The sequence below is a fragment of the Gordonia sp. SL306 genome (assembly GCF_026625785.1).
Classification (GTDB): domain Bacteria; phylum Actinomycetota; class Actinomycetes; order Mycobacteriales; family Mycobacteriaceae; genus Gordonia.
On record NZ_CP113063.1, the window covers coordinates 2,238,396 to 2,295,943 of the forward strand.

Genomic DNA, 57,548 nt, shown 5'->3' on the forward strand with positions numbered 1-57,548 from the left:
ACATCCGCCACAGGCTGGGGTTGACCGTCGCCGGCGCATCACCCTGCAGAAAGGTGAAGCGTTCCAGATCCCACACGACGCGACCGGTGTCGTCGGTGATCACCATCGGATCCAGGGTGGCGATGAAGCCGCGGTGCGCGTCGTCGAAGGCCCGGCGATCGTCGAAGGGCAGCTGATCGAGCACCGCCCGGTTGGCGGTGGCGGTGTGCGCGGTGGCGGTCTGGGTGTTGCTGGACAAGAGAACTCCGTTTCGAGATGGGACAACAGTGCGGGCAGGTGCCGCGGTCAGGAGATGGGTGAGCCGGCCGCGATGAGTCGGGCGGTGTCACGTTCGGGACGGATGAGGGTGATGGCCAGGACTCCGCCGACCACCACGATGACGCCGGTGAGCGCGAAGACCACGGTGTAGCCGGAGTGCGGATCGCCGCCTGCGTGATCGATGAGGACACCGGCGACGAACGGGGCGATCACACCGGCCAGCGAGTACAGCCCGACGAACGCCCCGAGCACGACGCCGCGCTGACCGACCGGCGAGATCTCACTGCACGCGGTGGCGCCTGCGGCGAGCGCCACGCCGGACAACCCCAGCCCGAGCGCCATCAACAGCAGTATCAGGGCACTCGCGTGCACATAGCCGAACACGAGGATGCAGACACCGCCCACCACCACGATGACGCCGGGCATGATGCCTCGCGCGGCGCTGCTCGAACGGCCGTTACGCATCATGCGTTGGGTGGCGAAACCCTGGGCGAGCAAGGCGATCATCCCGACCAGCCATGGCAGTGCCGTGAGCGTCCCGGCGGCGGACTTGCTGTGGCCCAGGTCGTCGGTCAGGAACGCCGGCACCCACGAGATGAGCAGCGCGAGCGACCAGTACGCGGCAAACGCGCTCAGGGCGGCACCGAGCCAGGTGCGCGACGACAGAATCCTGCGCAGCGGCACCCGCACCTGATCGATGGGGCGCACGGCGTCGGCGGTCGACGTCGTCGACTGCACGTCGACCGGGCCGTCGCGTCCCACGAACAGCCACACCACACACCACACCGCCCCGACGGCGGCCACGAGTACAAACGCCGACCGCCAGCCGTGCGCGGAGATCACCCACGACAGCACGGGCGCACCGATGATCACCCCGATCGACGTCGCGGTGCTCACCAACGCCGTCGGCATCCCGCGATCGGCGTCGGAGAACCACTTGTGCACGGCGTGCTGTGCCACGCCGAAGGCGGGCCCTTCGGCGGCACCGAGAACGACACGCGACAGCAGGATCACCGTGAATCCTGCCGGACCGATGACCGGCAACATCGCGACCGACCAGATCAGCGCCAGCACGAGCAGCACCTTGCGAGTGCTGAATCGGTCGGCGAGATGGCCGACGACCAGTGCCGAGATGCTGAACAACAGGAAGAACGCACTCGAGATGGTGCCGTATTGCGCGGCCGTGAGCCCGAACTCCTCCCGAATACTGGTCGCGGCCAGTCCCAACACCGCCTTGTCGGCGAAGTTGATCATCATCAGCACCATCAACATCGCGGTGATGACCCAGGCGCGGGTGCCGCCGATTGTGGCCGCGCCGGATCGGGACGGACGACCGGTGTCACGCCACTCACCCGGCTCGGTGACGGCGGGCGGAAGGTGATCGGGCGCGCCGCGTTGCCGGGTGGCCGATTGATCCATCGTGATTCCTCAGTGTTCTTCGTGGTCGCGAGCAGAAAGGTCGGTGCCTGAGACGGGACCGGGCGAAGCGACGATGAGGTGGTGCCCATCACATTCGCTGCTGTGTCACCACGCTATGGTGGGCTCTTGACCATCGCAATATTCGATACTCACAGGTGACCTATAGATGCGGTGTGCGATCGCACAAGCTTGGAGGTGGGCATGGCCGCTCTGACGTCGTCCGAGCCACCCGCGGGGACGAGTGCGCTGCTGCATCGGCTGCAGCTGCGCGCCAAGGACATGATCAAGCAGTCCGCGCTCGACAGCTCCGACGCGCTGCGGGCGTTGCCGTCGGACATCCGGCTGACCGAATTGCCGTGGGTGACGCGCCGGACGCTGTCGACGGTGTTCCGGGCGCTCGGCGACAACGTGGCACCCAGCGAGGACGAACTGCGCCCCGCCCGTGAGATCGCGGTGCAGCGCGCCGACGAAGGGGTGCCGCTGTCGGTGGTGATCCGCAATTGGCAAGCGGGCTTCCAGCGCTTCTGGACCGAGGCGGCCGCACTGGCCCGCCCGGAGGAGGGCGCGGAGGTGGCCTACCTGGGTACCGCACTCATCTCGCTGTTCGGCACCTTCTCGGCGACGCTCGTCGACGCCTACGAGCAGGAACAGATGATCCTCGACAGCGAGAAGAGCAGCGCCGGGCACCTGGTGGCGCGGATGATTCTCGACGGTCAGGAAGCCCGGCCGTATGCCGATCGCTTCCGGATCGAGCTGGCCGCCGAGTACCACGTGCTCGCGCTGGCGATCGCGTCGACGACCGATGAGCTGGTCGACGACGCGACCGGCCGGCTGGTGGCCGGGCGACGCAAGATGCGCTCGATCCTGTCGTTGCCCGAGTTCCGGCGCGCCACGTCGATCCTGACCACGCTGGGACCGGCGGGCGGTCATCTGCTCCTGCCGGCCGACACGCACGGCACCGCTTCGGCGCTGACGGCGGCCGCCGAACTGGTCGAACGCATCCGGTCATCGGTGGGTGTCGATGTGCGGGCGGGTCTGGTGGAGACGGTGGCGATCGCCGACGTGCCGTCGGCGGGGAGGTTGGCCGCCGAGGTGCTGCGCCTGTCGGCGGGGCACCGCAGCGAGCGCAGCGTGTACCGGCTGGCCGATGTGGCGCTGGAGTTTCAGCTGACGCGGCCGGGCCCGGCAGCCGACCATGTCGCCGCCGTGCTGGCGCCCATCGAGCCGTTCCCGGAGCTGATGACCTTTCTGCAGCAATACCTGCGCTGCGACATGGATCGCGGCCGAACCGCGAGAGCGCTTGGCGTACACCCGAATACGATCAACAACCGGCTGCATAAGGTGGCCTCGCTCAGCGGAGTCGATCCCAGCGGCTTCGTGGGTGTGATGGCCTTCGGTGCGGCACTGACCGTGGCTGCGAGCACGCCGGGCGACGAGGTGTCGGGCGGGTTCATGGGCAAGTCCCGAAAATCGGCCAACCAATCCGGCAATACCGACGATGATGGAGATCGGACGCGGCCGCGTGCCGGTGGTGACGCATCACCGTCAAACGCGACCACATTCATGACCAAGGAGTGAATCAGTGCTGAGCACCATGCAAGACGCCCCCCTGTCGATCGCACAGCTGCTGCGCCACGGCAGCACCTTCCACGGCACGGCGGAGGTGGTGACCTGGACCGACGCCGGCGCTCGACGACGCAGCTACGCCGAGGTCGGTCGCCGGTGCGCGCAACTCGCCCACGCTCTGCGCGGCCTGGGCGTCACCGGCGACGAGCGGGTGGCGACGTTCATGTGGAACAACGCCGAACACCTCGAGGCCTACCTCGCAGTGCCGTCGATGGGCGCGGTGCTGCACACCCTCAACATCCGGCTGTTCCCGGAGCAACTGGTCCACGTCGCCAACCATGCCGAAGACCACGTCGTCATCGTCGACGCCACGCTCGTCCCGTTGCTGGCGCCGCAGCTTCCGCAGCTGACGACCGTCAAGCACCTGATCGTCACCGGAGACACCGACGGCATCGACGTCCCGGACGGCATCCAGGTGCATTCGTATGACGCGCTGATCGCCGACCAGCCAGAAGAGTTCGACTGGCCCGAGGTCGACGAACTGTCGGCCGCGGCAATGTGTTACACGTCCGGCACCACCGGCGACCCGAAAGGCGTTGCCTACTCGCACCGTTCGATCTACATGCACTCCATGCAGGTGTGCATGACCGACGGGCCGGCGCTCAAGCAGGGCGACCGTGCGCTGGCGGTGGTTCCGCAGTTCCATGCGATGTCGTGGGGACTTCCCTATGCGGCGTTCATGATCGGCGCATCACTGATCATGCCCGACCGATTCTTGCAGCCCGAACCCCTTGCCGCACTGATCGAAGCCGAACGACCCAACTTCTCAGCCGCCGTGCCGACCATCTGGCAAGGGCTGCATCAGTACTTGGAGCAGCACCCGCAGGACATCTCGTTCATGCACGACGTCCTCATCGGTGGGTCCGCGGTGCCGCCGTCCCTGATGCACACCTTCGACAAGGACCACGGCGTACAGGTGCTACACGCGTGGGGGATGACGGAGACGTCGCCGCTCGGCTCGGTCGCACGTCCGCCTGCCGATTCCGAGGGTGAGGAGCGGTGGCGCTACCGCTACACGCAGGGCCGGTTCCCGGCGTCGGTGCGGGCGCGGCTCGTCGACGACGACGGCCAGGTGGTGCCCAACGACGGCGAGAGCATCGGCGAGCTCGAGGTCCGCGGACCGTGGATTGCCGCCTCCTACTACGGGGTCGACGCGCCGGACAAGTTCCAGGACGGCTGGCTGCGCACCGGCGACGTCGGATCCATCACTCCCGACGGGTATCTGACCCTCACCGACCGCACCAAGGACATCATCAAATCCGGTGGCGAATGGATCTCGTCGGTGGATCTGGAGAACGCCGTCATGGGACACCCGGACGTCATCGAGGCCGCGGTGATCGGGGTGCCGGATCAGAAGTGGGACGAGCGCCCGTTGGTCGCGGTGGTCCTGCGCGAAGGCTCCGACGCCACGGTCGACACGCTGCGAGAGTTCTTGTCCGACAAGGTCGCCAAGTGGCAACTGCCGGAGAACTGGACGGTGATCAACGAGGTGCCGAAGACCAGCGTCGGCAAGTTCGACAAGAAGCGTCTGCGATCGCAGTTTCAAGAGGGGAACCTCGACGTCACGCGGGTCTGAGGCCAGAGCACCGTCCGAAAGGCGCACTGGTGGAGCTGTTCGTCGCATTCTGCGGCTACGTCGGGGCATGGCTGCTCGTGGCCGGGCCGATGTATCAGGGAGCGCTCGAGCTGAGTGAAGAGCAGATCGACCGCGGAACGATCCGAGAGCAGTCGCTGGCGATTCCCCATCAGGATCGGGTGTCGCCGTGGTGGTGGCTGCTGCCGCCGGTCGCTTATGTGCTCATTCATCGCGCGCAGGAGAGGTGGCGACAACAGGTGACGGCGGCCCTGACGCTGGAACAGCGGGAGCAGTTCGTGTCGTACGCGAACAAGGCCACGGGCTGGTTCATCGTCGGCGCCGGTGCCGCACTGATCGGCATCAAGGAGGCCTTCGAGCTCGTCGAGGCACTCGAGTGGCCGGGGTGGGTCACGATCGTGCTCTGTGCAGTTGCCGGCGCTCTGGCCATCGCATACACGACCGGACGTATGCACCGAACCGATCGTGTTCTGCACCTGGAAGACTCGGCCTGACGCGACGCTCTCTGCGCTCGGTCAGGCTGCCGGCCGCTCATCGTCGGTCACGGTGCTCTCACGATCCGGCCGTGCACGTCCCGCACCGAGGAGCTTCGCCCAGCGCGGCGGCCGTTGCCCGGCCACTGCCGTCACCGTCTTGTCCTGTGCCGGCCGCCCGTCGAGCCGATTCGCCAACCAGGACACCGCCAACGGACCCGACAGCGGTAGCAACGAGTAGTGCTCGCTGAGCTGATCACGCACATAGGTCACCTGCACGCCCTGCTCGCGGTAGCGCTCGACCTGGCCGTCGATGTCGTCGACGCTGATCACCTCGTCGTGCACCGCCTGCACCACGAGCAGCGGGATCGTCGGGGCGTGCGTGCCGAGTTGCAGGTCGTTCATCATCTCGACGATCTCGGGGCGGGCGAGCACGTCGGCGAGCGGGATGTCGAGGAAGCTGTCGATGTCGTGATTCTTGAAGCGTCGCAACGCTTCCACTGTGGGCATCTCGGCGATTTCCGCGAGATGCCGGCGCCCACTTTCGGTGGCGTGTTCGACGATCACGCGGTCGAGCTGCGGGTAGACGCGTCGTAGTCCCTCGATGGCCATCACCGGCAGCCCGGTGTGGAAGCCGCCGTTCAGGCGCATCAGTGCAGATGCCATGTCCCCCACCGGGGAGCCGAGAACCGCGCCGATGAGATTCAGCTCCGGTGCGTACGTCGGCGCCATCTCGGCAGCCCACGACGTCGCCATGCCACCGCCCGAATAGCCCCACAGGCCGACCGGTGTGTCGAAACGGAACTGGAAGTCGTTGAACGACAACGCCGCACGGATGCCGTCGAGAGTACGATAGCCGGGCTCACGCGGGGCACCCCACGCGCCGAGCATGCCCTCGTGGTCAGGGATCGCCACCGCCCAGCCCTTGGCCAGCGCACGGCGGACCACCAGGAACTCGAACGGCGCAATCGCTTTGGCCGCCGACGCGCCCTTGCGCAGTGCATACGACGGAAAGCACTGCGAGGTGACCGCGTCGATCGCGCACTGAAAGGACAGAAGTTGGAATTGGCCGTCGCGCGCACGTTTGCGCGGCATGACGACCGTGGTGGCCGCGACGCCCGCAGTGCCGTTCAGGTCGGTCGACCGGTACAGCAGCTGCCACGCCCGGCTGCGGTGATGTGACGCCCAATAGTCCTTGAGCTCGACCTGCCGCGACCGGATGATCTCGCCGGGCCGCATGGCGTGAAGGCCCGCAGGCGCGTCGTAGAAGGAGTCGTGGGTGGGGAGCACCAACGGGACGGCAGCATCGCCGCTCGATATGTGGTCAACGTGTGTGGCCATGGCCGCCCCCTGTTCCAAGCCTGGGTGGTCGCCGTCGGACGGACTTGCCCGAGCCGATACCTAAGCAAACGCTTACATGGCATTCCAACATTCTCGGGTTGGTGACCATTCCGTCGGGTCACCTGACAACGCTGCGACCTGCTGTAACTGTCGGTATGTCCTGCGACGATGTCCCCAACACGACGATCGCGAGGAGCGACGAGATGGCCAAGTCAGATGGTGGCAACAAAGGCGCGGGCGCCCTGGTGATCGTGGTGCTCATCATCATCGCCGTGGTGGTGAAGTTCTGGTACATCTTTGCCGCGGCCGCAGCCATCGGGCTACTGGTGTTTGCCACGTCGAAAGTGATCAAGGCCCACGACGCTCGGCGGGCTGTCGAGCGGGCGCAACGTACCGCACTGCTCGAACGCTGCGAGCGGGAGAACACGGCCTACAACCAGGACCCGGACAGCTACCTCAGGCGGTTCGAGGGGGATCTGGGGCTCTGATCGGGCTGGAGCGTAACGCGGATCACACCCTCGGGTCGATACAGAGGCACACAGAGATGCTCGTCGACCGAGGAGAGCGCATGACGCACGTCCGGAAGACCGCTGGTGCAGCGGCAGGAGCCCTGCTGATCGCTCTCGTGATCGCTGGATGCGGCGGAGGTGGAGACACTGCGTTGACCACCACCGTGACCGAGACAGCGACTGCCGCGGTATCCACTGAGACGGAGGCATCGACTGCTGCGCCCCCGACCACCGAGCCCCCGACGACCGAGGCGCCGCCACCGATGACGCAGGCGACCGCAACCACGGCACCTCCCGAAGAACCGGCGATCATGCCAGACGTGGTGTGCATGAATCTGCAGGACGCGCAGGACGAGATCCAGGACGCCGGAGTCTTCTTCTCTCGGAGCACCGATGCAACGGGCCAAGGGCGATCCCAGATCCTGGACCGGAACTGGGTTGTGGTCGCTCAAACACCCGATCCGGGAACGGCGATCGGTGAGGGTGACGCCGTGCTGTCGGCGGTCAAGATCGGTGAGTCGGATTCCTGCTGAAGGCGGGCTTTGCCCAGAGTCTCCCTGGAGGTCGACCATGCGGACCTGCCGGATCAGCAAGTGCCCGGCCGACGCTATGCGCGCGTACCGAGAGCTACATGCGCGGACATCGGGAGATCTAGTGCGCCGTGGCCGTCACGGTATTGCTCGGTGAGTCCGGCGACTGTGGCGCGCAGCGCCGTCTCCTGTGCGGATGACATCGCGCGGTACGCAGCGGCCAGCGGTGGCGCCAGACTCAACGCCATCGTGATGTGTTGGTCGGTATCGCGGTAATGCCTTGTTGCGCTGAGTGTCTGGACGTCGATATCGACGAATCCCGCATCGGTGAACCGACCTCGCAGATCGTGCGGATCAGGCAGTGAGAACGGCTCGCCCGGGTTGATCGGCGGGCCGCCGCAGACCAGGCCCAGTGACATCGCGCCCATCCCGACGGTGGTCAGCCAGGGGTTCTCGGTGAACGGACCCCAGACGGCGGTGACGAACCGGCCACCGGGTCGCAACACGCGGTGGATCTCGCGCAGGGCCCGATCGGGATCGGATGCCATCATCAATCCCATGCGGAACACGACGGTGTCGAAACTGTGGGCGACGAACGGTAACTCGTGTACATCGACGTCGGCGGCGACTCGGGCGTTGAGTACGTCAGCGAGTCGGGCGCGTTGCACCTCGTTCATCGAAGGAGCGACGTCGGAGGCGGTGACGGTACCGTCCGGACCCACCCAGTCTGCGAACTGTGCGGCGAGTTCTCCGGTGCCAGAACCTAATTCGAGAACGGTGTGGCCATTCAAAGGTTCGGCGGCAGAGCGTATACGGGATGTCAGATCGGACTCGATGCCTTCGATCTCGGCGGCGAACCGAGACCAGCCGATGGCGACCCCGTCCCAGAGTGATGCTGTTGATTGGTGCGTTCCGGAAGTATCCATGACGGAACTCCGATACATTAGAAGTATATTGAATACATGGGAAGTGTACTTAATGTGACTGGCGCAGGTCAAGAGGCTCGCAAGTACCAATCGGCGCACCGTGCCGATCAAGCGCGGGAGACGCGTCGTGGCATCCTGCATGCGGCGCGCGGCCTCTTCATCGAACAGGGCTACGCACGGACCACAATCGTGGAGATCGCCCGAGCGTCGGGAGTGTCAAAGGAGAGCGTGTACGCGATCTTCAAGAACAAACCGACCATCCTGAAATGCGTGTGGGACATCACCATCGGCGGCGACGACGAGGACGTCCTGTTTCACGAACGGCCCGCCATCGCCCAGATCCGGGCCGAACCTGATCTGGCGCGTCGACTCGAGATGCAGGCGGTTCTCAACACGGAGACATCTCGGCGCATCACGCCTTTCATGATGGCGCTGCGGGGCGCCGCCGGCGCCGACACTGCCGCGGCCGAGATGCTCGCCGAGATCGATCGGCAACGCTACGAGGGACTCGGGTTCATGGCCCGCGAAGCCGCGGCGACGGGGCAGATGGCGATCAGCGAGGACGAATGTCACGACCTGATGTGGGCAACCACCGACGGGGTGTTGTGGCACCGGCTGGTGGTGGAGAGGGGTTGGAGCGACGAACGATTCGCGACGTACATGATGACCTTGTGGAAGGCCGCGATGCTTGTCGGTCCCGACCACTGATCTCAGTGACATGGCCTTTGTGACCAACGACCTCGCTGCCTTGTTCAACGTAGCCGGCGACCCACAGCCACCGCGCATCGCCAGGGCGCATGTTCGAGGCACGGCGGCATCGCCGACAACTCGGGCGACGGCGAAGATGGCAGGGGCAGTGCGAAATTCGGTAGCGCAGCACTCGGCGACGACGCCGGCGCCGTCGGTATCGCGACGATCGGCAGCTCAATACTTCCGGCACTCCTGTTCGCCAGCTGACTGCGTCTCACCGCCGTACGCGAACTTCTGAGACCTCGATCTCTCGCGCCGTCAGAAGCTCGGCGGCGACGCCAACACGAGAAACACTGTGCGATCACCGGATTCATTCAGATACCGATGCGGCAGCCGCGAATCGTAGGTAGCGCTGTCGCCTGTCTCGAGCTCGATCCGCTCCCCAGCGACCTCGACCACCATCGAACCGCTCTCGACGACCACACACTCACTTGCCGGGTGTGCGTGCGGTTCTCGACTGGACACGTCGTTGGGCTCCAGCCGACCACGCAGAACCTCGAGCGTCGCGCTCGGCGGCGAGAGCTTCTCGTAGGTCAGGGAACCCGTCGGTGTGGTGACCGAGGCACGGTTGCCGGCACGCAGCACGTTCACCGGACTCGGCGCACCATCCTGGAACAGGTCGAACAGGGGCACCCCGAGCGCCTCGGCGATCCGACGCAACGTCTCCAGGCTGGGATCGGCCCGACCGTTCTCCACCTGGCTGATCAGGCCCTGCGAGACACCGGCCAGCTCGGCGAGCTGCACCATCGTCAGCCCACGCGTCTTGCGCACCTCGCGAATCGTCGTACCAAGCACATGTGCATCATGGCAGGTGACAGGGCCGCTCAACTCACCGACTCTGATTAATACTCCTATTGACAGGGTTAATACCGTGCCGCACCATTGGCCAATGACATCAGTCCAGGAGGCCACCACACCGGCAACCGACCAGCTCGCCGACTTTCGCAGCCGGTTCCCCCACCTCGACGACACCGTCCATCTCGCCAGCTGTAGCCAGGGCGCGTTGTCGATCGATCTCCAGCGTCGACTGCAGGACATGCAGGACGATCTGATCGCCGATCCGGCCCCCTGGGGACGCTGGATGGAGCTCGTCGAGACGCTTCGTGCACGGTTCGCGGCCCGGATCGGGGCATCGCCGGAGCAGGTCGCCATCGCGCCGAACGCCTCGATCGCCGCCTTTCAGGTCCGCACCACTATCGCGACGCGCGGCAACAAGGCGCTGCTGACCAGCGACCACGAGTTCCCGTCGGTGGGCCACGTGTGGCGCGCCTCCGCCGACGGCACCCCGATCCGGTCAGTGCCGGCGGACGACTTCCTGTCCGCCTCCGCGTGGTCGTCGCAGATCGACGACACCGTCGGGGTCGTATCGGCGCCGCTGGTCTCCTACGTCAACGGCACTCGCCCACCGGTCCGCGCCATCTCCGACGCCGCCCACGCTGCAGGCGCGCTGATGTTCGTCGATGCCTACCAGGGCAGCGGCGTGGTGCCCTACACCGTCGACGAGCTGGGCTGCGACTTCCTCGTCACCGGCGTGCTCAAGTACATGCTCGGCCTTCCCGGACTGGCCTTCCTCTACGTTCGCCATCCCGAAGATCTCGACAACCCGGCGCTGACCGGGTGGTTCGGCCGCAGCAACCCGTTCAACTTCGATCCGACCTACCTCGAAACGCCTTCCACTGCTGCGAAGTTCGAGACCGGAACACCCGGAGTGCCGTCGGTGTACGCAGCGCTCGGTGGTCTCGACGCGCTCGACACCGTCGACGCGCAGGTCGGCTGGGCTCACGTGCAACGGTTGGCCGAGCGCACGGCCACCGAACTCCGCGATCTCGGTGAGCAGGTCGATCGACCCGAGGATCCGGCGTTCTCAGGCCCGCAGGTCGCGATCATCGACGAGGATCCCGACACCCTCGCGGCGTGGCTGCTCGCCGAGCACCGCATCAGCACCGCACCACGTGGTCGGCGCCTGCGAATCTCGTTCCACTACTACAGCACCGACAACGACGTCGACAGTATCGTCCAAGCGCTCGCGGCCTACCGCCGCCGCTGAAATCGGGAGTCCCCCATGGAAACCACCCCAACCGACGACCGTCTCGAGTTCCGCGGCGGCAAGTACGTCGCGTTCGTGGCGCCGGTCATCTTCCTCGTCGGCGTCATCTCGTACTTCGTGGCGTTCAACGTGTTCGACATGACCGCACTCACCGCATCCGGGCTCGTCGGTCTGATGTTGGGTGCGCTGCTCGCGCGGAACTATTCGAGCTATTGGAATGCCGCCCTGCGTGGCCTCTCCTCCCCCACGGCGAGCACATTGCTGATGATCCTGCTGGCCGTCAGCCTCTTCTCGATGCTCTTGAGCGCGTCCGGTGCCGCCAACGGATTGATCTGGGCGGCACAGGAAGCCGGTGTGTCACCGGCGCTGTTCCCGGCCATCGCGTTCGTCATCGCCGGCGTGATGTCGATGTCGACGGGAACGTCCATCGGGACATTGTTCACCGCGTTCCCCGTGATCTTCCCCGCCGGCGTGGTGCTGGGTGCTCATCCGCTCCTGCTGGCGGGGGCGATCCTCTCCGGAGCCCTGTTCGGCGACAACCTGGCGCCCATCTCCGATTCGACCGTGGTGTCGTCGGCGACGCAGCGCTTCCGCCGCAAGGAGGGTGTCGCCGACATCGCAGGCGTCGTGCGCTCTCGCACTCGCTATTCGCTGCCCACCGCGGGCATCACGCTCGTGCTGTACGTCGTCATCGGGCTGATCCTCACCACCGACTCTGGCGCCTCCGCCACGCCCACCGACGTGGGACCGAAGCCGCTGCTGATGCTCATCGCCGTGGTTGCCCTTCTCGCCGTGGCCTTCTGGAAGCGGGATCTGTTCCTGGCGACCACCTGCGGTCTGGTCGTAGGCACGGTCATCGGTCTGGCATCGGGGCTCATCACGCCTGCCGACATCATCTCGTCGAAGGACGACGCCGCCACCGGCTTCCTCGTCGACGGCATCACCGACGTGCTGCCGCTCATCGGCCTCGGCATCATCGTGTTCGCCATCATCGGCGTGCTCGAGGGCTCCGGTGTCTTCGACGCCATCGTCGATGCGATCACCGGCTCACGTCTCACAAATACCGCACGTGGCACCGAGACCGCGATCGCCGTCGGCGCCATCGTCTCCGGCGGGCTGTTCGCTGGCGTCAACGGTCCCACCATGATGTTCTACGGACCACTCGTCGACCGCATCGGCTCGCGAGCCCGCCTCCATCCGTATCGTCGCGCCAACATCATGGACTGCAACGTCCTCGGACTGGGATCGGTTGTGCCGGTGGTCAGTTCCTTCCTCCTGATCGCGAGCCTGCTGACCGAAGGTGCGAACCAGGTGTCGGCACTGGCGATGTTCACGGTCACGTTCTATCCGCTCGTCCTGACAGTCGTCATGGCGATATCGATCGCCACCGGTTGGGGACGTCGGTTCGAGGGTCCGGATGGGATGGCGGTGCGTGAAGATGCGGAGGCGCGGGTGGCTGATGGCGCGACCGCGGAGGTACTCCAACAGGAGGCGACCTCTGTCCGTCAACAGGTCGCTGCCAACTGACGGCGCCTGGCCGCGTGTGAGCCACGGGTTGAGCTCGCTGACGGGCTGTGCATCTGCCTGCACGAATCAACGGCTTCCGACCGACCCGCCCTGCCGTTGCGACCAACCAGAAAGCTCGGCCCGGAACTGCTTGCCTGTCCACTCCACGATGCGGTCCCAATCATCAGGGGGCAGACGAGAGATTCGGTCCACATTCCGTGCGTGCCAATCGTCGACAGCCGACCGCACGCGTCGCTGGAACTCAGCCTGCATTACGCGATCATCGTCGAGGAACAGTGCGTAGTTGTCCGGCGCCCATCGCGTGGGCATCGGAAACAGCTCGTCCCTGAGTTCACCTTGATTCAGATCGTCAAGCACCCGGCGCAGTTCACCTGCCAGGGACGGATCACCTGCCACGTCGCGAAGGGCGTCACGATACTCCGGTGTCAGTTCGAGATCAGACATAACGGGCTGTCTCCTCCACGAGTGCCCCATTTCGAAGACGCGCGACTGCACGCTTGTCAGACAGTTCATCCCGCAGCTCTGGGTGACGGTGATAGAAGTCCAAAAGCCACAGCGTTGCCGGGGCGCCGAGACAAGTCTCATCGATACGTATCGACGGCTTGGCCGCAGACCACTGCACACGCGTGCCGGCTTGTGCGCTCCGCTTCGAGTCAACCAACGTGAGCTCGTTCATCGATTCCCATGCAATCTCAATCCGCTTGTCGTTTGCGGTGATCGCAATGGCGCTCGGTGACAGCACGAGAAAGTCGCGTCGGCTCCGTCTGCCCCGACCGTACAGCTCGAACAGACATAGTCCTCCGAGAATCAATCCAGCTGCCGGATATACGGTCGTGAATCCAGCACCTGAGACCGGAAGGCTCATCAGGCCACTCCACATCCCATACGTGAAAGCAAACGACGCGATTGCCAGTAGGACAGCCGATACGAGTTCCCGTTTCCGGAGCGCGATGTCTTGCCCCACGTGCGTGGCGCCGCCGATTACACAGGTACCGGCCAGATCTGGAGCTTCCTGTCGACGCAGAACTTGCGTGCGCGCATTCGAGGCGGCTTGCGCCAGCAGCCCCGCCGCGGCAGTGAGTCCCACCGCTCCGCCAAGCGGTTCGCTATTCGCGAACCCGACACAGGCGAGCACCAGAAACGCGGCCGAAAGCACCAGGGTTGTCACCGTGAGACGCGCGGCACGCGGCGAGCGTCTCGCTAACCATATGGGTGGTACGGGATAGATCGCCGCGCGATGATTCATCGGCATACCATCTGGCCGACGAGATTTCCGACCGTCCCGAAGAGCAAACCTCCACCGAACGCACGTGCGAATGCCTGTCGCGCGGCCAGTCCCTCGGGCGCCGTGGCGGTCACAAGCATGTCGCCTGCAAGGCTGACCCCACCCGTAGTCCCGGCCACGCACGCGTCATAGCCATCCTTCGCATTCGCGATATTGACGCCAGTGGAGATGATCGTCAACGCAGGCCCGGCGTTCTTCGCCCCGACCTCGAGCTTCGTTGCCTGCTCCGCACTCAGAAAAGGCAACCCGTCTGCGACATGCGGTTCCAGGGCAGCCATTCCCGCACCTGCCAAGGATTGGGCGACATTATCGGTACTCGGAACTGGGAGCTCGACCCCATCGACTTTTGCTACCGCCTTGCCATTCTTTTCCGTTACCACGAGCGGTGATTGGCCTTCGCGCATGAACGTGGTGGTGCTCGACCCGTCGGCATGTGTCGTCTTCGTCGAGAAGAGTCGTCCCTTCTCGTTGTACAAGTCGAAGGTATTTCCCTCGCCGCCCCGATGCACGTCGGTGTAGACCTGCTTGCTTCCGTCGAGCATGCCCAAGGTCGTGATCGTCTTTCCGTCCTTTGTCACGACCGCTTTGTCGACGATCGTGCCAATCATGTGCTCCTCGAGTTTGCTCTGTTGAGCCTTTCGTCCCCTCTCGTTCCACAGGTCGGGAACAACGTCGGCCGGAGCGTTTGCGTCGTCATGGAGGCTCGGCGCTTCGATACCGAACGCGACGCTCTGAACGAGAGATGCCTCGGCGAGTAGCCGATCGGTTTCCCCTAGCTCGACGAGTCGAGGATTTAGCTGATCTTGAAATCCCTGGGCGGCAAGCGACATCAACCGGGCCATGGCTGGCTTCATAAGTTTAGGCCGCACAAGGACCGTCCATACCTCATCAACGTAGAGATCCCCAGCCTCGATCACACGGACGAGGGAATCAATGGAACGCTTTCCGGCGTCCAACTCAGGACCCAAGCGCGCTGCGGCGGAAGCTGCCGTCCCATGGATACGATTGAGATCCCAGACCGCAGACAACGATCGTTCGGCCACCTCAGAGGCAGCGTCGGATGCCTCGCCCTTCCAGTCATTGTTGAACTGGTTCTGGAACGAGGCAACCTTGTATTCGACCTGCTGTGCCGCTTCTTCGATGTTCTCGCTGACTGCTGCCATTTCGGCACCAATACTTGAAAGGTGACTCGGATTCCACGTGCTCAATACGGCACGGCTTGGAATCATCGATCTGCCGCAATGTTGTCTAGACGGGAAGCCATCTCATCGTCGGTGACTTCAAACTCGCCGGCGGCGTTACGGACAGCGGCGCCCATCGCAAGGTAATCGCCTGTGACCTTCTCCAAAGGTCGGCGGATTACTCCGGCTGCCTTTGACGCAGCGTATGCCGTCGCGGATCCAGGCACACAAGCCGCCAACGACTCGTAGCGTACAGGTATCGACGCGTCCGAGATCGCTCGCGCTACCACCTCCGCGGACCCTGCGAACCCACGCAAGATTGCAGGATCTACCGAAACTCTCGACATTGTTCCCCCCAAGTCCATCGGCCTCGCCGTCGGAAGCATTGTAGTAGCTGCGGGCAGCAGGCGAGACGGGATGCGGCCCTCCCCCGTGCTGTCTTTGGTTTGATCGTGATTGTCGGGTCACGTCTCACAAATACCGCACGTGGCACCGAGACCGCGATCGCCGTCGGCGCCATCGTCTCCGGCGGGCTGTTCGCTGGCGTCAACGGTCCCACCATGATGTTCTACGGACCACTCGTCGACCGCATCGGCTCGCGAGCCCGCCTCCATCCGTATCGTCGCGCCAACATCATGGACTGCAACGTCCTCGGACTGGGATCGGTTGTGCCGGTGGTCAGTTCCTTCCTCCTGATCGCGAGCCTGCTGACCGAAGGTGCGAACCAGGTGTCGGCACTGGCGATGTTCACGGTCACGTTCTATCCGCTCGTCCTGACAGTCGTCATGGCGATATCGATCGCCACCGGTTGGGGACGTCGGTTCGAGGGCGCGGATGGGGTGCCGGTGCGTGAAGAGGCCGAGGTAGGCGCGAGGGACCTCGATGCAGTTGAAGTTCCGACTCCGTCGTCGAACGCCGAGACTGGTGCGGAACGAACCGCGGAGTTCGTCCCGCCGGAAGTTGCATCCCAACACTCGTGACCGGGTAACCCCGGCTGACGGGGTGCAACCGGCTCCGGCTACCACGTACCTGCGGCTGCAGGGCTGGGTTCGCTACGGGACGACCAAGTAATTGGAAGAGAAGTACGATAGGCCACTCCCGATGAAAGACAGTGCGTGCAAGCCTGATCCGGGATACATCGTGGTGTGCACAGGCTTGCCACCATTCGGCCCTGCTGTGACGGTGGCGGCAGGTCCTCGATACAACGTATCGAAGTCGACAGCGCTCCGGATCGTCACCCGACAAACAGCATTTCGCCTCCAGCCCGGTCCATCACCCACGAACCCCCGGGGTGTCAGAGTGATGAAGGCCTTGCCGCGCTGTTGGCGATCGAATTTGATCCCGACGTGGATCGGTCCACGACAACCACTGTTCCCGCCGACAGCCCAAACATCCTGGCTGTACTGGCTGATTCGAGGTGCCTCGTAGGGCTTGGCGCCGGCAGTGCCGGCGCCCACGAGCGACACGACGGCAGCTACTGCTGCGCACACCAGTACGATCAAACGACGGAACATGTCGGTCCTTTCAGTCAGGCTGCTGGACAGCGATGGTCGGTCGCGATCGTCCGGAATTGATGTTGGCGCTGATTCCAGGTATTCGTGAACTTCACGATGTGATCACGGCGCGGATGCCGCTTCCTGCGGCCAGTTCACCTCGCCGCCCGGGACGGCTGACCTGATCTGATCACTGTGTTGTTTGGTCATATTGCGCGCCGAATTCTCACCCTGCGGAGCACCTGCACCTAGCAACGCGTACGGTGCAACGGCTTCCTCCACCGACCAGTTGGCTTTCCAAGCTCCGACGGTGACGGTGACGTCACCTCGGTGGTTCACGACATAATCGACCGCTGGGAGTCGTGACTTTCGTGCGTCGTGCGCTGCGAGCCTGTATTCGAACTGGTTCCCACCAGACCCCGGAAGCGGCTTGGCGTTGGGCGCCTTCGGTTCATTCTGCTTCCAAGGGTCCTTCGGGTGAGCACCAGGGTCGCCCGCACCGAGCGCATATGCAAGTGCGCCACCGGCCGTGCCTCCCAGAACTGCACCGACAGCTGCACCTGCCGCACCTGCACCGGCAGCTCCAATTGCCGCACCTGCGGCAAAGCCTATTCCCGCGCCCGCGACGCCACCTATAGGGGCGCCGGGCGGCCCGAAGATCACCCCGTTGTATACCGCGCCCGCGACCGCGCCGACCCCAGTCCCGATCACTGCACCCCCGGCCGCACCCATCACCGCTGCCGGAATACCCAACGTGACGGCACCCGCAGTGCCACCGGTCATCACGCCGATGATCGTCGACGCCGCCTGACGCGACGCCTCATCCTCAGGCACCCCCACCGAAATCAAACCCTGGGCGATCTTGGCCTCACCATAAGCCGACCACTCATTGACCGACGTCACATCCCGCTGCGACATCCCCTTCGGAATATCAGACACAAAATTGCCGACACGAATCTTCTTCGGCGGCGGCGCAATCGGCCGCACCGGCTTCACCACACGCGGCACCCGCAACGGCTGCGACGGCAACGGCGTATACGCATCCTCATAACTCGTACCCGAATCCGGCGCCACATACGACTGATACGGCGCCTCCTGCGGCGGACCCGGAATCGACCCCGGCCCCGGGGTATAGGCAGGCGCCACCTGCGGAGTCGGCGTCGTCCCACCCTGCTCCGGTGCCGGCGCATCCGGTGTCGTGCCACCCTGCTGCGGTGCCGTGTCGCTCGGGCTCGTGCCGCCCTGCTCCGGAGCCGCCTGAGCCAAACCCGCACCCACACCCGCCGCAATCGACGCAGCCAACGCCGCCGAGGTCACCGACAACAACAACGGCGAACGACGACCCTCCAGATCATGACGATGCCGCGACCGGCGCTCAGATGCGTAAGCCATGATGTGAAAGTCCCCTCCGTGCCGACGGCCGGGGCGCAGAAGATGCGGTGCTGGTTCGCCCGCTTGCAATGCTGATCACTCGTCGCTGCCGCCCGACCTCATGTGGCCGGGTAGCTCGCCGTGGATCACGGCTTTCCCCCCGAAACAGCATCACAACTCCACCCCGACAATGCTCGGTCGCATATTACCCAGCGAATCTGTTCTCGACCGCGCGGGGTAGGCCGTCAGCACCGATCTTGACGTGCCGATACGCGCCGACCTGGAGACGCAAGCGATGAAGACCGCAGGAATTCATTTGATCGGACTACAGATCTCGACCGCCGGGCGGGTCACGGCACGGTATGCGTGCACAACCATCCATCGAAGTAGCCATCCGAGTTCAGTGCTCCCGCACCTCGTGCGAAAGGTTGGTCTCTACCTCCGGGCGGGGAAGGTCAATCTGACGGCCACCGGTGAATTGGCGGGTGCTCTCATTCCCGGGTGATTGGCGCTGCAGAATCAGCACCAAGTCCAATCGAACAACTGCTACCGAAAGGCTGGGCGCTGCCGCGGGAGCACAGAAAAGTGCGCAGCCTCGCAGATCCTGTCCCCAGACGATTGACTCTCAGTCGGCTCTCCGACCGACCGACCGCAAACTGACAACAGCTGTGTGCCCCATGCGCTATGGTCCGCCGATGCGCGCGCTCGTATCGATTTGGTTGACAGCTCTCGCTCTGGTCTTGGCGACGGGTCCGGCAACAGCCGTCCCATCCCTCGGCCCGGCAGGTGCACAACTGCCCGTCCCGAACAACTACTTTGCGGGCACATTCAACCAGCTCGCCGATCCCGACGGCGATCCACCGGGAACCAACGACTGGTCGTGCAAACCCAGTGCTCGCCACCCGAATCCGGTCGTGCTGGTGCATGGCGGGTTCGCCAATCGACAGCTCGACTGGGGCGTCTACGGGCCGGTCCTGCACAACGCGGGCTACTGCACGTTTGCCCTCAACTGGGGCGTGCAGGCCGGTGTGCCGAAACCGTTCAGCGGTATCGCAGGGCTGTCATCGATCGAGGCGGTCGGTGTGCCTGAGTTGTCGGCTTTTGTCCGCAAAGTCCTCGCCACAACGCACGCGTCCAAGGTCGACCTCGTGTCCCACTCGCTCGGCAGTCTGGTCACCGGGTACTTCATCCGCTACGGCGGTGGGCACACCGTCGTCGACAAATCGGTCTCGATCGCAGGCATCTACCAGGGCGTCGCCATCCCTCAAGAGGTCATCGACGCCAGCCCGCTGACCCGCGGCGGAAACTGCGCGCTCTGCCGAGAACCCGCAGCCGGATCGGCGTTCATCAAGAAGCTCAACGCCGGCGGTACCCCGTACGTGCCGGGCGTCGAATACACGAACATCGCGACCCGCTACGACGAGATGGCTGTGCCGTATACCAGCGGACTCGTGCCCGGGAAACCTGGTCAGCAGGTCACCAACATCGTTGTCCAGGACTCGTGCGCGCAGGACTATTCGGAGCATCAAGCGATCGCGGGCTCACACCGCACCACGGTGATGGTCCGGAACGCCCTGGATCCGGAACACCCGCAACGCGTGCCTTGCGAACTGGTGTTGCCGAGCGTGGGCAGCACGCCCGGTCGGTGACCTCACACTGCGACCCCGCCGCGACAGAATCGTCTTCGACGGGGTCACACGGCACGGCATCGTGCCGGTCGGTTCGTTGGCACACCCCGACTCACCGTCACGAGCACGTGAGCCGTCAAAGCACACACGCCGGCCGCGGTGGGTCGCGGTCTGTCCAACGTCAGCTCGGATCCGGCATCGTCACCCTCTCGGTCTGTGAGGTCCGGACGTCTGCGCCGGATCGCTCGTTCACCGTCGACACTGCCCCGCCGACCTTGGGCCGAAATCATCTGCGCCTGAGAGGAATCTGCGAACCTCAACCCAGGGTCCGCAAGTCGCCCAATTACGACACCGGGTATCGTCGAGCCGTGGAAAGCAGTACCTCCAGCCCACTCGACAACCCGGCACTGGCCGCCTTGGCCGGGCCCCACGCACGTTTCGCTGAGCGTCACGGCAACGCGGTGCGCTATCAGCCGGATGTCTGCCCGATGGCCGCACTCCCCGATAACCCGACCATCGACGACTGGGCCGACGCCGCCGCGCTCGTCGGGGCCGGCACCTCGATGTTCCTCCCCGTCGTCGACGTGACACCGCCCGCCGACTGGGGACTGCAGATGCGGATGCAGGGCGTGCAGATGGTCGACGACGCCGTCACGGCAGCGCCCGACGATGAGGCGATCGAACTCACCACAGACGACGTGCCCGAGATGCTCGACCTGGTCCGCCGTACCGAGCCCGGCCCGTTCCTCCCGCGGACCATCGAACTCGGCACTTACCTCGGTATCCGCCGTGGTGGGCGCCTCGTGGCCATGGGCGGTGAGCGCCTGCACCTACCGGGTTGGACCGAGATCAGCGCCGTCTGTACCGATCCCGACAATCGGGGCCAGGGGCTGGGCAGCCGACTGATTCGCGCACTCGCGCATGCCATCCGGCTCCGCGGCGAGGTGCCGTTCCTGCACGCCTCGGCAGCCAACACCAACGCGATCCACCTCTACGAGACGCTCGGTTTCGTCCTGCGTCGAGAGGTGATGTTCCAGTCCTTCATGGCGCCTCAGGAGATTCGCAGGTAGCTGAGCCCCGCGATCACCGCCGCCATCAAGGCCGACATCGCGAGCAGGAATCCCGGTCCGGCGTTCTCGTCGAGGATCGTCACGGCCGCGACCGCGGCGACCACCGCGATCCCGACCATCGCCAGCGCCAGCCGGCGGACCAGCACCCAGCGCAGCGGAGAGCGCGCGGCGACCAGGATGATCACGAGATACCCGGCGGTGTTCACCGATCCGATCAGCGCGCTGAACCCTGGACTGTGCGACACGTCCGCGAGTACCGGCACCACCGACAGCGCGAGCGTCGACATAACACCGGCCAACGCGAGGATGATCACCAAGACTCGCTCTCGACTGTCTTTGTCGCCCAGACTATTACGCGGTGGAGGGCCGTCGTCGGTGGTCATCTGGATTCTCACTCCCGGATTGTCACGCCCTTCACGCGTTCGCCCTCGACGAGGGCGTGAAGCTGACGTGTGGCGGTCTCAGCGTAGGCAGACGTCCCGACGAGAGGAGGGCTTCGCTCGCAACCCGCCGGCAGCAACCTCCGAACCACTACCAAGCACTTGCTTGGTTTGTTAGGCTCCCTCCTCGACACACGACATGCCGGCGAGTCCGGCCACGGCGATAAACGCACAGGTGACGAGGGCGAGAGCGATGGGATTCCTGAAGCAGACCACTCCCGAGATCGACTTCCCGACCTGGAGTCAGGGCACGCGGGCCGAGAAGATCAAGCCCATGGCCCGGCACTGGGCCGAGGTGGGCTTCGGGACGCCGGTCGCGTTGCACCTGTTCTACGTCGTGAAGATCGCGCTCTACATCCTGATCGCATGGGCGGTGGTCATCACCACGCCCGGCATCGACGGCTTCTTCGATGTGACGAGTTGGTACAACGAGCCGATCGTCTTCCAGAAGGTCGTGCTGTACACGATGTTGTTCGAGGTCGTCGGCCTCGGTTGCGGATTCGGACCGCTGAACAACCGATTCTTCCCGCCCATGGGATCGATACTGTATTGGTTGCGGCCCAAGACTATTCGTCAGCCACCATGGCCTAGTCGCATTCCGCTGACCAAGGGGGACTCGCGGCAACCGGTTGACGTGCTGCTGTACGCGGCGCTGCTGGTGATGCTGGTGGTCGCGCTGTTCAGCTCGGGTACGGGTGCGATCCCGGAACTCGACACCACCGTCGGCGTCCTGCCCGACTGGGAGATCTGGACCATCGTGGTACTGCTCGCTGCGGCGGGTCTGCGCGACAAGACCATCTTCTTGGCCGCTCGCGGGGAGGTGTACGGCGCGTTGACCGTCACGTTCCTGTTCGCCGGCGTCGACATGATCCTCGGCGCCAAGCTCATCTTCCTCGTCATCTGGATGGGTGCGGCAACATCAAAGCTCAACAAGCACTTCCCGTTCGTGATCTCCACGATGATGTCGAACAACCCGATCTGGCGGTCCCCGAAGATCAAACGAAAGTTCTTCGAGGACTTCCCCGAAGACCTCCGGCCCGGACGGCGGTCGCGATGGATCGCCCATTTCTCCACCGCCGTCGAAGGTCTCGTCCCGATCGTCCTGTTCTTCTCCGGCGGCGGCTGGCTGACCGCCGTCGCGGCGATCATCATGTTGATCTTCCACTTCGGCATCCTGTCGTCGATCCCGATGGGCGTACCGCTGGAGTGGAACGTCTTCATGATGTTCGGTGTGGTGGCGCTGTTCGTCGGACACTCCGACATCGGGCTCACCGACCTCCAGTCCGTCTGGCCGATCCTGCTGTTCCTCGTGTCGGCGGGCACCGTGATCATCGGAAACCTGATGCCACGCAAGGTCTCCTTCCTGCCGGGTATGCGGTACTACGCCGGCAACTGGGACACCAGCCTGTGGTGCCTCACGCCTGCGGCGTCGGCGAAGATCGAGAGCGGCATCGTCGCGATCGCGTCGATGCCGGCAGCACAACTCGAACGCTTCTACGGCAGCGCGGAGGCAGCGCAGATCCCGCTCTACATGGGATATGCGTTCCGCTCGTTCAACAGTCACGGCCGGGCGTTGTTCACGCTCGCGCATCGGGCGATGAACGGTCATGATGAGGGAGGCTTCGTGTTGACGGACGGTGAGCGGATCACCAGCACAGCGATGGGCTGGAACTTCGGTGACGGCCACATGTGCAACGAACAGCTGATCGCGTCGTTGCAGCGGCACTGCCGGTTCGAGCCCGGCGAGGTGCGAATCGTGATCCTCGACGCGCAGCCGATCCACCGGCAGACGCAGGAGTACCGGCTCGTCGACCCGGCAGTCGGCGAGTTCGAGCGGGGATTCGTGAAGGTGTCCGACCTCGTCACCCGGCAACCCTGGGACGACCAGATCCCGGTGACGGTGACGTGGCAGGCGGAGAGTCGGTGACGATTCTGCGGTAGCCGGTCGTGCCATCCTGAACACGTGGATCTGGTCAGACACCTGAGCTTCTTTGTCGCTGTCGCCGAGGAAGGACACTTCGGCGATGCGGCCGCACGGCTCGAGATGACGCAGCCGCCCGTGTCGCAAGGGTTGCGGCGGCTGGAGAAAGAACTCGGCGTGACCCTGATCCGCCGCACCTCGCGCGGCGCCGACCTCACGTCGGCCGGACGCGAGCTCCTCCCCCGCGCGCGACTCCTCGTCGACGACGCCAAACGCCTCTCGGCGGAGGCACGTCGACTGGCGGATCGCGCCGACGTCCTGCGTTGGGGCGCGGTGCTCCACCTCGGCGCGCCCCTCACGGCCGTGTGCGCGCAACAGGTGGCCTCGGCGACCACCGATCAGGACATGGTCACCGAGCCCGCGTCGGCGCTCGTGGCCCAGGTGATCGCGGGCAGCCTCGACGTCGCCGTCATCGACCATCCCTGCGTCACCGGCACCTTGGTGGCCGATTCGGTGGTTCGCCTTCCGCGATGGTTGGTGCTTCCTGCCGACCACGCCGCCGCCGGCGCCGCCCGGCCACGCCTCCGGGCGCTCACCGACCTGGCAGTGTGCCTGCCGCCACGGGCGTGGAACCCACCGGCCCACGATCAGATCGTCGACGGATTCCGCGAGCACGGGCTCGACTCGGCTGTCCGGCCCGTCACCTCCGACACCGAGCTGGTCGCGGCGGTGGCGGGCGGGTCCGCCTTCGGCCTGACGGCCCATCCGGAGCTGTTCGCAGCGGTCCCGTCGGTCCGCTGTGCCAGTGTGTCCACCGACGTCACGGCATTGCGGCTCAGGGTGATCCACAAGAGCCCGGACCATGCCGCGATCGCTGCAGACGTCACCGCGGCCCTGCGGAGCGAGGCCGACGGCGGCGGGCACCCAAAATGAACCCCGCGGAACGTGACCGGCTGACCGGAGAGGTGTCGGCGATCCTGGCCGACGCCGGGTGCGCGGGGTGGGTGCATGCGGTGTCGCTCGGCCGGCCCGATCACACATTCGGTGTCGGCGCCGACTCCCCCGTCGTCCTTGCCTCGGTGTACAAGCTGCCGCTGATGATCTCGCTGTGCCGCATGGCCGATCGCGGCGAGATCGACATGTCTGAGCAAGTCGAGGTGATGCCGGGCGAATGGTCGTCGGGAGCCACCGGCCTCGCGCTGCTCCACCACCCGGTACGGATGAGCTGGCGTGATCTGGCCACGTCGATGATGACCGTGTCGGACAACGTCGCCGCCGACGTCATCCTCACCCGCGTCGGTCTCGACGCCGTCCTTGCCGACCTGGCCGACCTCGAACTCGGCCGCACCCGCATCGTCGGCGGCATGCGTGAACTCCATGTCCGCCTGCAAAGTGAGACCGGGACCAGTACGATCGCCGAAGCCTTTGCCGTGCTGGCCGATCCGGATGTCGGCACTGCGGTATCCGCCTACGACGCCGCCTATTCGAGCGCCTCGACACCGCGTGACTGCACCGCACTTCTCGCCGCGCTGTGGCGCGACGACGTCGCATCCCCAGAGTCGTGTGCCTTGATCCGCGCGACGATGCGCCTGCAGGTGTTCACCTCACGACTCGCATCCGGGTTCCCGTTCCGCCACGTCGGCGTCGCCGGGAAGACCGGGACCCTCGCCGCGATCCGCAACGAGATCGGGGTGATCGAATTCCCCGGCGAGCACCCCGTCGCGATCGCGGTGTTCACCAAGAGTGCGCGCCCTGATCCGACCCTGCCCGAGGTCGATCGCGCCATCGGCCGTGTGGCGCGCGCGGTCGTCACCGAATTGCGTGTGCCGGCATGACAAATAGCACGGTTCCCCACCTGCGGTGATAGCGATTCGCTATCCGGCGTGGCCATGTCGCGACCTTGTTCGCGCGGTGCCATTCACGGTTGGCTGCAGTCATGACGCGGTGGATGGGGCTGTTGACGGTGTTGGCCGTGGTGTTCGGCGCGGCGGCCGGATGCTTCCTGCAGTCGGACTCGCCCGACGACACGCTGACCGGTTTTGCCGACGCGCTGTCGCGCGGTGACGTCGCGGCCGCGGCCGAGCACACCACTGATCCCGGCGCCGCGAGCGCAGCGATTCAGTCGATGCTCGACGGAATGGGACCCACAGCGAAGCTGACCGCGTCCGGCCGCATGATCGACGACAAGAAGGTCACCGGCACCGTCGACTTCGGCTGGACGATCCGCGACGATCGGTCGATGCGGTATCAGTCGACCGCCGTACTCGAGGAACGGGACTCGACGTGGCTCGTCCGCTGGCAACCCGATGTCCTGCACCCTTCGCTGCGCGACGGTCACACCTTCTCCTACAGCGACGACATGGACTACCGGACTCCGGTGCTCGACCGCAACGGCCGCCCGCTCATGACATGGCAACCCGTCTCACTGATCCAGCTGCATCGTGACCACCTCGACTCCGCCGACCGAGTCGCTCGGGTGCTTCGCACGGTGGAGCCCGGCATGACCGGCGACGGCATCCGCCGTCAGTTCACGGATTCGCCAGACGCCGAACAGACCGTGATCCGGTTGCGCTCGCGCGACCTCGCCGAGGTCCGGACTTCGTTGAAAGCCATTGATGGCGTGAGCTTCTCCGAGCAAGGCGCTCTCCTGAGTGCCACCCGCGCACTGCATTCACCCGCGATGACCGGCCTTGAGGAGAGCTGGCGCGACACCATCACAAGAACCGCAGGCTGGTCGGTCAGCCTCATCGATGCTCGCGGCACACCGACCGATGTCCTGAAACAGGTGTCACCGCAACCGACTCCGGCGCTCCGCACGGAACTCGACCGGGATATCCAGACCAACGCGCAACGTGCGGTCGATGTCGAACGGCGCCCGGCGGTGATCGTGGCGATCGCCCCCTCGACGGGCGCCATCGTGGCGGTGGCCCAGAATTCAGCTGCCGACCGAACGGGCGCGATCGCCCTCTCGGGTCTCTACCCACCGGGATCGACGTTCAAGACCGTCACCACCGCGGCCGGGTTGGCACGCGGAGCGGTCCGCCCGCAGACCGCACTCCCATGCCCGGGGCGGGCCACCATCGAGGGCCGCACCATCCCGAACGAGGACGACTTCGACCTCGGTCTCGTCCCGTTGTCCTCGGCGTTCGCCCACTCCTGCAACACCACCATGGGCGCCTTGGCCAACCGCCTGCCGGCAGACGCACTGCCCGGTGTGGCCCGCGAACTCGGCATCGGCGTCGACTATGTGATCCCCGGGATCACCACCGTCACGGGACGTGTACCCGCCGCCGACACTCCGTCACTGCGGGTGGAGAACGGTATCGGGCAGGGCACGGTGGCCGTGAGCCCCTTCGGCCTGGCCGTCGCCGAAGCCAGTCTCGCGCGCGGCGAGACCGTCACGCCCACCCTGATCTCCGGCAGGCGAACCACCACAGACTCGCCGACCCGGCGCCTGCCTGCCGATGTGGTCCGTGATCTGCGCAGCATGATGCGTCAGACGGTCGCATCCGGAACCGCCACCGCCCTGCGCGACGTACCCGGGCTGGGTGGCAAGACCGGAACCGCCGAATACGGGGACAACAAGAATCCGCACGGGTGGTTCGCCGGGATCGTCGGCGACCTCGCTTTCGCGACTCTCGTGGTCGGCGGCGGGTCGTCGGAGCCGGCCGTCTCCGTGACCGGTCGGTTTCTGCGGCCGCTCGTGTCGTAGCCGCCGGCCATCGTGAGGAGAGGCATTCACTGCGGCCCCGCCTACGAGCTCCCTCTGACACCCACAACAATGCGGTGGCAACCTTGCGGTCCCATCGACTCGTCCTGGCAGTGTGCTTGGTACGAAAGCGGCGTCAGCCGTCGAACCCGTGATGCACGGCCTCGACGTTGTTGCCGTCCGGGTCGCGCAGGAACACCCCGTAGTAGGTGGCGTGGTACTCGGGCCACACGCGGGGCTCGTGCAGGATGCTCGCGCCGGCTGCCCGGGCCGCCGCGAACACATCATCCACGGCCTCCCGGCTCGGGGCCGTGAGGGCCAGGTGGATGGGCCGGTGCCCGCTGTCGTCGAGCGGCCCGACCCAGAGGTGCGGAAAACCATCAGCGCCGGAGAGCCCGATCACCGGGCCGCCGTCACGGTCGTATCGCATGGCCTCGCGTACGCCGAGAGCGGCGAACACCGTGGTGTAGAAGTCGGCGGCACCGGCGGGGTCGGCGCACTGCAGGGCGACGTGATCGAGCATGGCAGGGAATCTACCGTCCACGACGTGCCGCTGGTCGGTGAACGCGCACGATCTCCGGGGCTGCGCGGCACCTGGTGGTGGCCGGTGATCCCCGGTCTTGCAAATGCTCGCGGAGTTCCACGGGCACGAATTGGTGGTGAACAAAATGACGAGAAGCTCCGCCGGTGTAACGCATCGCGCGATTACCCCGATCATCTGGCCAAGGCGTGACGCAAATGCTCGTCCGTGACGATGCGCCCCGCCCGAGCACCATGGAGTCAGCCCCGAACTTGTCGGACCTGATTCATATCGTGCTGTCATACCCGACGACTGGAGACCCATGGCAGTCACCGTCTCCCACGACACCCTCGCGTTCTCCTTCCCCGACGTTCACGCCGACGCCGAGCTGTACATCGAGTTCGTACGGACACTGCGAGTGCCCGACGACGACACCACCCATCCGCTGCCTCCCGGACTCGGTTCCTTCGATCTACTCTCCGGGGGTCACCTCGGGCCCCGCCTCCGTCCGACCGGATGGCACAGCGCCGACGTGTTGCTCCCGATGTGGCAATCCGAGGCGGCGTGGATCAATTTCGCGTCCGTGTATCCCTTCCTTGTCCGGATCGGAGTGGACGGGGTGAACGCCGTGACCGGCCGGTCCTTCTCGGATGATCCCGATTTTGACGCGGAGGACTATTTCGAGGTCCCGGATCAGCCGTGGCTCGACGGTTTCCGGACCGACGCTTCGACGGTCCGTCAGTTCGTCGCCGTCCCGGTCGGGAGTGGAGCGTCGGTCACAGATCAGCGTGTCGGCCCCGACGACGGCAACGTCCGCATCGAGGTCATCCCGTTGCGCGGGGAGATCTGGGAGGCGCGACGATTCGACCCCGATCATTGCAGCGGAATGGTTCCCGAGGTTGACGCGTGCGGTGCATCCCTGACCGGCAGCATGGGTCTGAGTGCGGGCGGATCGATCACCCAGTCCATCGCGACACCTGTCGAACCGCGCGAGAACTGGCATCCGACCGCGCGATCCGCCGCCGTTTTGCGCATCGTCAATTCGGTTGCGTGGAAAGAACTCACCGGCCGGGAGCCACATCACCCGCCGCTGACGATGAACGAGTACCGCCGACACCGCTTTCCCTGGTTCGAGTGGTACGACGACGACAATCTCGCACGGCGCGGCATGGGTGCCGTGTCCGAAGACCCCGTTCTGGCCGCAATTTCGGATTCCGGCTTCGAGCCGAAACTGCGGCCGGATACTGGAGGTGCGGCCAGAACGGTCACGCGTCCCCCAGCATCGCCCGCACGTCGTCGGGACTGATGACCGAACCGAACAGGTCGCCGTCGTCGACGACGGCGTCGAACAGCGCACGCTTCTTGTCCTGCAGCTCGACGACCTTCTCCTCGATTGTCCCTTTGGACACCAGCCGGTACACCGTGACCGGCCGGGTCTGGCCGATGCGATGGGTCCGGTCGACGGCCTGGGCCTCGGCGGCGGGGTTCCACCACGGATCGCAGACGAAGCAGTAGTCGGCCTCGGTCAGGTTCAGGCCGAAGCCACCGGCCTTGAGGCTGATCAGGAAGACCTTGGTGGTGCCGCTGCTGAACTGGTCGATCGCGGTGGCGCGTTGCCTCGCGCTCATCGATCCGTCGAGGTAGCTGTAGCCGATCCCGAGACCGTCGAGCCGTTCGCGGATGAGGCCGAGAAACCCGGTGAACTGGCTGAAGACCAGGGCGGCATGACCTTCGGCGATCAGTTCGGGCAGTTGGTCGGCCAGGTAGTCGATCTTGGCGGACGCCACACCGAGATCCTGTTCGTCGACCAATCCCGCGTGCAGACTCAGCTGCCGCATCATCGTCAGCGATCGGAAGATGGCGAAGCGGTTCTCCTCCCAGTCCCCCAGCAGACCGAGGACCCGCTGCCGTTCCCGGTTGAGCCTGGCCTGGTAGATGTGCTCGTGCTTGGCGGTCAGCTCGACGGCCAGCACCTGCTCTTGTTTGGCCGGCAGGTCGGCGACGACCTGATCCTTAGTGCGGCGCAACATCACCGGACGGATACGCCGCCGCAGGCCGTCGAGCCGCTCGGGATGCTCGCCGGATTCGATCGGTTTGCGGTAGTACTCCGCGAATGTGTTGGGCGACGGGAACAGGCCCGGAGCGGTCAGCGAGAGCAGCGACCACAGTTCCATCAGGTTGTTCTCCATCGGGGTGCCGGTGATCGCGAGCTTCATCTCGGCACCGATACGACGGGCACACTGGTGGGTCTTGCTCTTGTGGTTCTTCACGAACTGCGCCTCGTCGAAGATCACTCCGGTCCAACGGAATTGGTTGATCTTGTCGAATTGCAAGCGCAGCAACGTGTACGAGGTCACCACGATCTGGGCGCCACCGACCTGCTCGGCGAAACCGATGCCGCTCTTGGCCTCGGTGGCCGTCACCGCGACCGCTTCGAGGTGCGGCACGAATTTGTGTGCCTCGCTGACCCAGTTGCCGACGACACTCGTCGGCGCCACGACCAAGAAGCAACCGGACGACTGCTCGGCCGTCGCCTCGGCGATCAGGGCGAGGGCCTGCACCGTCTTACCGAGCCCCATGTCGTCGGCGAGGATGCCGCCGATCCGGTTCTGCCACAGGAATCTCAGCCAGTCGAGGCCGTCATGCTGATAGTCACGCAGGTCGGCGCGGAGTCCGGCAGGCGGACCGGCGCGGGCGGGCAGGGTGGCCTCGGCGAGGCGGCTGACCCGCGAATGCCATTCGGCCAGTTGGTCGTCGACGATACCGAGGCTGAGCAGCTCCTCCCAGAGGGTCGCGTTGTAGGTGTTGCGCTTGACCAGGCCGTTCTCGATCTCGCCGAGGTCCTGTGCCTCGCGGATGAGTTCGGTGAGTCGCGTCAGCTCCGGGCCGTCGAGCGGGAAGTAGGTGCCGTCGGGCAGGAGCAGGTGGGTCGCGTCGGCGGCGAGTGCGCGGATGACGTCGCCGAGCGGGACCTCGCGGCCGTCGACCTCGATGGTGATCCGGAGGTTCAGCCAGTCGTTGCCGACCGGGCTGGTGTCCTCGCTGATGACGATCTCCGGCTCCTCCTGCGCCGGGCGGAAATCGACGAGGTCACCGATCACCTCGACCTCGATGCCGTCATCGAGTTCAGGAACCAGCTCACCGATCAGGACGGCGGTGTCGATGAGCGAATAGGTGAAGGTCCGGCGCAGCAGACCGGTGCCGGCCTGCCGGACCGCGGAGACGATGTCGTCGGCGACGACGGCGTCGAGATCGCCGTCATCGGTTCGCATCCCGATCCGTCGCGACTGGTTGACGAGGCGTGCAGCCTGCGTCTGCCATCGGGTGCATCGACGGGCGACGAGTTCCATCGCGGCCCGTGCGGCCTTCCAGGCCTGCGCTTCGTCCTCCGCGTTGCGGATGCTGCTCGCGGCCACCGGGTCGGCGGTGTCGAACACGCGTCGCCGCTCGTTGACGCGATAGCTGATCCGCCAGTCCACCTGCGATGCCTGTTCACCGACCCGGATGGTGAGCAACGGCGTCGGCCCGACGATGGTCGGCGGGGTGATGGCACCGTCTTCGATGTCGACCGGGACGGTCGCGGCGAGCGAGGGCAGCAGGTCGGCGACGAACTCGTCGAGGTCGGCATCGGGGATCACGATGCCACCGATGGACACGAGCTCCTCGAGTGCCCGGCGATCGGACGGCGCCTCGAACGGCCCCATCAGCAGGAGGTCGCCGTCGACGGTGAAGGCACCATGTGGGACAGGCGTACCGATCAGGCCGACAGGTGAATCGAGCCAGTCGTCGTGATCGATCTGGAGATACGGGGAGACCAGGGCGCCGTCGTCGGTGCGGGTGATGCGGAACGCGATCCGTGCGCCGGCGAAGAGATCGACGCGGGTGGCGCCGGTCGACGGGTCGGCGAGCAGGGCCACCCCGGCGTCGTTTGCTGCGGCCAGCAGTTCCCAGATGTCGTTCGGCGCCCAGCTGAGCGCCATCTGGTCGTCGTGGACGCCGGTGTTGACGTAGGCGCGCGCCATCGCGACCACTGCGCGTAGCTGGCCGGGTTCGAACTCGGGGTGATCCGAAGCAGGCGACGGGCCGCCGCTGCGTCGGGCCACCGATCGCCAGGTGATGCCCTTCTTCACCCATCTACCGCGTTTACCCTGCTTGACCAGCCGCAGGGTGGGCGCGGGATTCGGTGCCCACCGTTTCTTCGACGGCAGCTCGACGAGGATGCCGATGTCGACGGGTGCCGTCGTCGGCTCCTCGTGCACGAACGCACCCAACGTGGTGCGCCACTGGGCGGGGAGCCTGCTGATCGGCGCGAGCTCGGCGACCTCGGCTTCTGGTTCGGTGGTGGCCTCCACCTGCAGTGCGGTCAGCACAAGGGCCACGCCGTGCTTACACATGACTCCGACCGGACACGAGCACTCGGTGAAGTCGAGGGAGCGTGAGGTGTCCAGGGCGTTGAAGATGGCGGTGGTCTCGTACACCTGGCCGCCGGATCCCCGGCATCGGCCGGTCAGCGCCAGCTCGTCCGGCGACCAGCTCATCCCGATGATCCGGCCGTCGTCGGCGTAGTCGGAGCCCCGGTCGACGGTCGCCACGTCGAAATCGACGAGCAGATCGCTCGCCGCGGCGCTCAGAGGATCGAAATCGGGCATGGACCCAGGCTAGGGCGGGTGACCGACGTGCCAAACCTGTGCACGCGGGTTGTCCACAAGAAATGCGGATACCGTGTCGTTGTGAGTGAATCGTCGGACGAGCTCCATCCTCTGCAATGGAGCAGCTTTGCGACCCTCGCCGACGTGTTGCCGGCGATCGACGACGCCTTCGACCAGACCCCGACGTCGACCGTGCCGATCCCCTCGAGCAAAGACGTCGTGCTGCTGCTGATCGACGGTCTCGGCGCCACCCTGCTCGACGACCACGCCGAGAGCGCGCCCACCTTGACCGCCCTGCGGTCGGCCACCATCCGCGCGGGCTTCCCCGCGACGACGGCGACCAGCATCACCAGCCTGATGGCAGGCGCACCCTGCGGGAGCCACGGCATCATCGGCTACTCGTTCCGGACGGATCGGGACGAGACCCGCGGGCCGAAACGCCGGACCCTCAACGCCTTACGCTGGACCTTCAACCGGTCCGACGGTCGCTCGGCTCTGGGACTGTATGTGCCGGAACAGATTCAGCCGGAACCCGGCCTCCTCGCCGAGATGGCCGGCCGGGGCGTCGACGTGACCTATGTGATGCCGACGGCGTACCGGGGGTCCGGATTCAGCCGGGCCGCCTTCCGCGTCGAGGGCACCTACATCGGGGCTCGGACCCCTGCCGACATCCTCGCGGGCATCGGGGACGCATTGACGCCGTCCACCCCGGATCATCGTCTCGTCTATGCCTACTGGCCAGATCTCGATGCGGCCGGACACCTCTTCGGGCCCGGCTCGCCGCAGTGGGTGAAGACGCTGGGCGTGGTGGACCGCCTGGTCGCCGACATCGCGTCGGACCTCCCCCGCGACGCCACGTTGGTGGTCACCGGAGATCACGGGATGATCCAGGCGGACAATCGGATCGACATCGACACCACGGACGAGATGCTCAAAGGCGTCGAGGCGGTCGCGGGTGAGATGCGCGTCCGGCACGTCTACACCCGGCCCGGCGCGCGCGACGACGTGCACACGTTCTGGACCGACGTCCTGGGTGACGACGCGTTCGTGGTGCCGCGTGAGCAGGTGCTCGACGAACAGTGGTTCGGTGCCGAGGTGACCGACGTGGTCGCCGAGCGGATCGGCGACCTGGTGGCCGTGGCACGGGGAACGACGATCATCACACGCACCTTGGCCGACCCGGCGCCGGAGGTGAACATGCCCGGCCATCACGGCGCCTGGACGGCTGCCGAACAGTTGGTACCGGTGCTGGTGCACGCGGGTGAAGCGTGATCGCCGCCTGAAACCCGTTGGTTGTCAGATGATTTGCCCTTCACGGTGCGGCACGTCGTCGAGAGCTGCCAGCATGTCGGCGTCGAGCACGACCGAACCGGCAGCGACGTTCTCTTCGAGATGCGCCACCGACGACGTGCCCGGGATCAGCAACACGTTCGGCGCCCGGTGCAGCAGCCACGCCAGCCCGATCTGCGACGGCGTGACGTCGAGGGTCTTGGCGACCTGCGCCACGATGGCCTCGTCGGTCACCTTCGGCATCCCGGGGAATGCACTGCCGAGTGGGAAGTACGGCACCCATGCGATGCCCTCGGCGGTGCACAGGTCGAGCATGTCGTCGTCGGTGCGGGACACGAGACTGTAGGCGTTCTGCACGCACGCGATACCCGCGGGCAGCGCCCGGCGCAGTATGTCGATGGAGACGGTGCTGAGTCCGATGCCGCCGATCAGGCCCTCGTCGCGCATGGCGACCATCGCGGCGAGCTGATCGTCGAAGTCGACGACCTGATCTTCCGGGACGGGGATCGGAGCGCTGGCGTCCACGCGTCGAAGATTCACCACCGGGATCTGATCGAGCCCGAGACTGCGCAGGTTGTGTTCGACGCTGGCGCGGAGTTCGTCGGGCCGCTGCGCGGCTCGCATCGGCATCGGGCCGTCCGGGTTCGGGTCGGCACCCACCTTGGTGACCACGGTGACACCGTCGTCGGGGCGTACGGCCTCACGGATCAGCTCATTCGAGAAACCGTTTCCGTAGAACTGCGCGGTGTCGATGTGGTCGACACCGAGTTCGATCGCCCGCCGGATCACCGCCAAGGCAGCTGCGCGGTCGTCGCGGCGGTGCTCCAATTGCATGGCACCGTAGCCGACGCGGGCGACCGAGCGGTCGCCGATGGTCCCGGACCCGCCTGGGCGAGGTGCGGTCGAGACGGAGTTGGTGTCGGACATCAGAATCCTCGATTCGGTTGACTGGATGGATGTTTGGTGGATGAAGGTTTGGTGGGTCAGGCGCCAGACATCCCGGAGCAACCAGACATCGATCGGGTTCCTGAGGTCCGGACAGCTCGATTACTTCGCGCGGGCGAGTGACATCGTTCCTTTTTCCCGCGCGCCTTGATCTGGCGTGGCGATCCAGGGCGTTGTAATGTCAACAGTAGAAGCGAGGTGTAGAAATGTCAACAGATGGGGACGAGTCCGGTGTCACGCTGTGGCTCCTCTGGAAGCGCACCAGCGAAGTGGTCCGCACGGCCGTGATCGATGACGTCACGGCCGCGAACTCGGTCTCCGAACCCGAACTGACGGTGCTCGTCCACCTCAACAACGCGGGCGGGACGTCGAGGCAGAATGCGCTCGTCACGTCGACCGGGTGGGACCGCAGCCGACTCTCGCATCTCCTCACGCGCATGGAGAAGCGCGGTTTCCTCACCCGCGAGCGGTTACGCAACGGCGTCGAGGTGTGGCTCGCTCCGGCGGGCGAGGACCTCATGGTCGACAAACAGCGTGCGCTTCACGACGCCGTCGAACGGCACCTCATCAGCAGACTCGACGCCGAGCAGCGGCGGGCATTGCGCGACATCCTCACCACGCTCGACAGTTAGGCCCGATCGGCGCGGATCTGTGCCCGATCGACGAGGAACTGGGCACGATCGGCGGGGGACTGCGCACGATCGGCGAGATGCGCGTTGCTGTCGACGGGGAACTGCGCACGTGCGGCGAGGTGGTGTCAGGCGACGAGTTGGTCGGCGTCGATGGTCGGGACGGCGGCGAGGAGTTCGCGGGTGTAGGGATGCTCGGGTTCGCCGAAGACCTTGTCGGCACCGCCGTATTCGACCACGTCACCGTCGCGCATCACCAGGATGTCGTCGGCGACGTGATGGATCACGCCGAGATCGTGCGAGATGAACACCAGCGCGACACCGGTTTCCGCCTGCAGCTGCGCGAGCAGATCGAGGATGCGCGCCTGGATCGACACGTCCAGGGCCGAGACGGGCTCGTCGCACACGATCACCGACGGCTCGGGTGCGAGAGCGCGCGCGATCGCCACCCGCTGTCGCTGGCCGCCGGACAGATGCAGCGGATGACGGCGCCGGAACTCATCCGACAGCCCGACGTGATCCAGCAGTTCCGACACCCGCTCGTCGACGGCCGCGCCGCGGAGGTCGCGTGAACGCAGGCTGTCCCGCAGGATTCGTTCGACGTTCCACCGGGGATCGAAGGAGCTCAGCGGATCCTGGTAGATCACCGAGATCTGGTGGCGGTTCGTGCGGCGTTCGGCATCACTCAGCGCGCTCCACGGGCGGCCGTTCAGTTCGACGGTGCCGGAGTCCGGGGCGGTGAGGCCGAGCACGATCCGCGCGGTGGTGGTCTTGCCGGAGCCGGACTCCCCGACGATACCCAGCGTCCGGCCGGGTGCCAGATCGAAGCTCACGCCGCGCACCGCCGCGCGCGCGGATTTGTCCCTGGCCACGAACGACTTTCGCACCTCCCGCACGCGCAGCGCCGGTGGCTGATCCGACGCCGCCGCGGCGGGCGGGTCGGGCAGCACCTCACCGCTCGTGAGCAGGGTTCCCTTGGATGTCCGCGACGGCACGGATGCCAGCAGGTTGCGGGTGTACTCGTGGGCGGGCCGTACGAGGATGTCGGCGACCGGCCCGTATTCCACGATCTCCCCCTCCCGCATCACCGCGACCCGGTCGGCCAGTCGGGACACGACCGCGAGGTCGTGCGAGATGAGGATGACCGCGTTGCCCCGTTTCTTGGCGTCGGCCAGCACGTCCAGGATCTGCGCCTGGACGGTGGCGTCGAGAGCGGTGGTCGGCTCGTCGGCGATCAGCAGCTTCGGGTCCTGCGCCAGGGCCGACGCGATCAGGGCCCGCTGCCGCAATCCGCCCGACAGCTCATGCGGACGCTGGCCCGCGCGCACGCGTGGTTCGGGCACGCCGACCAGACTCAACAGCTCGACGACCTTCTCCTCCCGTTCGGCGCGGCGCAGAGCGGCACCTCCGAACCGGACGCCATGATGCGCACTCCAGGCCTCGGCGATCTCGCTGCCGACGGTCCGCAACTGATCGAGCGATACGAGGGCATCCTGCAGTACGAAGCCGATCTCCCGGCCGCGCACCTGCCGCCACTGCCGGTCGGTCAGACCTGCGAGCGACCGCCCGTCGAACGTGATCGAGCCCGCATCGATCTGCGCGCGCTCGCCGGTCAGTCCGATGAGGGTGCGCGCCGTCACCGATTTGCCCGATCCGGATTCGCCGACGATGGCCAGGCATTCGCCTGCGGCAACACTGAACGACACGCCCTTGACCACCTCCCGGCCGTCGAAGGCGACGCGTAGATCACGGACCTCGGCGAGCGGCGTCGTCTCGATGGTCGCGGTGGACTCGCCACTCAACAGTGTGCTCATCGGATGGTTCCTTCCAGTCGGGCGCCCAGGTGACGGCCCACGGTGGTGAATGCGAGGGCGACGATCACGATGATCAGCCCGGGGAAGATCTCCAGCCACCACGCGACGGTGATGTACGTGCGTCCGGCATCGAGCAGCGCGCCCCATTCCGGAGCGGGCGGCGCCACCCCGAGGCCCAGATAGGCCAATCCCGAGGCCCAGATGATGGCCTGCCCGATCCCGAGGGTCGCGGTGACGATCATCGGGCGGAGCGCATTGGGGGCGATGTGCTGTAACAGGATTCGGGGACGTGAGTGCCCGAGCGCGGTGGCCGCCTCGACGTATGGCGCATTGCGCACGGTCAACACCTGGCCACGGACGATCCGTGCGTACCCCGGCGCGATCCCGATCCCGATCGCGAAGATGAGCGTGGATGACCCCGGTCCGAACACCGAGGTGAGGAGCAGACCGAGCAGGATGGTCGGGAATGCGAACATCACGTCGATCCACCGGTTCGCCAGGGCCTGCGCGACCCGGCCCGACAGGCCCGCGGCGACGCCGAGCAACACGGCGAGGACCAATGCCACTGCGACGGCGCCGAATCCGATGGCGAGGGATTGGCGAGTGCCGAAGATGATTCGGCTCAACAGGTCTCGGCCCGACAAGTCGGTGCCGAACGGATGTGCCCAGGTCGGTGGCGTGAGCGTGGCGTCGAGATTCACCGCGAGCGGGTCGTACGGCGCGAGGAGCGACGGGACCACCACGGCAACGAGGAGCAGGACGAGCACCACCAGGGCCGCGGTGACGGTCGGCGGAAACGGCCACCGGTGACGCCGGCCCGGTGCGGGCGCGGCCGTGGCGGCGGGGGTCGGCGAGAGGGCGGTCATGGGATCTCGATCCGGGGGTCGATGACGGTGTAGAGGAAATCCACCACCAGATTGGCGATGGTGTAGATCGCGGCGACCAGCACGACGATGCCGCTCACGAGCGGTACGTCGCGGGAACTGGCCGCCGCCACGAGCGTCTGCCCGATACCCGCGCGGGCGAACACCGTCTCCGCGATGACCGCACCGGAGAGCAGCGCACCCATCGCCCACCCGGACACCGTCACGGCCGGTATCACCGAGTGCCGCAACACATGCCGTGCGCGAACGGAGAAGTCGCCGAGGCCTCGGCTGCGGGCGGTGAGGACGAACGGCTGATCCAGCGCCCTGGCGAACTCGTCGCGGGCGATACTGCCGAGGAATCCGGCCAGCGGGATGGCCAGGGTCAGGACCGGCAGGACCAGCCCCCGTAGTCCGGTGCCGCTCTCCACCGGGAACCACGCGAGGTTGATCGCGAAGACCACGAGCAGGATCGACCCCAGCCAGTACTGGGGCAGACCGGCACTCACCGTCTCCAGGAACGCGCCGAGCGCACCGAACGGTCCCCGCCGCCCCGCGGTCAGCGTCGTGGTCGCCAACACCAGCAGCCACGCGACCACCAGTGCACTGACAGTCAGCACCAGCGTGGGTCCGATCTGCTCGGCGATGACCTGCGTGACCGGTTGCTGTAATTGGAAAGACGTGCCGAGGTCGCCATGTAGAAGGCCTTGGAGATAGTGCAGGTACTGCTGCCAGATGGAGTCGGTGAAACCGTACTGCTCGTTGACGGGTGCGATCTCGTCGGGAGTCCGCTCACGGCTCTCCCCCGACGACAGGTTGAGCAGCAGCGTCGCCCGATCGCCGGGCGCGAGCACCTGGAGCAGGAAGGTGATGGTGGCCGCCGCCCAGAGTACGAAGATCGCGGACCCCAGCTTGCCGAGCCACCGCAGCCACCCTGCGCCGGTGCCGCCCCGCCGGCGTCGAGGCAGGGCCGGCACGCGGTTGCCGCCGGTCGCCGTAGAATCGACCACTGTCGTCATCGCACGAACCTCGCATCCGAGAAGACCGGTTCACCTTGGGATCTCTCGATCCAGACATCTTGCAGCCGAGGAGAACTCGCGATCGACGTCGTCTGGGTGTACAGCCCGATCGCGAGGGCCTTCTCACCGATCAGCTGCTGGGCGTCGCCGTAGAGCTTCTGCTGCTCGGCAGGATCGGCCGAGCTGTTCGCCTTCTCGATCAGACCCTGCAGAGCCGGGTCGTTGTAGAAGGCGTTGTTGTACGGATTCGGATTGTCGTCCAGACGTTGCCGCCAGTTGATGTACAACAGCCCGGGCGTCGGGCTGGTCCAGTAACCGACGTAGGCGTCATAGGTCGGCGCCTTCGCGTACTGGCCACCGAAGTACTCGCTCTGCGTCGCGGGCACCAGCTGGATGTCGAACCCGACCTGGCGAGCCTGAAAGGCGATGTCCTGCAAGATTGCTGCCCCTTCCGGACCGATGATGGCGTCCGCGGCGTAGACGACCCGCGCACTCAGGCGCCTGCCGTCCTTGACCCGCACGCCGTCGTCGGCGCGCTGACTCCACCCGGCCTGGTCGAGGAGGGCGTCGGCCTTGCCCGGATCCCGCACGTAGGCACCTGCGGTCGCGTCGTAGTCGGGCGTGCTCTGGCTCAGCGCTCCGTTCGGGTTGTACGGCACCACACCGAGATACGCCGTCTCGACGGCCTTCTCGCGGTCGGCCGAATAGGCGAACGCCTGCCGGACCCGGACATCGTCGAACGGTGCGTGGTCGGCGTTGAGGGTTATCGCGTTCGGCCGGCCCGGTGTCACGTACTGGCGGGTCTGGAATCGCCTGGTCGCGTCGGCCCAGTTGATCGCGGGCACGTTGTAGATGACATCCGACGACCCGCTGGTCAGTGAGCCGTACCGCAGGACCGGGTCCTTGAGGAACTTCCAGATCACCTTGTCGACGTATGCCGGGCCCTGATGCTTCGCGTTCGCAGGCGCCGAGTTGTAATTCGGGTTGCGCAGGAAGGTGATGCTGCGGTTACGGTCCCATCGGTCGATGATGAAGGGCCCCGATCCGACCGGTTTGGAACAGTTGGCCTGGGCACCCCGTGCGAGGGCGGTCGGTGACTGGATGCCGAAGTATCCCTGGGTGAGGACCGTGAGCAGCGGGCTGTAGGGCGACTTCAGGTGCAGCGCAAAGGTGTTGCGATCAATTGCCTCGCCACCCGCGTAATACTGACCGATGTAGGCGTTGACCGTGCCGTTCGGCTTGTCCGGGTCGAGGTAGGCGTCGAAGTTGGTCTTGACCGCCGCCGCGTCCAGAACGGTGCCGTCGGTGAAATGGACGTCAGGCTTGAGGTGGAAGGTGTAGGTGAGTCGATCGGGCGAGATGTCCCAGCTGGTGGCCAGCCACGGCACCGGCTTTCCCGAATCGTCGAGGGACACGAGGTTGTCGAGGTACTGCCGGGCCAGGTAGGCGTTCTGCACCCAGCCGCCGTGGATGCACGGCGGTTCCTGCTCGTGTCCGTACTCGATGACACCGCCGCTCGTGTAATCCCCGGGGGATGCGGCGACGCCGGTGGAGCTTCCGTCACCTGTCTCTGGACGTTGCCCGCAGGCCGCGAGCAGAGCCATCGCCGACAGACTCACGGCGAGCAGCACTCGGGCCCGCGCTGGGCGGACGGATCTGGGCACGGGGGATCTCCTCGGTTCGGCTGGGGCTCGACGTCACGGCGATGTCGGCAGCGCGACCGGTGCGCGAGCAGCGCACACGGCGGTTCGGCGAGAACGGTAGCGATCAGCACCGCCCACGTCAGGTCTTGAGTTCACGGTGAGCGCAACACCCCTTCGCGAGCGCCTGGCTGACTAGCGTCAGGTGAGTGGCACAACCAAAACCCTTGCGTTTCTCCGCCTTTGTGATGAACACCACCTCGCACATCCTGCATGGGGCGTGGCGGGTTCCGGGCGCACAGCAAACCGACTTCAACTCTTTGGAGCATTGGATCGACCTCGCGAAAACGTTGGAGGAGGCCCGATTCGACTTCATCTTCTTCGCCGACGTCGTCGGGCTCTACGACGACTATCAGGGCGACTGGAAGAAGTTCGTCGACACCGGTCTGCAGATCCCCAGCAATGACCCGTTGGTTCTCGCGTCCGCGCTGGCTTCGCACACCGAGCATCTGGGGATCGCGGTCACCAGCTCGATCCTGCAGGAGCACCCCTTCGACTTCGCCCGCAAGATCTCCACGCTCGATCACGCCTCGAAGGGCCGGATCGCGTGGAACATCGTGACGAGTCTGTCGTCGAACGCGTGGCGCAACTTCGGCTACGACGGCATCACCGGCCACGACGATCGCTACGCCTGGGCCGACGAGTACGCCGACGTTGTCTACAAGCTGTGGGAGGGCTCGTGGGACGACGACGCGCTCGTGCAGGACCAGCGCAGCGGCGTCCACGCCGACTTCGACAAGGTGCACAAGATCCACCACGAGGGTGAGCGGTACCGCGTCGAGGGTCCCCATCTGGTCGCGCCGTCGCCGCAGCGCACCCCGATCCTGTTCCAGGCCGGGTCGTCGCACACCGGGCGCCGGTTCGCCGCCCGCAACGCCGAGGCCCAGTTCATCGTGTCGCCGACGCCCGAAGCCGCACGCGGTCTCGTCGACGACACCCGACGTCTCGTGGCCGAAGCGGGCCGCGACCCGCAGGACCTGAACTTCTTCCAAGGACTCTCGTTCGTGATCGGCAGCACCGAGGAAGAGGCGCAGCGCAAGTCGCGGGAACTCGACGAGTACATCGATCCGAGCACCATCATCGCCCACTCCGCCGGCGGTCTCGGCGTCGATCTGGGCTTCTATGACCTCGACACCCCGGTCGGTGAGATCCGTACGGAGGGAACCCAGAGCACCCTGCTGTGGCTGCGCGAGGCTGTGCCGGATCGCGAGCCGACAGTCCGCGACCTCGCCGAACTGCGGAGCCGAAGCGGCCGCGTGGTGGGCACGCCGGAGCAGATCGCGGACCGTCTCGAACAATGGCGTGACGCCGGGGTCGACGGGATCAACGTGATCAACGCGACGATCCCCGGCAGCTACCTGGAGTTCGCCGAGCATGTGCTGCCGGTGCTACGGGACCGCGGCCTGGCACAACGTGAATATTCACCGGGCACTGTGCGGCACAAGCTGACCGGGCGTGACCGCCTGCCCGACACCCATCCGGCAGCGCGCTACCGCGGTGCGTTCGCCGAGGCGGTGGAGGTACCGGTATGACGGTCGTGACGAGGATCTCCGCCGACCGCGCAGATGTGTTCGCGGAGATCGCCGCGGATGCCGCGGCGCGGGAGCGCGCAGGCAACGACCCCCACGAACAAGTGCGGCTCCTGGCCGAGACCGGATTCACCGCGATCACCCTCGACGACGACACCCGCTCCGGCGCCGACATCGTCGAGTTCTTCGAGTTCCTCGTCGAGCTGTCCAGGGCCGACCCGATCGTCGCCCACATCCTGCGCGCTCACTACTGGTTCGTCGAACAGGTCCGGCGGCTGCCACCAGGCCCGGCCCGCGAGCGGTGGGTCGCCGAGATACGCGCAGGCGCGATCTTCGGCAACGCAACAAGCGAACGTGCCGGCGACGCCGGTGCCAAGGCGTTCCGCACCGAGCTACGTCCGATCGACGGGGGCTGGCTGCTGACCGGCGCGAAGTTCTACAGCACCGGGACGGCATTCGCCGACTGGGTCTCGGTGGCGGCGACGGTGAGTGGTCGCGATTCGGGTGAGCAGATCGCCCGAGTGGTGTTGCCGGTGGACCGGGAGGGCATCGCGATCGTCGACGACTGGGACGGGATCGGACAGCATCGAACCGGAACCGGCTCGACCAATCTCTCTGACGTTCTGGTGACACCCGACGACGTGCTGGCGTTCAGCGATCCCGGGTCGACGCGGCCTGTTGCGAACGACGGACCTTTCCTACAGCTCTATCTGCAGGCGCTGATCACCGGCATCCTGCTGTCGGTCGCCGACGATGCCGCTGAGCTGCTGCGTTCGCGGAAAAGGACCTTCGAGCATGCGCCGGATGAGTCTCCCCGCCACGATGCGGTTCTGCTGCAGACAGTCGGGGAGATCGACGCGGCGGCACACGTGTCGCGATCTGCGGTGCTCGCGGCCGCGCGGGAGGTGGAGGCGGCGTTCGCTCCGGCACGCCGAGGCTCCATCGACCCGGAACTGTTCACCCAGGCGTCCGTGGCGGCGGCCCGGGTGAAGGTGCACGTCGACCGGATCGGTCTTCGCGCGGCCACTGATCTCTTCGACATCGGGGGCGCGTCGTCGGCGAGCCGGTCGAAGAATCTCGATCGTCATTGGCGCAACATCAGGACCGTCACCCTGCACAATCCGACGTCGTACAAGGCGATCGCCCTCGGCGACCGGCTGGTGAACGGTACACCGCTGCCGGCCAACGGCTACTTCTGACCGGCAGGGGACTTTCACCTCAGAGGCAGAAGGCATACCCGACAGACGGCAACCCCGCCGCGGCATCTGCCACGGCGGGGTTGTCGTAGAGCGGCGAAGGCCGGTCAGCTCACTGCCAGACCCAGAGCCAGCGACGCGAGCGCTGATCGAAGCGGCGGACCCGCCTGCGACGGCGAGCCGGGGCCTGCGGGGCGCGGTGGGTGTTGTTGTTCTGCTGCTGCGGAGTGGGCATCGTCGGCCTTTCTCGATGGTGAGATCCGGTCCGGATCTCGTTGACACCATTGAGATTGCGCTACGCGTCTTGTGGAACCCTCGACGCCGGCTGGGAGGTTCCTGGATGCCCGTCGACGACCTCCGATCGGAGGAATCTGCGCTTCTCCAGCCAATCCGCCACTGCTGCGAACGCAGGTCTCCGACGACGTCGCTCGTCGTGTTCCCGGGGCTGCGCAGCGCACGTGTGACGGCACCGACCACGGTCGCCGCGGGCATCATCTCGGTCTCACCGCAGATGGTCGATCTCGTTGATAGACAACACTTGTCGATGGCCGCCTTCGAGCGCGAGTACACGGGTCACCGAGGTGTAGTACGGCTCGACGAAGAACATGCTCGCAGTGCCGATCACGTGCGACAGGTAGGCGTTGATGACGCCGCCATGACAGACGATCGCGACCGCACCGACGTCGGCGGATGCGGCCACCTCCTCGATCCCGGCGACGACCCGTTCGCGGAACAGGTCAGGGTCGAAGGTGTTCTCCCCGAGCCGTCCACCGTTCATGTCCTTCAGCAGCAGACTGCGGTCGGTGTAGGCATGCACGGCACCGTAGGTGGTCCACCCGTGATCGAGCTCGACGAGCCGCTGATCGGTCGCCACGTCCAGCGACAGCGCCTCGCGGGCAAAACCCGCGGTCTGAGCAGCGCGACGCATGGGGCTGCTGACCAGCCGGTCGACCTTGCCATACCGGCCATCGGCCAGCGCCGCGGCGAGCCGCCTGGCCTGCTCCTCGCCCTCCGGGGTCAAATTCGGATCGGCACCGTTCGGATCGGTCAGCCGGAACGGCTGGGCGTGGCGGATGAGCAGGAGTTCCATCCGTTCAGTTCACCGTATGGGTCACCGCTGCGGTCCGGCGGGGTCGGGGCAGATGGGCGCTCGGAGAGAGTCGTTGCTGTCGGCGGGATTCGGGTTGCCGTCGGCGGGGTTCGGGTTGCTGTCGGCGAGGTTAGGTTGCTGTCGGCGGGGATCGGGTGGTCAGGATCGCCGCGGCAAGGACTTCAGCGCCGATGACGCCGCGTGGTAGCCGCACAATCCGTGGATACCGGCCCCCGGTGGCGCCGACTGCGAGCACAGGAACACCCCCTGCACCCCGACAGCATATGGATCGACAGCGAGCCTCGGGCGCACCACCATCTGCAGCCCGTCATTGGCGCCACCGATGATGTCGCCTGCCGCGAAATTGGGGTTGTACGAGTGCAATTGCTCGGTGCCGGCGCTCGCGGTGGCGATGATTCGCTCGCGGAACCCGGGGGCGAATCGCTCGATCTGCGCGATGATCGCCTCGGTGGCATCGCCGTCGTAACCCCGAGGCACGTGAGCGTAGGCGTAGATCGGATTGACGGTTCCGTTGCTGCGAGTCGCGTCCGCAACGTACTGCTGACCGAGCAGCACGAACGGGCGGTCGACCATCGCTCCGGCCGCACGTCGGCGTTCCGTGTCGCGGACCTCGTCGAAATCCCCACCCAGGTGGACGGTTCCGGCTCGCACGCAATCGCGGTTTGTCCACGGGATGTCGCCCTCGATCGCGAAGTCGACCTTGAATGCCGAGGCCCCCACGCGATACCGCTGATAAGCCCGCTTGATCCTAGCGGGCATGTCGTCGCCGTAGATCATGAGCGTCTGTGCCGGGGAGAGATCCAGCATGACGAGATCCGCATCGGGGATGTCGGCGCGAGAGACCACCCGCACCCCGGTCTCGATCTTGCCGCCGGCATCGGTGAGCGCGGCGGCCGCGGCGGCGGTGATCGATCCCGAGCCGCCCTCGGCGACCGGCCATCCGTAGCGGTGGCCACTCGCGGCGATCATCAGCCCGAGGGCCGCGGTCAACGGGCGGTCGAAGCGGGAGAACAGATGGGCGGCGATGCCCCCGTAGAGGGCACGTCCACGTTCGGTGCGGAACCAGCGGGCCAGGACGGTGGCCGGCAACACCGCGCGCGGACCGAAGGCGGCGAGCCGCAGCGGGTGCGCGGGAACATCCAGGATCGGCCGGAGGAGGTCGTGCCCGAGGTCGTCGAAGTTGCGGGCGAGGTCGCCGAACGCCAACTGCCATCGCCGCCCGTCCTCACCGAGTCCCGCCGCAGTGGCGTCGATCGACTGATACAGCAGGCCTGCATCTCCCGAATCCAGCGGGTGCGCGCAGTCGATCTCGGGCCACTTCCAGGTCAACCCGTACTTCTCGAGACCCACCTCCGCCCAGAACGGTGACCCGACACCGAGCGGGTGAAATGCCGAGCAATAGTCGTGAATGACATCCGGCACGGTGAGTTCTCCCGAGCGCGCTCCCCCACCGACGGTGTCCGATGCTTCCAGAACCCGCACATCGACGCCGTTCCGCGCGAGGTGAAGGCCTGCCGCGAGTCCGTTGGGCCCCGCTCCCACGACAACCGCAGTGGTCATCGCCGTGCCCGATTCCGAGAGTCGGAAGCTTTGTCCTGGTCGGCGTGAGCGTCGGATCTCGTCGTCATGTCGGCCATGAACCCAGCATCTGTCAGGTCAGACCACGCGTCAACGTCGGCACTCGCCCTCGCCACGACGGTTACTGCGCACGATCGACGAGAAACCGGGCACGATCGACGAGAAACCGGGCACGATCGACGGAGGTTGCACCCACGGTTGGCGAGACGAGGCGTCCGGGCGGGTCCACCGGACGGCTCTGCCGCTACCCTCATCGATGTGTCCATCCCGCCGATAACACCGTTCCCTTCCGGGGAGAGGTCGTCGTTGGGCCGACCCTTCATCTGGCAGAGCGACGCACCCCTCCCCGAACGACCACAGGCCGCGCTGAATGTCGGCGCCCACATGTGGATCCCCAATCAGTACGCCTGCGACACCATCGCTCTCGACGACGACCCGGAGCTGCTGCGCACCCGCATCCGCGATTGGTGGGGTATCACCGACGACGTCTCGGCCAGGAAGACCGTCGGCCTGCTGCTCGACGGCATGCACAGTTCGACGTTCGAGGTGATCGCGCCGCTGGTCGCGGAGGCGACCAACAGGACCGCGGGCCACGATCCGGAGGTGCACCGAGAGTTCCTGGCGGCGCGGGCGGCCGCGCGCGGCGAATCACCCGGCTACTGGATCAGCCACTACAACGCCCTCTACAACCTGCGGACCGCGAAGATCCTTCGGAACACGGTCTCCGACAGACACTTTCCCACCCATATCCGCGCCTGGGACCTCGGTCGACTGCCGTTTGTCGTGCGGACCTGCCTGAGCTCGGGTTACCTCGAGGTCGACGAGTGCTGGCCGATGCTGTTCGCCGCGCTCGACTCCGCGCGCAGTTACTACGCCAATTGGCGGCAGTTCGCGCACGGCGTGGTGATCGGCCGCGCCTATTGGAGTGCCCTCACCGACATCGGGAAAGCAGGCGACGCGGCACAGGTTGCCGGAAATTGGGTCAATGCCCTCCTGGTCCGGTCAGACAGTCCGTGGCGGCGGATGCCCCTCTGGCCCGAGGAAGAGCCGCAACGTCGCGTTCCGTAACGCATCGTCGTCGAGGGCGCCGGTGTCGAATGCGTCCTTGAGCTTGCGGAAGCGGGCGAAATCATCGGTCACCCCACGGTCGTCCGCGCGCTCGAGGCGGCCACCGCGGTCGTCGAGCATGGCGCGCGAGACGCACCAGTACAGCCGGTCGTACAGCGACTCACCGACGAGCGCATTGGTGAAGAACAACTTGGTCGTCGCCTCGTAGTCGTGCAGGTAGAAGATGCGATACCCGTCGTCGGTGCCGCCGTCGGTCATCTCCAGGGCCGCCTCGACAGGGAGCTCGTAGGCGTAGCCCTCCCGGCTCTCCGTCGGCACACTCACCATGATCACGCGCCGCGTGGTGACCGCCATGATTCCCCAGACACCGCGGAGCCAGGCGTTGCGCGCCGCGAGGAGGAGCTCGTCGTCACGCAGGTAGGCGATGAGCCGGTCGAGCTTGCCGTTGGGCTCGGACTCCCACCAGAGCGCAGCGGCGATGTCGGGACGGTGCGGCGACACCGGACCGTGCGTGGTGGCCAGTCCGGTGAGATGTGCGAACGGTGTGTCGGCATCACTCACAGCAAGCAATCTAGTTGCTCGTTCGGGCGACGCGCGACGGGTGCACCCTCAGCCGGCACCGGCCACCTTGTTGATCGCCTTGACCAGCGTCGTGTGGAAACCCCCGGTGTCGGGAGCACCGAGCAGGCCACCCGACGTCACCGCCACCGAGTAGCGCCCGACCTTCGCCCAACCCAGCAGCGAGGTGGCCGTCACCTCCCGACCGTTGACTGTCGACGTGCTCGTCTGCTTGACGGCGAACACATCGTCGGCCGTGGAATCGGGGACATCCATCGGGGTGTTCACGATCGTCGACGACGATCCCGCCGCATCCCCGTTCTTGATGGCGGCGGTGACCTTTGCGCAGTCGCCTGTCATCGACTTCCGGATGGCTGCCATGTCGCCATGGTCAGCGGTGACGACCTCCGCGAGCGTGGTCGAGCCGAAGGCGGCGACCAGCATGCCCATCTCGGACATGTCCATCGTGTCCGGCATGGTGCTCGGCGGCGCGCAGGAGGCCGGGCTGATGTCGGCGCCCTTGGTGGCGTCGAGCATGCTGTCGGCGGACTTCTGCATCTGGTCCGCCGGCATGGGCATCACCTGGTACCCGCGCGGCAGCTCGGAACCACTGAGCACCAGGTCCTTTGGCGCGGCCGTAGCATGGGCCGTGTCGGCCGATGCCGAATCCGAACCTGCTCCCCCGCATCCGGCCACCGTCGCGATGGTGGCCATCGCGGCCATCGCACTCGTCATCACCCGCACCGATGCACGCACCGGCCCACCCCCTGATCGAAGAAACGTCCCACTGGTCGAAGAAGCGTCGCAGTGGAGCGTAGCCGACCCCGTGAGCTCCGCTCCGCCGGCCGGATGACATGAAGTGGCGCCGAGCCCGGACTCGGTGCGCGGCTGGACTACCCGCCGGCAGCTCGGGCACTGAGCGGGTATCCGTTCCGCACTGCGTCCGCACGGTATCGCTGCGCCCATTCGCGGGAGCGTGCATTGGACTGTGGTTTCAGGGGCGGCGGCGGTGCCAGATCGGGATCCTGGCCGAGGACGTCGAGCACGCGCGCCGTGGTCTCGGTCGGACACCGAACCAGTTCGTCGAAGCCGACTGTGACGGGCCGGATCGACTCGGTCGCGAACCAGTGCCGCCAGTTGCGATCCTGTTCCAGCAGGATCGCCGCGAGGTGGGCGATTCCCTCCGCGTGGTAGACCGCACCGTCGTCGACCGAATGCAGGCCCGCCTCGTCTCGCCAGACCCGGGTCTGCACGGCCCGCCACATCGAAACAGCTTGCGGCACCACATCTTCACGATGGACATGGATGAACACGGGATCGTCACCGTCGAACAACCATCGCAGGGCGGTGCGCAGCGAACCCGATGCGACGCGCGTCCGGGCGACGAGCAGCGGCGTCTGGTTCCACATCAGTTTGCCGCCCCACACACCATTCGGGGATCGTCCCTGATCGAGAATGTCGGCCTTCCAGTCCTCGGTGTGGCGGGCGTCGACGACACCGCGTTCCACCGGCGCCAGGAGGTCCAGGATGTCGGGATCGGTGACGCCCGCAAACCACTCACGAGGCTGCGGTGACTGCGACGACGACGCGAAGTACTGGAAGAACTCCTGAGGTTTCCCGGCGACTCCGGACGCGGCCAGCGACTCCACCAACAGGGTGCTGCCGCTGCGCTGGCTCGCGCACACGAGGTAGTTCGACACGTCGGACACGCGGATCAGTCTAGCGACGCGAAAACCGCTCGCAACCTGGGAATTTAAGGTCAGCGGAGCGCTAATTGTTTACAAACGGGATGTGGTGTGCCGACGGCAGGGTCAACCGTCTCGCCGGTTGCGGACGGTCGCGATCTCGCCGTGCAATTCGCGCCGATCTCCCCTCGGCCGCCGAGAGGGAAGAACCTCCTCATCGGCGGCGCTGTCATGGGATTTCGCAAAGAAGTCGGCCATGAACCGGTCGGCGACCGCAGTGCCCTCACGGTCGTCGGGGATCACATCCTCGGTCTCGGCCCGCCATTCGGTGAGCTTGTCCGCGAGGCGTTTCCGGACGTCGGAGTGGGCGGGATCGTCGGCGAGATTGTTTCGCTCATCGGGGTCGCAGGTCAGGTCGTAGAGCTCGTGCCGCGGACGTGGCGAGTCGATCACGGCGTGATCGAGCGATCGCGCAGACGGACTGTCGGCGATGTCGAGCGGCAACAGCAGACCCGGCCGCTCGGCATAGTTCTCGATGTAGCTGAACTCCTTGGTCCGCACGGCTCGGATGGGGTCGAACGCATCGTGGTACGTCTTCTCGGTGAAAACCTCTGTGCGGGCGGGCACCTCGTGCTCGGCAAGTAGCTGCTCGGCGTGGGATTCACCGTCGACGTCGGCGGGCGCGGGCACCGACAGGAGGTCCAGGATCGTGGGAGTGAGATCGACGCCCGAGAACAGATCGTCATAGCTGTGCGGGGCAACGCCGCGGCGCGCAGGCGGGCGGACGATGAACGCTATTCCGGTGCCCTCCGAGTACAGGGTCGACTTGGCGCGCGGAAAGGCGAGGCCGTGGTCGGTGAAGAAGACGATCCAGGTCGTCTCGTCGAGGCCGAGTTCGGCAACCGTGTCGAGCAGACGACCGACGGCGGCGTCGGCCTGCGTGATACTGCCGTGCAGCCCGGCCAGATCCTCGCGCACGTCGTCGGTGTCGGGCAGGAACGACGGCACCGTGATCGACGCCGGATCGGCATGCTTGTACTGCTCGGACGGGTAGGGACGATGGGTCTCGAAGAAGCCTGCGGTCAGCAGGAACGGTCGCTCGTCAGAGACATGAACGTGCTCGTGCAGCCATTCCTGTGACCGGGCCACCACGTAGTCGCACAGCGAGTCGGAGACATCGATGGTCTCGAATCCCAGGCCGCTGGGGTCGGCACTCTCGTGCTGCATGCCGAACAACACCGTGCGATATCCGACCTCCGACAGCACGGCGGGCAGAGTCCGAACGTCGGGGCGGTATTCGAATCCGTGGTGTGCGAGGCCGATCAGCCCGTTCCGATGGGGATACCGGCCGGTGAAGATCGAGCCCCGCGCCGGCGAACACAACGGCGCGGTGGCGTGTGCATCGGTGAGCAGGATGCCGTTCGAGGCGAGTGCATCGAGATTGGGGCTCTCCACACCGTCGATCCCGTAGCAGCCCAGATGACGGCCGAGGTCATGCCAGTGGATCAAGAGGACATTCTCGCGTGGCGCCGCGCTGCTGCGCGCATCAGCGCCTGCCGCGCCAAGAGGTTGCGTGGTCGGCATTGCTCCATCATGCACGACTCGCGCTCACCTGCACGAACATCGGGACTGTGCCTCGACCACGCTGTGCTCGTCGCAAGGTTGCGATCACGGTGAGCGTGATTGTGCCCTTCGAGGCTCGCTGCGCTCGCATCTCAGGGAACAAGGGCCCGTCCGTTCGCACCTCAGGGAACAGTGGGCGTCGCTCGCGCGTCAGGGAACAGGGGATCTTGAAGTTGAACTCATCCTCAAATACAGTGCCGGAGTGATCCAGACCACACTTTTGCCCCAGACGTAGCGAAGGACACACATGAGCACCGTCAATACCGTCACCGGCCCCGTCGACTCCGCCGAGCTCGGCAACGTTCTCGTGCACGAGCATGTCTTCGTCCTGGGCGAGGAGTACCGGCAGAACTATCAAGACGACTGGGACGAGGACGAGAAGATCTCCGGCGCGGTCCGCGACCTCCGCGAACTCAAAGGGCTCGGCATCGACACGATCCTCGACCCGACGGTGCTCGGACTGGGCCGCTACATCCCGCGCATCCAGCGGATCGCCGAACAGATCGATCTGAAGATCGTCGTCGCGACGGGTCTCTACACCTACAACGACATCCCCTTCCAGTTCCACTACACCGGCCCGGGTCTGCTGTTCGACGTTTCCGAACCACTGGTCACGTTCTTCACCAAGGACCTGACCGAGGGCATCGCCGACACCGGGGTCAAGGCCTCGTTCCTCAAGTGCGCGATCGAGGAGCAGGGCCTGACACCCGGCGTGGAACGGGTGATGCGCGCAGTCGGGCAGACCAGCGCACAGACCGGAGCGCCGATCACCGTGCACACCAACCCACACACCCAATCCGGACTCGTTGCGCAGCAGGTGCTCTCCGAGGAAGGCGCCGACCTCAGCAAGGTGGTGATCGGACACTCGGGCGACTCGACCGACCTCGACTACCTGATGAAGCTCGCCGACGCCGGGTCGATCCTCGGGATGGACCGCTTCGGCCTCGACGTACTACTGCCGTTCGAGGATCGGATCAACACCGTGGTCGCACTCGTCGAGAAGGGCTACGCCGATCGGATGGCGCTGGCCCACGACGCCGCCTGCTTCATCGACTGGTTCGATCCCGAGGCCAAGCGGCAGGCCGTGCCCAAGTGGAACTACCGGCACATCAGTGAGGATGTGCTGCCGGCATTGCGCGCGCGTGGGGTGAGTGACAAGGACATCGACACCATGCTCGTCGATGTCCCCCGCCGCTATTTCGAGTGATCGGTTGCACCGCAACACTTCTCCACACAGACAGGAACACCATGGCCAGCACCGTCGCAAGACTCTGGGCTTTTGCCGACGACACACCCGACCGTCTTGCCGTGCGGGCAGGCGATCGGGAGCTCACCTACGCCGGTCTCCGGGACCGGATCGCGCGCACCGCAGCCTCGCTGGCCGGACTCGGTGTGCGAGAGGGTGATCGCGTCATCTTTGTCGCGCCGTCGATTCCCGAGTTCGTGATCACCTATTACGGACTCCAGACGCTGGGGGCCACGGCGATCACGATGAACGTGATGTCGACGTCGCCGGAGATCGATTACGTGCTCGACGATTCCGGGGCATCGCTGGTCATCGCGTGGCACGAATGCGCCGACACCGCACGGCGTAGTGCGGAATCGGCGGGCACTCCGTTCCTCGAGGTCGGTCCGTACGAGGAGGCCGCCGATCTCCCCGACCCGGTGCCCTCCTATGTCGACCGCTCGGACGACGACGTATCGGTGATCCTCTACACGTCCGGAACCACCGGCCGGCCAAAGGGTGCGGCGCTGACCGTCGGGAACATCAACGCCTGCCCCGTCGCGTTCCGGCAGCTGATGGAAGTGACCACCGACGACAGGTGGGCGACCGGCCTGCCCTTGTTCCACGTGTTCGGTCAGGCGATCGTGATGAACTCGGCGTTGTCGCAGGGCTGCAGTCTGTCGTTGATAAGCCCGTTCGACCCGACGGCCTTCCTCGACCTGCTCCGCGACCAGGAGATCACCATCGCCTGCGGTGTCCCGACGATGTGGAATGCCATGCTGCACGTGGCGCAGGGCCACTCACCTGATGACTTCCGCGCGCTGCGGCTGGCCGGCTCGGGTGGAGCCGCGCTGCCGGCGGAGGTGATCCGGGCGTTCGAGGGGAAGTTCGGCTGCAAGATCCTCGAGGGCTACGGACTCACCGAAACATCCGGTGCTGCCACATTTCACGACGTCAACGGCAGCCCTGTCGTCGGGACCGTCGGTCCGGCGTTGCCCGGCACCCTGGTCGAGATACGCGATCCCGACGGCCAGGTGGTCGAGGTGGATGTGGTCGGCGAGATCTTCGTCAAGGGTCCGACCGTCATGAAGGAGTACTGGAACCGGCCGGACGCGACCGCAGCCGAACTGAGCGACGGATGGTTCAAGACCGGCGACCTCGGCGCGATCGACGCCGCAGGCAACGTACGCATCGTCGACCGGGTGAAGGACCTCATCATCCGGGGTGGCTACAACGTCTACCCGCGCGAGGTCGAAGAGGTCCTGTACACCCATCCCGACATCGTCGAGGTGGCCGTGGTCGGGGTGCCGGATGACCACTACGGTGAAGAGATCGCCGCGGTGATCACGCCCCGGCCAGGAGCGACCATCGATCCCGCCGGGCTACGAGACTGGGCCAAAGAGCGGCTCAGCGCCTACAAGGTGCCGCGCATCGTGCAGACCGTCGACGCATTGCCCAAAGGCGCGACGGGCAAGATATTGAAGCGCGCGATCGATCGGGAGGGCTTGCGGAAGGTCGCGCGCTGACCACGTAGGTTGCCCTCGGCGGGATTCCCGTTGCTGTCGGCGGGAATTCGGTTGCTGTCGGCGGGAAATTCGGTTGCTGCGGGCGGGAATTCGGATGCTGTCGGCGTCAAGTGGGGCGGCGCAGTCCGATCGCGTTGACCCACAGTCGGGTGGCGGTGAACACCAGCTCATCCATGTCGACCTCGTCGCCGAGGCCGAAGCCGTAGTACGCCATCCGGGAGACCATGCCGGAGAGGGCGCGCGCGGCCGCCAGCGGGTCCAGGTCGGGATCGGCGAGGCCGCGGGCCTGGAGATCTCGGATCCGCTTCGCATTGCGCTCTGCGAAGACCTGCCCGCGACGACGTCGGGTCTCGCGGAACTCGGTGCTGAGGCCTGCGACCTGCTCACGCACCAGCATCAACTGCGCATTGCGCCGGTAGGCCTCGAAGTACGCACGGTTGGCCGCCTCGATCACGGCCGTCGGATCATCGTCCGATGCCGGCTCGACGTGCGGCAGTCCGGGATGCAGCATGTCTTCCTGCGCCTCGGCGAGGACTGCATCGAGGATGTCCTCTTTGCTGTCGAAGTAGGTGTAGAAGGAGCCGGTCGCGCAGTTCGCCTCGGCGGTGATGTCGGTGAGCCTCGAATCACTGAAACCGTCTCGCTCGAACACCGTCCGCGCCGCGGAGATCAACGCCGAGCGGGTCCGCTCCCCTCGCGGGGTGAGTGGTCGCGAGCGGGCGGGCGCGCCGTCGTCCTTCGGCATGACGTTATAGTCCCGCCTCGTCGGCCACCGCCACCGCACGGGCCACGAAATTGTCGACATGGGCCGGTGTCGGCACGCCGGCGGCCGCTCGGTTGGCGGGATTCTCGCGTGCCCTCCGCAGAACGCCTTCGGCGATGATCGCGACCTTCCAGAGTCCCAGTGCGTGCCAGTACCGCAGTGCCTGTGGATCGCGTCCGGTTCGATCCAGGTAGGCCTGCGCCAGCTGGTCACGATCGGGAAACCCGTCCATGACCTCGACCGGGTCGCCCAGCACCACGGCGTCGGTCCGCTCCGGCCAGTAGGCCAGCGTGCTGCCGATGTCGGCAAGCGGATCGCCCAGCGTCGACAGTTCCCAATCCAGTACCGCCGACACCGCTCCCGACTCCGGGCCGATCATCACGTTGCGGATGTGGAAGTCGCCGTGCACAAGAGTCGTCTCGTGCTGTTCCGGGATGTTGTCGGACAGACGCGCGGTGAGGGTGTCGAGGTCCGGGATGTCGCGCGTCTTCGACTTCTCCCACTGCGCGCTCCACCGCTTGAGCTGGCGCGGGGCATAAGGCTTGTGACTTGCGAGGTCCGCGAGCCCGACCGTATCCAGATCCACCGCATGGATGTGGGCGAGCGTTTCGGTCATCGCCGCGCCGACGGCGCTGCGGACCTCTGGCGACACCTTCTCGCCCGCACTGCGATCGGTCAGCACCGACCCGTCGACGAACTCCATCGCCACGATCGGCACCGGGCTGACGGCGGCGTCGTCGCACACCCCGTAGATGCGTGGAACCGGAACGTCGGTCGCCGCCAACGCGTCGAGAATCCGCGCCTCGCGGGCGACATCGTGCGCCGAGGCCAGCAGGTGGCCCACCGGCGGCCGACGGAGCACCCATTGTCCGCCTGCCTCGTCGCGGACCGTGTAGGTCAGGTTCGACTGACCGAAACCGACACGTGTACAGGTGATCTCACCCGACGTCTCGACGCCTGCCGTCCGAAGCCACCCGACCAAAGCGGTCAGGTCGGTGTCGGGGATGGGCGTTCCGGTCGTCACGCCGGCGCTCATCGGGAGACGAGCGCCTGATCCGATACGCCCGCCACCGTCTCCGGTGCCGACGCAGCATCCCGATATGGCCGGAGCTCTCGACGAGCGATGGCCCGCTTGTGGACCTCGTCCGGACCATCGGCCAGGCGAAGCGTGCGGATGTGGGCGTACGCCATCGCCAATGGGAAGTCGTCGGTGACGCCGCCACCACCGTGCACCTGGATCGCGCGGTCGATGATCTTCAACGCGATGTTGGGCGCGGCGATCTTGATGGCGGCGATCTCGGTGGCGGCAGCCTTGTTGCCCACCGTGTCCATCATCGCCGCGGCCTTGAGCGTGAGCAGCCGGACCATCTCGATGTCGATGCGCGCCTCGGCAATCCAGTCCTGGATGTTGGCGCGATCGGCGATCGGCTGCCCGAAGGTGACGCGCTGGGTGGCGCGGGTGCACATCAGCTCCAGGGCGCGCTCGGCGATCCCGATGGTCCGCATGCAGTGATGGATCCGGCCGGGGCCCAGGCGCGCCTGACTGATCGCGAAGCCCTCGCCCTCACCCTTGAGCACGTCCTTAGCGGGCACACGGACGTTCTCGAAGACCAGCTCGCCGTGGCTCTCGCGGTCGACATAACCGAAGACGGGAAGGTTGCGCAGGATGGTGAGGCCGGGCGCATCGGTGGGGACGACCATCATCGACTGCTGGCGATGGGTGGCGGCCGCCGGATCGGTCTTGCCCATCACGATCAGGACCTTGCAGTCGGGACGAACTGCGTTGGAGGCGAACCACTTGCGGCCGTTGAGAACGTACTCGTCGCCGTCCCGCACCATCGAGAGCTCCACGTTGGTGGCGTCCGAACTCGCGACTCCTGGCTCGGTCATGGCGAACGCGGATGCGATCTCACCGTCGAGGAGCGGCTGGAGATAGAGCTTCTTGTGCTCGTCGGTCCCGAAGAGCGTGAGCACCTCCATGTTGCCGGTGTCGGGCGCGTTGCAGTTAAAGACCTCCGGGGCCCACGCCACACGTCCCATGATCTCGGCCAATGGTGCATATTCCAGATTCGTCAGCCCCGGACCCCATTCCGCGTGCGGATGGAAGAGGTTCCACAGCCCGGCCTCTTTGGCCTTCGCCTTGAGCTCCAACAGGATCGGCGGTGTCGCGTGGGGGTTCTCCGACTCGCGCATCTGCTGATCGAACACCGACTCGTTGGGGTAGACGTGGGTGTCCATGAAGTCCAGCAACTGCGCGCGGTACTTCTCGGTCCGTTCAGACGGGTTGAGCAGGTCCATCGGTGACTCCTTACGACGTGGTCTCTTTGAGGCCCTGTTGGTACCGCCGCATCCCGCGCAGCCAGCGGTCGTAGTCGGCACTCTTGTGCCGATACATCTCGAGAACCTCGGGATGGGGAAGGATGAGGAAACGTTCGTCGCCGAGGGCGTCGATCACGGTGTCGGCGACCTCGGACGGGGTCAGCACGCGTCCCGCGGTCTCGACCGCGCGCTGCATGAGTCGCGCATCCTCGTCGTCGGGAACGTCGTCAGGACGCAGCAATTTGGTGTCGACACCCATCGGGCACAGACAACTCGCTCGGACCCCGCGATCGCCGTAGGTGACGTTGAGCCACTCGGCGAATCCGACGGCCGCATGTTTGGTGACGGAATAGGTGGCAGAGCCGAGTTGCGTGAGGAGGCCGGCCGCCGATGCGGTCCCGACGAAGTAGCCACTGCCGCGTTCGACCCACTCCGGTACGAGCCGTCGAGCAGCGCGAATGTGTCCCATCACGTTGACGTCGATGACCTGCGACCACTCGTCGTCGGAGGCGAACAGACCTGGGGCTCCGCCGATTCCGGCGTTGGCGAAGTAGAGGTCGACCGGACCGAACCGTGATTCGGCCAGTTCGATCACCGCGTCGATATGGGTCGTCGAGGTCGCGTCACCCGCGATGGACGCCACCGCCCCGGGCACCGAGGTCTCGATCCCCGTCGCCACGGTCTCGAGGCTGATCTGGTTCAGATCGGTGACGACGACGCGCGCACCCTGGGTGACCAGAGCTTGAGCGATCGCGGCACCGATTCCTCCGGCACCGCCGGTCACGATGGCCACCTTGCCGTCGAGTTGCATACACATCCCTTTGCCAACGAATTTGAACG

At 66.1% G+C, this 57,548-nt stretch carries 51 protein-coding genes (1 of these 51 only partly in view); 23 read left to right on the forward strand and 28 right to left on the reverse strand.

Features of this window, described 5'->3' with window-relative positions; translation table 11 throughout:
- Together OVA31_RS10280 and OVA31_RS10285 are read right to left on the reverse strand one after the other, a co-directional pair.
- Positions 1–238, reverse strand: the 5' portion of a protein-coding gene (locus OVA31_RS10280; RefSeq protein ID WP_267630994.1) for an alkyl/aryl-sulfatase. Its footprint begins 1,658 nt before the window's first position; 238 of the gene's 1,896 nt are visible here — the first part of the coding sequence; its start codon is at positions 236–238; its stop codon lies beyond the left edge, outside the window.
- Between the two features lie 47 nt (positions 239–285).
- On the reverse strand, positions 286–1,677 hold the full coding sequence (locus tag OVA31_RS10285) for an MFS transporter (protein WP_267630995.1): 1,392 nt from the start codon (positions 1,675–1,677) through the stop codon (positions 286–288).
- A gap of 201 nt (positions 1,678–1,878) precedes the next feature.
- Between OVA31_RS10285 and OVA31_RS10290 the strand changes: the two genes are divergently transcribed.
- From OVA31_RS10290 to OVA31_RS10300, 3 genes are read left to right on the forward strand one after another with little or no spacing between them, the layout of a single operon-like run.
- Positions 1,879–3,255 (forward strand): PucR family transcriptional regulator, encoded by a 1,377-nt coding sequence (locus OVA31_RS10290; RefSeq protein ID WP_267630996.1) that lies wholly within the window; start codon positions 1,879–1,881, stop codon positions 3,253–3,255.
- 4 nt (positions 3,256–3,259) lie between these two features.
- Entirely contained in the window at positions 3,260–4,879 is a 1,620-nt protein-coding gene (locus OVA31_RS10295; protein WP_267630997.1) for a long-chain fatty acid--CoA ligase, read from the forward strand.
- Positions 4,880–4,908: 29 nt separating this feature from the next.
- On the forward strand, positions 4,909–5,391 hold the full coding sequence (locus tag OVA31_RS10300; protein WP_267630998.1) for a hypothetical protein: 483 nt from the start codon (positions 4,909–4,911) through the stop codon (positions 5,389–5,391).
- Positions 5,392–5,412: 21 nt separating this feature from the next.
- Here OVA31_RS10300 and OVA31_RS10305 read toward each other — a convergent pair whose 3' ends face one another.
- Positions 5,413–6,711, reverse strand: coding sequence for a lipase family protein (locus OVA31_RS10305; protein ID WP_267630999.1), 1,299 nt, complete (start codon positions 6,709–6,711; stop codon positions 5,413–5,415).
- A 203-nt stretch (positions 6,712–6,914) separates the two neighbouring features.
- Between OVA31_RS10305 and OVA31_RS10310 the strand changes: the two genes are divergently transcribed.
- Entirely contained in the window at positions 6,915–7,199 is a 285-nt protein-coding gene (locus OVA31_RS10310; RefSeq protein WP_267631000.1) for a hypothetical protein, read from the forward strand.
- A gap of 80 nt (positions 7,200–7,279) precedes the next feature.
- Entirely contained in the window at positions 7,280–7,753 is a 474-nt protein-coding gene (locus tag OVA31_RS10315; RefSeq protein WP_267631001.1) for a PASTA domain-containing protein, read from the forward strand.
- Positions 7,754–7,827: 74 nt separating this feature from the next.
- On the opposite strand, the gene OVA31_RS10320 is transcribed toward OVA31_RS10315, so the two are convergent.
- Positions 7,828–8,817 carry a class I SAM-dependent methyltransferase gene (locus OVA31_RS10320; RefSeq protein ID WP_324290209.1) on the reverse strand — a complete coding sequence of 330 codons (990 nt, stop codon included), beginning with the start codon at positions 8,815–8,817 and terminating at the stop codon, positions 7,828–7,830.
- Between OVA31_RS10320 and OVA31_RS10325 the strand changes: the two genes are divergently transcribed.
- Complete coding sequence (locus OVA31_RS10325; RefSeq protein ID WP_267631003.1) at positions 8,713–9,384, forward strand: TetR family transcriptional regulator; 672 nt, start codon at positions 8,713–8,715, stop codon at positions 9,382–9,384. The two genes, OVA31_RS10320 and OVA31_RS10325, sit on opposite strands and share 105 nt — an antisense overlap.
- Before the next feature lie 300 nt (positions 9,385–9,684).
- Here OVA31_RS10325 and OVA31_RS10330 read toward each other — a convergent pair whose 3' ends face one another.
- Entirely contained in the window at positions 9,685–10,221 is a 537-nt protein-coding gene (locus tag OVA31_RS10330) for an XRE family transcriptional regulator (RefSeq protein ID WP_324290210.1), read from the reverse strand.
- A gap of 94 nt (positions 10,222–10,315) precedes the next feature.
- Here OVA31_RS10330 and OVA31_RS10335 point away from each other — a divergent pair, with 94 nt between their 5' ends.
- Both OVA31_RS10335 and OVA31_RS10340 read left to right on the forward strand, forming a co-directional pair.
- Complete coding sequence (locus tag OVA31_RS10335; protein ID WP_267631005.1) at positions 10,316–11,473, forward strand: aminotransferase class V-fold PLP-dependent enzyme; 1,158 nt, start codon at positions 10,316–10,318, stop codon at positions 11,471–11,473.
- A 15-nt stretch (positions 11,474–11,488) separates the two neighbouring features.
- Complete coding sequence (locus OVA31_RS10340; RefSeq protein WP_267631006.1) at positions 11,489–13,000, forward strand: Na+/H+ antiporter NhaC family protein; 1,512 nt, start codon at positions 11,489–11,491, stop codon at positions 12,998–13,000.
- A 66-nt stretch (positions 13,001–13,066) separates the two neighbouring features.
- On the opposite strand, the gene OVA31_RS10345 is transcribed toward OVA31_RS10340, so the two are convergent.
- The 3 genes from OVA31_RS10345 to OVA31_RS10355 form a co-directional block, all read right to left on the reverse strand.
- Positions 13,067–13,444, reverse strand: a complete 378-nt coding sequence (locus OVA31_RS10345; RefSeq protein WP_267631007.1) for a hypothetical protein — start codon at positions 13,442–13,444, stop codon at positions 13,067–13,069.
- Positions 13,437–14,168 (reverse strand): hypothetical protein, encoded by a 732-nt coding sequence (locus tag OVA31_RS10350; protein WP_267631008.1) that lies wholly within the window; start codon positions 14,166–14,168, stop codon positions 13,437–13,439. The genes OVA31_RS10345 and OVA31_RS10350 overlap by 8 nt, the downstream gene beginning before the upstream one ends.
- Positions 14,169–14,242: 74 nt before the next feature.
- Positions 14,243–15,448 carry a hypothetical protein gene (locus tag OVA31_RS10355; RefSeq protein WP_267631009.1) on the reverse strand — a complete coding sequence of 402 codons (1,206 nt, stop codon included), beginning with the start codon at positions 15,446–15,448 and terminating at the stop codon, positions 14,243–14,245.
- A 470-nt stretch (positions 15,449–15,918) separates the two neighbouring features.
- On the opposite strand from OVA31_RS10355, the gene OVA31_RS10360 reads away from it, so the two are divergent.
- The gene (locus OVA31_RS10360; protein WP_267631010.1) at positions 15,919–16,446 is read left to right on the forward strand and encodes a hypothetical protein; all 528 of its coding nucleotides are present in this window, start codon (positions 15,919–15,921) and stop codon (positions 16,444–16,446) included.
- A 636-nt stretch (positions 16,447–17,082) separates the two neighbouring features.
- Here the strand turns inward: OVA31_RS10360 and OVA31_RS10365 are convergent.
- On the reverse strand, positions 17,083–18,351 hold the full coding sequence (locus OVA31_RS10365) for a hypothetical protein (protein WP_420714169.1): 1,269 nt from the start codon (positions 18,349–18,351) through the stop codon (positions 17,083–17,085).
- A 674-nt stretch (positions 18,352–19,025) separates the two neighbouring features.
- On the opposite strand from OVA31_RS10365, the gene OVA31_RS10370 reads away from it, so the two are divergent.
- Both OVA31_RS10370 and OVA31_RS10375 read left to right on the forward strand, forming a co-directional pair.
- Entirely contained in the window at positions 19,026–19,979 is a 954-nt protein-coding gene (locus tag OVA31_RS10370) for an esterase/lipase family protein (RefSeq protein WP_267631012.1), read from the forward strand.
- A 347-nt stretch (positions 19,980–20,326) separates the two neighbouring features.
- A complete protein-coding gene (locus OVA31_RS10375; RefSeq protein ID WP_267631013.1) occupies positions 20,327–21,028 on the forward strand; it encodes a GNAT family N-acetyltransferase in 702 nt (233 codons plus the stop codon).
- On the opposite strand, the gene OVA31_RS10380 is transcribed toward OVA31_RS10375, so the two are convergent.
- Positions 21,010–21,411 carry a hypothetical protein gene (locus OVA31_RS10380; protein ID WP_267631014.1) on the reverse strand — a complete coding sequence of 134 codons (402 nt, stop codon included), beginning with the start codon at positions 21,409–21,411 and terminating at the stop codon, positions 21,010–21,012. The genes OVA31_RS10375 and OVA31_RS10380 overlap by 19 nt on opposite strands.
- Positions 21,412–21,661: 250 nt before the next feature.
- Here OVA31_RS10380 and OVA31_RS10385 point away from each other — a divergent pair, with 250 nt between their 5' ends.
- The 4 genes from OVA31_RS10385 (at position 21,662) to OVA31_RS10400 (ending at position 27,101) form a co-directional block, all read left to right on the forward strand.
- The gene (locus OVA31_RS10385; RefSeq protein ID WP_267631015.1) at positions 21,662–23,395 is read left to right on the forward strand and encodes a DUF3556 domain-containing protein; all 1,734 of its coding nucleotides are present in this window, start codon (positions 21,662–21,664) and stop codon (positions 23,393–23,395) included.
- A gap of 36 nt (positions 23,396–23,431) precedes the next feature.
- Positions 23,432–24,322, forward strand: coding sequence for a LysR family transcriptional regulator (locus OVA31_RS10390; RefSeq protein ID WP_267631016.1), 891 nt, complete (start codon positions 23,432–23,434; stop codon positions 24,320–24,322).
- Positions 24,319–25,224 carry a serine hydrolase gene (locus tag OVA31_RS10395; RefSeq protein ID WP_267631017.1) on the forward strand — a complete coding sequence of 302 codons (906 nt, stop codon included), beginning with the start codon at positions 24,319–24,321 and terminating at the stop codon, positions 25,222–25,224. The genes OVA31_RS10390 and OVA31_RS10395 overlap by 4 nt, the downstream gene beginning before the upstream one ends.
- A 101-nt stretch (positions 25,225–25,325) precedes the next feature.
- Entirely contained in the window at positions 25,326–27,101 is a 1,776-nt protein-coding gene (locus OVA31_RS10400) for a penicillin-binding transpeptidase domain-containing protein (RefSeq protein ID WP_267631018.1), read from the forward strand.
- A gap of 133 nt (positions 27,102–27,234) precedes the next feature.
- Here OVA31_RS10400 and OVA31_RS10405 read toward each other — a convergent pair whose 3' ends face one another.
- Positions 27,235–27,621 carry a VOC family protein gene (locus tag OVA31_RS10405; RefSeq protein WP_267631019.1) on the reverse strand — a complete coding sequence of 129 codons (387 nt, stop codon included), beginning with the start codon at positions 27,619–27,621 and terminating at the stop codon, positions 27,235–27,237.
- Between the two features lie 319 nt (positions 27,622–27,940).
- Here OVA31_RS10405 and OVA31_RS10410 point away from each other — a divergent pair, with 319 nt between their 5' ends.
- Positions 27,941–28,924, forward strand: a complete 984-nt coding sequence (locus tag OVA31_RS10410; protein ID WP_267631020.1) for a hypothetical protein — start codon at positions 27,941–27,943, stop codon at positions 28,922–28,924.
- Here the strand turns inward: OVA31_RS10410 and OVA31_RS10415 are convergent.
- Positions 28,884–32,267: a DEAD/DEAH box helicase gene (locus OVA31_RS10415; RefSeq protein WP_267631021.1), complete on the reverse strand. Its 3,384-nt coding sequence runs from the start codon at positions 32,265–32,267 to the stop codon at positions 28,884–28,886. The genes OVA31_RS10410 and OVA31_RS10415 overlap by 41 nt on opposite strands.
- A gap of 81 nt (positions 32,268–32,348) precedes the next feature.
- Here OVA31_RS10415 and OVA31_RS10420 point away from each other — a divergent pair, with 81 nt between their 5' ends.
- Entirely contained in the window at positions 32,349–33,539 is a 1,191-nt protein-coding gene (locus OVA31_RS10420) for an alkaline phosphatase family protein (RefSeq protein WP_267631022.1), read from the forward strand.
- A 24-nt stretch (positions 33,540–33,563) separates the two neighbouring features.
- On the opposite strand, the gene OVA31_RS10425 is transcribed toward OVA31_RS10420, so the two are convergent.
- On the reverse strand, positions 33,564–34,484 hold the full coding sequence (locus OVA31_RS10425; protein WP_267631023.1) for an aldo/keto reductase: 921 nt from the start codon (positions 34,482–34,484) through the stop codon (positions 33,564–33,566).
- Positions 34,485–34,708: 224 nt separating this feature from the next.
- Here OVA31_RS10425 and OVA31_RS10430 point away from each other — a divergent pair, with 224 nt between their 5' ends.
- A complete protein-coding gene (locus OVA31_RS10430; protein WP_267631024.1) occupies positions 34,709–35,134 on the forward strand; it encodes a MarR family winged helix-turn-helix transcriptional regulator in 426 nt (141 codons plus the stop codon).
- A gap of 125 nt (positions 35,135–35,259) precedes the next feature.
- On the opposite strand, the gene OVA31_RS10435 is transcribed toward OVA31_RS10430, so the two are convergent.
- The 4 genes from OVA31_RS10435 to OVA31_RS10450 are packed head-to-tail and all read right to left on the reverse strand — an operon-like array spanning position 35,260 to position 40,491.
- The gene (locus tag OVA31_RS10435; RefSeq protein ID WP_267631025.1) at positions 35,260–36,945 is read right to left on the reverse strand and encodes a dipeptide ABC transporter ATP-binding protein; all 1,686 of its coding nucleotides are present in this window, start codon (positions 36,943–36,945) and stop codon (positions 35,260–35,262) included.
- On the reverse strand, positions 36,942–37,811 hold the full coding sequence (locus OVA31_RS10440) for an ABC transporter permease (protein WP_267631026.1): 870 nt from the start codon (positions 37,809–37,811) through the stop codon (positions 36,942–36,944). The genes OVA31_RS10435 and OVA31_RS10440 overlap by 4 nt, the downstream gene beginning before the upstream one ends.
- Positions 37,808–38,827 (reverse strand): ABC transporter permease, encoded by a 1,020-nt coding sequence (locus OVA31_RS10445; RefSeq protein ID WP_267631027.1) that lies wholly within the window; start codon positions 38,825–38,827, stop codon positions 37,808–37,810. Before OVA31_RS10445 ends, OVA31_RS10440 begins: the two co-directional genes overlap by 4 nt.
- Complete coding sequence (locus OVA31_RS10450; RefSeq protein ID WP_267631028.1) at positions 38,824–40,491, reverse strand: ABC transporter substrate-binding protein; 1,668 nt, start codon at positions 40,489–40,491, stop codon at positions 38,824–38,826. Before OVA31_RS10450 ends, OVA31_RS10445 begins: the two co-directional genes overlap by 4 nt.
- 185 nt (positions 40,492–40,676) lie before the next feature.
- On the opposite strand from OVA31_RS10450, the gene OVA31_RS10455 reads away from it, so the two are divergent.
- On the forward strand, positions 40,677–42,059 hold the full coding sequence (locus OVA31_RS10455) for an LLM class flavin-dependent oxidoreductase (protein ID WP_267631029.1): 1,383 nt from the start codon (positions 40,677–40,679) through the stop codon (positions 42,057–42,059).
- On the forward strand, positions 42,056–43,255 hold the full coding sequence (locus tag OVA31_RS10460) for an acyl-CoA dehydrogenase (protein WP_267631030.1): 1,200 nt from the start codon (positions 42,056–42,058) through the stop codon (positions 43,253–43,255). The genes OVA31_RS10455 and OVA31_RS10460 overlap by 4 nt, the downstream gene beginning before the upstream one ends.
- Before the next feature lie 109 nt (positions 43,256–43,364).
- Here the strand turns inward: OVA31_RS10460 and OVA31_RS10465 are convergent, their stop codons facing one another.
- From OVA31_RS10465 to OVA31_RS10475, 3 genes are all read right to left on the reverse strand, one after another.
- The gene (locus OVA31_RS10465) at positions 43,365–43,487 is read right to left on the reverse strand and encodes a hypothetical protein (RefSeq protein ID WP_267631031.1); all 123 of its coding nucleotides are present in this window, start codon (positions 43,485–43,487) and stop codon (positions 43,365–43,367) included.
- Between the two features lie 267 nt (positions 43,488–43,754).
- Positions 43,755–44,342 carry a histidine phosphatase family protein gene (locus tag OVA31_RS10470; protein WP_267631032.1) on the reverse strand — a complete coding sequence of 196 codons (588 nt, stop codon included), beginning with the start codon at positions 44,340–44,342 and terminating at the stop codon, positions 43,755–43,757.
- A 159-nt stretch (positions 44,343–44,501) separates the two neighbouring features.
- On the reverse strand, positions 44,502–45,923 hold the full coding sequence (locus tag OVA31_RS10475) for a phytoene desaturase family protein (RefSeq protein WP_267631033.1): 1,422 nt from the start codon (positions 45,921–45,923) through the stop codon (positions 44,502–44,504).
- A gap of 276 nt (positions 45,924–46,199) precedes the next feature.
- On the opposite strand from OVA31_RS10475, the gene OVA31_RS10480 reads away from it, so the two are divergent.
- The gene (locus tag OVA31_RS10480) at positions 46,200–47,009 is read left to right on the forward strand and encodes a DUF1266 domain-containing protein (protein WP_267631034.1); all 810 of its coding nucleotides are present in this window, start codon (positions 46,200–46,202) and stop codon (positions 47,007–47,009) included.
- On the opposite strand, the gene OVA31_RS10485 is transcribed toward OVA31_RS10480, so the two are convergent.
- The 4 genes from OVA31_RS10485 to OVA31_RS10500 form a co-directional block, all read right to left on the reverse strand.
- Positions 46,944–47,570 (reverse strand): hypothetical protein, encoded by a 627-nt coding sequence (locus OVA31_RS10485; RefSeq protein ID WP_267631035.1) that lies wholly within the window; start codon positions 47,568–47,570, stop codon positions 46,944–46,946. The two genes, OVA31_RS10480 and OVA31_RS10485, sit on opposite strands and share 66 nt — an antisense overlap.
- Positions 47,571–47,618: 48 nt before the next feature.
- On the reverse strand, positions 47,619–48,323 hold the full coding sequence (locus OVA31_RS10490; protein ID WP_267631036.1) for a hypothetical protein: 705 nt from the start codon (positions 48,321–48,323) through the stop codon (positions 47,619–47,621).
- 137 nt (positions 48,324–48,460) lie between these two features.
- A complete protein-coding gene (gene stf0, locus OVA31_RS10495) occupies positions 48,461–49,276 on the reverse strand; it encodes a trehalose 2-sulfotransferase (protein WP_267631037.1) in 816 nt (271 codons plus the stop codon).
- Positions 49,277–49,378: 102 nt separating this feature from the next.
- Positions 49,379–50,836 (reverse strand): sulfatase, encoded by a 1,458-nt coding sequence (locus OVA31_RS10500; RefSeq protein WP_267631038.1) that lies wholly within the window; start codon positions 50,834–50,836, stop codon positions 49,379–49,381.
- 286 nt (positions 50,837–51,122) lie between these two features.
- Here OVA31_RS10500 and OVA31_RS10505 point away from each other — a divergent pair, with 286 nt between their 5' ends.
- Positions 51,123–52,082, forward strand: coding sequence for a phosphotriesterase family protein (locus OVA31_RS10505; protein ID WP_267631039.1), 960 nt, complete (start codon positions 51,123–51,125; stop codon positions 52,080–52,082).
- Positions 52,083–52,123: 41 nt separating this feature from the next.
- Positions 52,124–53,626 carry an AMP-binding protein gene (locus tag OVA31_RS10510; protein WP_267631040.1) on the forward strand — a complete coding sequence of 501 codons (1,503 nt, stop codon included), beginning with the start codon at positions 52,124–52,126 and terminating at the stop codon, positions 53,624–53,626.
- 106 nt (positions 53,627–53,732) lie between these two features.
- Here OVA31_RS10510 and OVA31_RS10515 read toward each other — a convergent pair whose 3' ends face one another.
- The 4 genes from OVA31_RS10515 to OVA31_RS10530 are packed head-to-tail and all read right to left on the reverse strand — an operon-like array spanning position 53,733 to position 57,519.
- Positions 53,733–54,371 carry a TetR/AcrR family transcriptional regulator gene (locus OVA31_RS10515; RefSeq protein ID WP_267631041.1) on the reverse strand — a complete coding sequence of 213 codons (639 nt, stop codon included), beginning with the start codon at positions 54,369–54,371 and terminating at the stop codon, positions 53,733–53,735.
- Between the two features lie 4 nt (positions 54,372–54,375).
- On the reverse strand, positions 54,376–55,425 hold the full coding sequence (locus tag OVA31_RS10520; protein ID WP_267631042.1) for a phosphotransferase family protein: 1,050 nt from the start codon (positions 55,423–55,425) through the stop codon (positions 54,376–54,378).
- Complete coding sequence (locus OVA31_RS10525) at positions 55,422–56,687, reverse strand: acyl-CoA dehydrogenase family protein (RefSeq protein ID WP_267631043.1); 1,266 nt, start codon at positions 56,685–56,687, stop codon at positions 55,422–55,424. Before OVA31_RS10525 ends, OVA31_RS10520 begins: the two co-directional genes overlap by 4 nt.
- 10 nt (positions 56,688–56,697) lie before the next feature.
- Positions 56,698–57,519, reverse strand: a complete 822-nt coding sequence (locus OVA31_RS10530; protein ID WP_267631044.1) for an SDR family oxidoreductase — start codon at positions 57,517–57,519, stop codon at positions 56,698–56,700.
- Between the last annotated feature and the right edge of the window lie 29 nt (positions 57,520–57,548).

What these genes read in the sequence shown, in the direction of transcription:
- OVA31_RS10305 (WP_267630999.1), bottom strand. Translation starts at nt 6,711, where the DNA reads ATGGCCACACACGTTGACCACATATCGAGCGGCGATGCTGCCGTCCCG.
- OVA31_RS10385 (WP_267631015.1), top strand. Translation starts at nt 21,662, where the DNA reads ATGGGATTCCTGAAGCAGACCACTCCCGAGATCGACTTCCCGACCTGG.
- OVA31_RS10440 (WP_267631026.1), bottom strand. Translation starts at nt 37,811, where the DNA reads ATGACCGCCCTCTCGCCGACCCCCGCCGCCACGGCCGCGCCCGCACCG.
- OVA31_RS10405 (WP_267631019.1), bottom strand. Translation starts at nt 27,621, where the DNA reads ATGCTCGATCACGTCGCCCTGCAGTGCGCCGACCCCGCCGGTGCCGCC.
- OVA31_RS10430 (WP_267631024.1), top strand. Translation starts at nt 34,709, where the DNA reads ATGTCAACAGATGGGGACGAGTCCGGTGTCACGCTGTGGCTCCTCTGG.
- OVA31_RS10425 (WP_267631023.1), bottom strand. Translation starts at nt 34,484, where the DNA reads ATGTCCGACACCAACTCCGTCTCGACCGCACCTCGCCCAGGCGGGTCC.
- OVA31_RS10315 (WP_267631001.1), top strand. Translation starts at nt 7,280, where the DNA reads ATGACGCACGTCCGGAAGACCGCTGGTGCAGCGGCAGGAGCCCTGCTG.
- OVA31_RS10345 (WP_267631007.1), bottom strand. Translation starts at nt 13,444, where the DNA reads ATGTCTGATCTCGAACTGACACCGGAGTATCGTGACGCCCTTCGCGAC.
- OVA31_RS10515 (WP_267631041.1), bottom strand. Translation starts at nt 54,371, where the DNA reads ATGCCGAAGGACGACGGCGCGCCCGCCCGCTCGCGACCACTCACCCCG.
- OVA31_RS10520 (WP_267631042.1), bottom strand. Translation starts at nt 55,425, where the DNA reads ATGAGCGCCGGCGTGACGACCGGAACGCCCATCCCCGACACCGACCTG.
- OVA31_RS10380 (WP_267631014.1), bottom strand. Translation starts at nt 21,411, where the DNA reads ATGACCACCGACGACGGCCCTCCACCGCGTAATAGTCTGGGCGACAAA.
- OVA31_RS10500 (WP_267631038.1), bottom strand. Translation starts at nt 50,836, where the DNA reads ATGCCGACCACGCAACCTCTTGGCGCGGCAGGCGCTGATGCGCGCAGC.
- OVA31_RS10370 (WP_267631012.1), top strand. Translation starts at nt 19,026, where the DNA reads ATGCGCGCGCTCGTATCGATTTGGTTGACAGCTCTCGCTCTGGTCTTG.
- OVA31_RS10465 (WP_267631031.1), bottom strand. Translation starts at nt 43,487, where the DNA reads ATGCCCACTCCGCAGCAGCAGAACAACAACACCCACCGCGCCCCGCAG.
- OVA31_RS10505 (WP_267631039.1), top strand. Translation starts at nt 51,123, where the DNA reads ATGAGCACCGTCAATACCGTCACCGGCCCCGTCGACTCCGCCGAGCTC.
- OVA31_RS10365 (WP_420714169.1), bottom strand. Translation starts at nt 18,351, where the DNA reads ATGGCTTACGCATCTGAGCGCCGGTCGCGGCATCGTCATGATCTGGAG.
- OVA31_RS10530 (WP_267631044.1), bottom strand. Translation starts at nt 57,519, where the DNA reads ATGCAACTCGACGGCAAGGTGGCCATCGTGACCGGCGGTGCCGGAGGA.
- OVA31_RS10460 (WP_267631030.1), top strand. Translation starts at nt 42,056, where the DNA reads ATGACGGTCGTGACGAGGATCTCCGCCGACCGCGCAGATGTGTTCGCG.
- OVA31_RS10475 (WP_267631033.1), bottom strand. Translation starts at nt 45,923, where the DNA reads ATGACCACTGCGGTTGTCGTGGGAGCGGGGCCCAACGGACTCGCGGCA.
- OVA31_RS10290 (WP_267630996.1), top strand. Translation starts at nt 1,879, where the DNA reads ATGGCCGCTCTGACGTCGTCCGAGCCACCCGCGGGGACGAGTGCGCTG.
- OVA31_RS10325 (WP_267631003.1), top strand. Translation starts at nt 8,713, where the DNA reads ATGGGAAGTGTACTTAATGTGACTGGCGCAGGTCAAGAGGCTCGCAAG.
- OVA31_RS10435 (WP_267631025.1), bottom strand. Translation starts at nt 36,945, where the DNA reads ATGAGCACACTGTTGAGTGGCGAGTCCACCGCGACCATCGAGACGACG.
- OVA31_RS10410 (WP_267631020.1), top strand. Translation starts at nt 27,941, where the DNA reads ATGGCAGTCACCGTCTCCCACGACACCCTCGCGTTCTCCTTCCCCGAC.
- OVA31_RS10335 (WP_267631005.1), top strand. Translation starts at nt 10,316, where the DNA reads ATGACATCAGTCCAGGAGGCCACCACACCGGCAACCGACCAGCTCGCC.
- OVA31_RS10320 (WP_324290209.1), bottom strand. Translation starts at nt 8,817, where the DNA reads ATGCAGGATGCCACGACGCGTCTCCCGCGCTTGATCGGCACGGTGCGC.
- OVA31_RS10415 (WP_267631021.1), bottom strand. Translation starts at nt 32,267, where the DNA reads ATGCCCGATTTCGATCCTCTGAGCGCCGCGGCGAGCGATCTGCTCGTC.
- OVA31_RS10340 (WP_267631006.1), top strand. Translation starts at nt 11,489, where the DNA reads ATGGAAACCACCCCAACCGACGACCGTCTCGAGTTCCGCGGCGGCAAG.
- OVA31_RS10470 (WP_267631032.1), bottom strand. Translation starts at nt 44,342, where the DNA reads ATGGAACTCCTGCTCATCCGCCACGCCCAGCCGTTCCGGCTGACCGAT.
- OVA31_RS10285 (WP_267630995.1), bottom strand. Translation starts at nt 1,677, where the DNA reads ATGGATCAATCGGCCACCCGGCAACGCGGCGCGCCCGATCACCTTCCG.
- OVA31_RS10395 (WP_267631017.1), top strand. Translation starts at nt 24,319, where the DNA reads ATGAACCCCGCGGAACGTGACCGGCTGACCGGAGAGGTGTCGGCGATC.
- OVA31_RS10525 (WP_267631043.1), bottom strand. Translation starts at nt 56,687, where the DNA reads ATGGACCTGCTCAACCCGTCTGAACGGACCGAGAAGTACCGCGCGCAG.
- OVA31_RS10445 (WP_267631027.1), bottom strand. Translation starts at nt 38,827, where the DNA reads ATGACGACAGTGGTCGATTCTACGGCGACCGGCGGCAACCGCGTGCCG.
- OVA31_RS10310 (WP_267631000.1), top strand. Translation starts at nt 6,915, where the DNA reads ATGGCCAAGTCAGATGGTGGCAACAAAGGCGCGGGCGCCCTGGTGATC.
- OVA31_RS10400 (WP_267631018.1), top strand. Translation starts at nt 25,326, where the DNA reads ATGACGCGGTGGATGGGGCTGTTGACGGTGTTGGCCGTGGTGTTCGGC.
- OVA31_RS10510 (WP_267631040.1), top strand. Translation starts at nt 52,124, where the DNA reads ATGGCCAGCACCGTCGCAAGACTCTGGGCTTTTGCCGACGACACACCC.
- OVA31_RS10355 (WP_267631009.1), bottom strand. Translation starts at nt 15,448, where the DNA reads ATGGCAGCAGTCAGCGAGAACATCGAAGAAGCGGCACAGCAGGTCGAA.